General features: G+C 28.4%; 51 protein-coding genes and 1 tRNA gene (2 of these 52 cut by a window edge). 22 read left to right on the forward strand and 30 right to left on the reverse strand.

Annotated features, from left to right (window positions below; translation table 11 throughout):
• Window positions 1–1,550: the 3' portion of a transporter substrate-binding domain-containing protein gene (locus tag BT997_RS00615; protein WP_072679449.1), read on the forward strand. 1,888 nt of this gene lie to the left of the window's left edge; the window shows 1,550 of its 3,438 coding nt (coding positions 1,889–3,438); the start codon falls outside the window, past its left edge; the stop codon is at window positions 1,548–1,550.
• Here the strand turns inward: BT997_RS00615 and BT997_RS00620 are convergent, their stop codons facing one another.
• The 9 genes from BT997_RS00620 to BT997_RS00660 all read right to left on the reverse strand — a co-directional run bounded on the left by BT997_RS00620 (window position 1,551) and on the right by BT997_RS00660 (window position 13,548).
• On the reverse strand, window positions 1,551–4,388 hold the full coding sequence (locus BT997_RS00620; RefSeq protein ID WP_072679450.1) for an FAD-binding and (Fe-S)-binding domain-containing protein: 2,838 nt from the start codon (window positions 4,386–4,388) through the stop codon (window positions 1,551–1,553).
• Window positions 4,389–4,571: 183 nt separating this feature from the next.
• A complete protein-coding gene (locus BT997_RS00625) occupies window positions 4,572–5,921 on the reverse strand; it encodes a TRAP transporter large permease subunit (RefSeq protein WP_072679451.1) in 1,350 nt (449 codons plus the stop codon).
• The gene (locus BT997_RS00630) at window positions 5,918–6,538 is read right to left on the reverse strand and encodes a TRAP transporter small permease subunit (RefSeq protein ID WP_072679452.1); all 621 of its coding nucleotides are present in this window, start codon (window positions 6,536–6,538) and stop codon (window positions 5,918–5,920) included. The genes BT997_RS00625 and BT997_RS00630 overlap by 4 nt, the downstream gene beginning before the upstream one ends.
• A 128-nt stretch (window positions 6,539–6,666) precedes the next feature.
• Window positions 6,667–7,734 (reverse strand): TRAP transporter substrate-binding protein, encoded by a 1,068-nt coding sequence (locus BT997_RS00635; protein ID WP_258239400.1) that lies wholly within the window; start codon window positions 7,732–7,734, stop codon window positions 6,667–6,669.
• 190 nt (window positions 7,735–7,924) lie between these two features.
• Window positions 7,925–8,569: a response regulator transcription factor gene (locus BT997_RS00640; RefSeq protein WP_072679454.1), complete on the reverse strand. Its 645-nt coding sequence runs from the start codon at window positions 8,567–8,569 to the stop codon at window positions 7,925–7,927.
• A complete protein-coding gene (locus BT997_RS00645; RefSeq protein ID WP_072679455.1) occupies window positions 8,550–10,787 on the reverse strand; it encodes an ABC transporter substrate binding protein in 2,238 nt (745 codons plus the stop codon). The genes BT997_RS00640 and BT997_RS00645 overlap by 20 nt, the downstream gene beginning before the upstream one ends.
• Before the next feature lie 29 nt (window positions 10,788–10,816).
• Window positions 10,817–11,401 (reverse strand): LUD domain-containing protein, encoded by a 585-nt coding sequence (locus BT997_RS00650; RefSeq protein WP_072679456.1) that lies wholly within the window; start codon window positions 11,399–11,401, stop codon window positions 10,817–10,819.
• The gene (locus tag BT997_RS00655) at window positions 11,394–12,767 is read right to left on the reverse strand and encodes a lactate utilization protein B (protein ID WP_072679457.1); all 1,374 of its coding nucleotides are present in this window, start codon (window positions 12,765–12,767) and stop codon (window positions 11,394–11,396) included. The genes BT997_RS00650 and BT997_RS00655 overlap by 8 nt, the downstream gene beginning before the upstream one ends.
• Before the next feature lies 1 nt (window position 12,768).
• Window positions 12,769–13,548: a (Fe-S)-binding protein gene (locus tag BT997_RS00660; RefSeq protein WP_258239401.1), complete on the reverse strand. Its 780-nt coding sequence runs from the start codon at window positions 13,546–13,548 to the stop codon at window positions 12,769–12,771.
• A 118-nt stretch (window positions 13,549–13,666) separates the two neighbouring features.
• Between BT997_RS00660 and BT997_RS00665 the strand changes: the two genes are divergently transcribed.
• A complete protein-coding gene (locus BT997_RS00665; RefSeq protein ID WP_072679459.1) occupies window positions 13,667–14,551 on the forward strand; it encodes a GyrI-like domain-containing protein in 885 nt (294 codons plus the stop codon).
• 15 nt (window positions 14,552–14,566) lie between these two features.
• On the opposite strand, the gene BT997_RS00670 is transcribed toward BT997_RS00665, so the two are convergent.
• Both BT997_RS00670 and BT997_RS00675 read right to left on the reverse strand, forming a co-directional pair.
• Window positions 14,567–15,136: a class I SAM-dependent methyltransferase gene (locus BT997_RS00670; protein ID WP_072679460.1), complete on the reverse strand. Its 570-nt coding sequence runs from the start codon at window positions 15,134–15,136 to the stop codon at window positions 14,567–14,569.
• A 3-nt stretch (window positions 15,137–15,139) separates the two neighbouring features.
• Window positions 15,140–15,574, reverse strand: coding sequence for a dCMP deaminase family protein (locus BT997_RS00675; protein WP_072679461.1), 435 nt, complete (start codon window positions 15,572–15,574; stop codon window positions 15,140–15,142).
• Between the two features lie 220 nt (window positions 15,575–15,794).
• Between BT997_RS00675 and accB the strand changes: the two genes are divergently transcribed.
• The 3 genes from accB (at window position 15,795) to BT997_RS00690 (ending at window position 19,556) form a co-directional block, all read left to right on the forward strand.
• Window positions 15,795–16,259, forward strand: a complete 465-nt coding sequence (gene accB / locus BT997_RS00680; RefSeq protein WP_072679462.1) for an acetyl-CoA carboxylase biotin carboxyl carrier protein — start codon at window positions 15,795–15,797, stop codon at window positions 16,257–16,259.
• 9 nt (window positions 16,260–16,268) lie between these two features.
• Window positions 16,269–17,621: an acetyl-CoA carboxylase biotin carboxylase subunit gene (locus BT997_RS00685; RefSeq protein WP_072679463.1), complete on the forward strand. Its 1,353-nt coding sequence runs from the start codon at window positions 16,269–16,271 to the stop codon at window positions 17,619–17,621.
• Between the two features lie 426 nt (window positions 17,622–18,047).
• Window positions 18,048–19,556: a DEAD/DEAH box helicase gene (locus BT997_RS00690; protein WP_072679464.1), complete on the forward strand. Its 1,509-nt coding sequence runs from the start codon at window positions 18,048–18,050 to the stop codon at window positions 19,554–19,556.
• A gap of 17 nt (window positions 19,557–19,573) precedes the next feature.
• On the opposite strand, the gene BT997_RS00695 is transcribed toward BT997_RS00690, so the two are convergent.
• Window positions 19,574–19,783, reverse strand: coding sequence for a hypothetical protein (locus BT997_RS00695; protein ID WP_072679465.1), 210 nt, complete (start codon window positions 19,781–19,783; stop codon window positions 19,574–19,576).
• Window positions 19,784–20,050: 267 nt separating this feature from the next.
• Here BT997_RS00695 and BT997_RS00700 point away from each other — a divergent pair, with 267 nt between their 5' ends.
• The 3 genes from BT997_RS00700 (at window position 20,051) to asnB (ending at window position 24,380) form a co-directional block, all read left to right on the forward strand.
• Window positions 20,051–21,631 (forward strand): inorganic phosphate transporter, encoded by a 1,581-nt coding sequence (locus BT997_RS00700; protein WP_072679466.1) that lies wholly within the window; start codon window positions 20,051–20,053, stop codon window positions 21,629–21,631.
• A gap of 65 nt (window positions 21,632–21,696) precedes the next feature.
• Window positions 21,697–22,599, forward strand: a complete 903-nt coding sequence (locus BT997_RS00705) for an AEC family transporter (RefSeq protein WP_258239406.1) — start codon at window positions 21,697–21,699, stop codon at window positions 22,597–22,599.
• A 2-nt stretch (window positions 22,600–22,601) separates the two neighbouring features.
• Window positions 22,602–24,380 carry an asparagine synthase (glutamine-hydrolyzing) gene (gene asnB / locus BT997_RS00710; RefSeq protein ID WP_072679468.1) on the forward strand — a complete coding sequence of 593 codons (1,779 nt, stop codon included), beginning with the start codon at window positions 22,602–22,604 and terminating at the stop codon, window positions 24,378–24,380.
• On the opposite strand, the gene BT997_RS00715 is transcribed toward asnB, so the two are convergent.
• A complete protein-coding gene (locus BT997_RS00715) occupies window positions 24,377–24,868 on the reverse strand; it encodes a DUF2628 domain-containing protein (RefSeq protein WP_072679469.1) in 492 nt (163 codons plus the stop codon). The genes asnB and BT997_RS00715 overlap by 4 nt on opposite strands.
• Before the next feature lie 156 nt (window positions 24,869–25,024).
• On the opposite strand from BT997_RS00715, the gene BT997_RS00720 reads away from it, so the two are divergent.
• From BT997_RS00720 to BT997_RS00730, 3 genes are all read left to right on the forward strand, one after another.
• Window positions 25,025–25,327, forward strand: coding sequence for a hypothetical protein (locus tag BT997_RS00720; RefSeq protein WP_072679470.1), 303 nt, complete (start codon window positions 25,025–25,027; stop codon window positions 25,325–25,327).
• Window positions 25,328–25,342: 15 nt separating this feature from the next.
• Window positions 25,343–25,418, forward strand: a tRNA-Val gene (locus BT997_RS00725).
• 32 nt (window positions 25,419–25,450) lie between these two features.
• Window positions 25,451–26,509 carry a TRAP transporter substrate-binding protein gene (locus BT997_RS00730; RefSeq protein WP_072679471.1) on the forward strand — a complete coding sequence of 353 codons (1,059 nt, stop codon included), beginning with the start codon at window positions 25,451–25,453 and terminating at the stop codon, window positions 26,507–26,509.
• A 22-nt stretch (window positions 26,510–26,531) separates the two neighbouring features.
• On the opposite strand, the gene BT997_RS00735 is transcribed toward BT997_RS00730, so the two are convergent.
• From BT997_RS00735 to rsmA, 10 genes are all read right to left on the reverse strand, one after another.
• On the reverse strand, window positions 26,532–27,296 hold the full coding sequence (locus tag BT997_RS00735) for a succinate dehydrogenase/fumarate reductase iron-sulfur subunit (protein ID WP_072679472.1): 765 nt from the start codon (window positions 27,294–27,296) through the stop codon (window positions 26,532–26,534).
• The gene (locus tag BT997_RS00740) at window positions 27,293–28,900 is read right to left on the reverse strand and encodes an FAD-dependent oxidoreductase (protein ID WP_072679473.1); all 1,608 of its coding nucleotides are present in this window, start codon (window positions 28,898–28,900) and stop codon (window positions 27,293–27,295) included. The genes BT997_RS00735 and BT997_RS00740 overlap by 4 nt, the downstream gene beginning before the upstream one ends.
• A 1-nt stretch (window position 28,901) precedes the next feature.
• On the reverse strand, window positions 28,902–29,324 hold the full coding sequence (locus BT997_RS00745) for a hypothetical protein (protein ID WP_072679474.1): 423 nt from the start codon (window positions 29,322–29,324) through the stop codon (window positions 28,902–28,904).
• 717 nt (window positions 29,325–30,041) lie between these two features.
• Window positions 30,042–31,457, reverse strand: a complete 1,416-nt coding sequence (locus BT997_RS00750) for a PhoH family protein (RefSeq protein ID WP_072679475.1) — start codon at window positions 31,455–31,457, stop codon at window positions 30,042–30,044.
• Entirely contained in the window at window positions 31,454–31,984 is a 531-nt protein-coding gene (gene hemJ, locus BT997_RS00755; RefSeq protein WP_072679476.1) for a protoporphyrinogen oxidase HemJ, read from the reverse strand. The genes BT997_RS00750 and hemJ overlap by 4 nt, the downstream gene beginning before the upstream one ends.
• Window positions 31,984–33,165: a replication-associated recombination protein A gene (locus BT997_RS00760; protein ID WP_072679477.1), complete on the reverse strand. Its 1,182-nt coding sequence runs from the start codon at window positions 33,163–33,165 to the stop codon at window positions 31,984–31,986. Before BT997_RS00760 ends, hemJ begins: the two co-directional genes overlap by 1 nt.
• Window positions 33,158–34,003, reverse strand: coding sequence for a pseudouridine synthase (locus BT997_RS00765; RefSeq protein WP_072679478.1), 846 nt, complete (start codon window positions 34,001–34,003; stop codon window positions 33,158–33,160). Before BT997_RS00765 ends, BT997_RS00760 begins: the two co-directional genes overlap by 8 nt.
• The gene (locus BT997_RS00770; protein WP_072679479.1) at window positions 34,003–34,968 is read right to left on the reverse strand and encodes an SIS domain-containing protein; all 966 of its coding nucleotides are present in this window, start codon (window positions 34,966–34,968) and stop codon (window positions 34,003–34,005) included. Before BT997_RS00770 ends, BT997_RS00765 begins: the two co-directional genes overlap by 1 nt.
• A gap of 9 nt (window positions 34,969–34,977) precedes the next feature.
• Window positions 34,978–36,933, reverse strand: coding sequence for a ribonuclease J (locus BT997_RS00775; protein ID WP_072679480.1), 1,956 nt, complete (start codon window positions 36,931–36,933; stop codon window positions 34,978–34,980).
• A complete protein-coding gene (gene rsmA, locus BT997_RS00780) occupies window positions 36,914–37,717 on the reverse strand; it encodes a 16S rRNA (adenine(1518)-N(6)/adenine(1519)-N(6))-dimethyltransferase RsmA (protein ID WP_072679714.1) in 804 nt (267 codons plus the stop codon). Before rsmA ends, BT997_RS00775 begins: the two co-directional genes overlap by 20 nt.
• Before the next feature lie 77 nt (window positions 37,718–37,794).
• Between rsmA and hisF the strand changes: the two genes are divergently transcribed.
• From hisF to BT997_RS00810, 6 genes are all read left to right on the forward strand, one after another.
• Entirely contained in the window at window positions 37,795–38,556 is a 762-nt protein-coding gene (gene hisF / locus BT997_RS00785) for an imidazole glycerol phosphate synthase subunit HisF (protein ID WP_072679481.1), read from the forward strand.
• A gap of 1 nt (window position 38,557) precedes the next feature.
• The gene (locus tag BT997_RS00790) at window positions 38,558–39,229 is read left to right on the forward strand and encodes an SIMPL domain-containing protein (RefSeq protein WP_072679482.1); all 672 of its coding nucleotides are present in this window, start codon (window positions 38,558–38,560) and stop codon (window positions 39,227–39,229) included.
• Window positions 39,226–39,762: a purine-nucleoside phosphorylase gene (locus tag BT997_RS00795; RefSeq protein WP_072679483.1), complete on the forward strand. Its 537-nt coding sequence runs from the start codon at window positions 39,226–39,228 to the stop codon at window positions 39,760–39,762. The genes BT997_RS00790 and BT997_RS00795 overlap by 4 nt, the downstream gene beginning before the upstream one ends.
• Before the next feature lie 242 nt (window positions 39,763–40,004).
• Window positions 40,005–41,072, forward strand: coding sequence for a 23S rRNA (adenine(2503)-C(2))-methyltransferase RlmN (gene rlmN, locus BT997_RS00800; RefSeq protein WP_174247180.1), 1,068 nt, complete (start codon window positions 40,005–40,007; stop codon window positions 41,070–41,072).
• A 96-nt stretch (window positions 41,073–41,168) separates the two neighbouring features.
• On the forward strand, window positions 41,169–42,575 hold the full coding sequence (gltX, locus tag BT997_RS00805; protein ID WP_072679485.1) for a glutamate--tRNA ligase: 1,407 nt from the start codon (window positions 41,169–41,171) through the stop codon (window positions 42,573–42,575).
• Between the two features lie 73 nt (window positions 42,576–42,648).
• The gene (locus BT997_RS00810; RefSeq protein WP_072679486.1) at window positions 42,649–42,915 is read left to right on the forward strand and encodes an RNA-binding protein; all 267 of its coding nucleotides are present in this window, start codon (window positions 42,649–42,651) and stop codon (window positions 42,913–42,915) included.
• 252 nt (window positions 42,916–43,167) lie between these two features.
• Here the strand turns inward: BT997_RS00810 and BT997_RS00815 are convergent, their stop codons facing one another.
• From BT997_RS00815 to BT997_RS00830, 4 genes are read right to left on the reverse strand one after another with little or no spacing between them, the layout of a single operon-like run.
• On the reverse strand, window positions 43,168–46,284 hold the full coding sequence (locus BT997_RS00815; protein ID WP_072679487.1) for an efflux RND transporter permease subunit: 3,117 nt from the start codon (window positions 46,282–46,284) through the stop codon (window positions 43,168–43,170).
• Window positions 46,285–46,293: 9 nt separating this feature from the next.
• Window positions 46,294–47,295: an efflux RND transporter periplasmic adaptor subunit gene (locus BT997_RS00820; protein ID WP_072679488.1), complete on the reverse strand. Its 1,002-nt coding sequence runs from the start codon at window positions 47,293–47,295 to the stop codon at window positions 46,294–46,296.
• Window positions 47,295–48,509 (reverse strand): TolC family protein, encoded by a 1,215-nt coding sequence (locus BT997_RS00825; protein ID WP_072679489.1) that lies wholly within the window; start codon window positions 48,507–48,509, stop codon window positions 47,295–47,297. Before BT997_RS00825 ends, BT997_RS00820 begins: the two co-directional genes overlap by 1 nt.
• Before the next feature lie 8 nt (window positions 48,510–48,517).
• Complete coding sequence (locus tag BT997_RS00830) at window positions 48,518–48,898, reverse strand: FixH family protein (RefSeq protein WP_072679490.1); 381 nt, start codon at window positions 48,896–48,898, stop codon at window positions 48,518–48,520.
• 144 nt (window positions 48,899–49,042) lie between these two features.
• Between BT997_RS00830 and BT997_RS00835 the strand changes: the two genes are divergently transcribed.
• On the forward strand, window positions 49,043–51,400 hold the full coding sequence (locus BT997_RS00835) for a methyl-accepting chemotaxis protein (RefSeq protein ID WP_072679491.1): 2,358 nt from the start codon (window positions 49,043–49,045) through the stop codon (window positions 51,398–51,400).
• A 108-nt stretch (window positions 51,401–51,508) separates the two neighbouring features.
• Window positions 51,509–52,918, forward strand: coding sequence for an SPFH domain-containing protein (locus BT997_RS00840; protein WP_072679492.1), 1,410 nt, complete (start codon window positions 51,509–51,511; stop codon window positions 52,916–52,918).
• A gap of 29 nt (window positions 52,919–52,947) precedes the next feature.
• On the opposite strand, the gene BT997_RS00845 is transcribed toward BT997_RS00840, so the two are convergent.
• Window positions 52,948–54,021, reverse strand: a complete 1,074-nt coding sequence (locus BT997_RS00845) for a HAMP domain-containing sensor histidine kinase (RefSeq protein ID WP_072679493.1) — start codon at window positions 54,019–54,021, stop codon at window positions 52,948–52,950.
• A gap of 169 nt (window positions 54,022–54,190) precedes the next feature.
• Here BT997_RS00845 and BT997_RS00850 point away from each other — a divergent pair, with 169 nt between their 5' ends.
• The gene (locus tag BT997_RS00850; RefSeq protein ID WP_072679494.1) at window positions 54,191–54,850 is read left to right on the forward strand and encodes a response regulator transcription factor; all 660 of its coding nucleotides are present in this window, start codon (window positions 54,191–54,193) and stop codon (window positions 54,848–54,850) included.
• Here the strand turns inward: BT997_RS00850 and BT997_RS00855 are convergent.
• Together BT997_RS00855 and BT997_RS00860 are read right to left on the reverse strand one after the other, a co-directional pair.
• Complete coding sequence (locus tag BT997_RS00855; protein WP_174247181.1) at window positions 54,847–56,022, reverse strand: HAMP domain-containing sensor histidine kinase; 1,176 nt, start codon at window positions 56,020–56,022, stop codon at window positions 54,847–54,849. The genes BT997_RS00850 and BT997_RS00855 overlap by 4 nt on opposite strands.
• Window positions 55,979–56,638 carry a response regulator transcription factor gene (locus BT997_RS00860; RefSeq protein ID WP_072679715.1) on the reverse strand — a complete coding sequence of 220 codons (660 nt, stop codon included), beginning with the start codon at window positions 56,636–56,638 and terminating at the stop codon, window positions 55,979–55,981. The genes BT997_RS00855 and BT997_RS00860 overlap by 44 nt, the downstream gene beginning before the upstream one ends.
• Window positions 56,639–56,735: 97 nt before the next feature.
• Here BT997_RS00860 and BT997_RS00865 point away from each other — a divergent pair, with 97 nt between their 5' ends.
• Both BT997_RS00865 and BT997_RS00870 read left to right on the forward strand, forming a co-directional pair.
• Window positions 56,736–57,314: a YceI family protein gene (locus BT997_RS00865; protein ID WP_072679495.1), complete on the forward strand. Its 579-nt coding sequence runs from the start codon at window positions 56,736–56,738 to the stop codon at window positions 57,312–57,314.
• Window positions 57,315–57,383: 69 nt separating this feature from the next.
• Window positions 57,384–57,671, forward strand: the 5' portion of a protein-coding gene (locus BT997_RS00870; RefSeq protein ID WP_072679496.1) for a hypothetical protein. Its footprint extends 24 nt past the window's final position; 288 of the gene's 312 nt are visible here — the first part of the coding sequence; its start codon is at window positions 57,384–57,386; the stop codon falls past the right edge of the window.

The following is a 57,671-nucleotide window of genomic DNA, read 5'->3' on the forward strand; positions in this document are numbered from 1 at the left end:
TTTTAAATTATAAAATAGGTGTTGTAAAAGGGTATGCATATTATGAAATTTTAAAAAATAAATATCCTAAGCTAAATCTTGTAGAAGTTGAAAATGTAGATGATGGTATGAATAAGGTTATTTCTGGTGAGATTTATGGTTTTGTAGATTCCTTAGCCGTTGTAGGTTATAGTGTACAGAAGAATTATCTTGGAAGTGTAAAAATTGCAGGAGAGGTAGATGAAAATCTAGAACTTGGTGTTGCTGTACGAAATGATGAACCATTACTAAAAAGTATTTTTGACAAAATAATATCTGAATTAAAACCAAGTGATCACCGTAGTATCTTAAACAAATGGGTTTCTGTAACTTATGATAAATCTTTTGATTCTTCGTTAGCATGGAAAATTGCAATTGCAATTTCGATTATTTTAGGTTTCTTTTTCTATAGACAAAATATGTTAAAGAAACAAAACAATATGTTATTAAATTCTCAGAAAATATTACAAGAAGCAAATGAAGAGTTTGAACATTTGATTAATTCTACAATAGAAGCAATTTTTGTATGGAAAGATGACAAATGTATTAATGCAAATTCAGAAGCTGTGAAACTTTTTGGTTATAAGGATAAATCTGATTTATTAGAATTATCTGCACTTGACATAGTGGACCCGTTATTTCATGAAGAAGTAAAAGAGAAAAGAGAAAAAAAGTTAACTTCTGCTTATGAAATAAATGCTATAAAAATGGATGGTACTGTTTTCCCTGTTTTAGTAAAAGGATACAATTTTATTCTTAGAAATAGTGAAGTTAGAGTTTCTGCTTTTATTGATTTATCAGATATAAAACATAAAGAAAGATTATTGACAGAACATACAAAAATGGTTGCATTAGGTGAGATGTTAGGAAATATAGCCCATCAATGGAGACAACCTCTATCTGTTATTTCTACTGCGGCAAGTGGTATTCAAATACAAAAAGATATGGGGATGCTAAATGATAATATGTTTAATGAAACAATGGATTCAATTGTTTTAAATACTAATTATTTATCTAATACAATTAATGATTTTACAAATTTTATAAAAGATAATAAAACTAAAAAAGATTTTGATTTAAAAGAACATATCAAAAAAGATTTGACTATTTTAAATTCAATGATAAAAACTGAACATATTAATGTTGTTACAAATATTGAAGAAGATATTATTATAAATAATTTTGAAAATGAGTTTTCTCAAGCAATTATAAATATAATTTCTAATTCTAAAGATGCATTTGTTGAGCGTAATATAGAAAATAGACTTATTCTTATAGATGGAAAGAAAGAAAATAATACTGTTTTATTAACTATTAAAGACAATGCAAATGGGATATCTAAAGATATCCTTGATAAAGTTTTTGAACCTTACTTTACAACTAAACATAAATCTCAAGGAACAGGTGTAGGTTTATATATGACTAATAAAATCATTGTAGAGAGTATGAAAGGAACAATTGATGTTTCTAATGATAACTATACTTATGAAGGAGTTCTTTATAAAGGAGCCATGTTTAGGCTCACTTTATAATTATTGTTTTGGTGTTGTACACTCATCAATAAGATAGAAGATTGAATTATAATCTAATTCGGCTTGTTCACTTAATCCTATTTCACAAGTTTTTGATGTTGAGAATGCATATTTAGCATCTTTAACATCATCTTTTAAAAATCTAAGTGCAGAGTTATTTAATTCTGGGAAATTAAATCCTCTATCCCCTGCAAAACCACAACATTTTACATTGTCAGGAACAATAACATTTGTTGAACACATTTTTGCTAATTCAATGAATTTCTCATGTAATCCCATTTTTCTTGAACTACATGTTGAGTGAATAGCAATTGGTTCATCAATTGGATTAAAGTCAAACTCTTGCGTAAAATGTTCTAATGCAAATTCTATAGGTTCATAGATTTTTAATTTATCAGAGAAACCTTCTAGCATTTTTTTAGTACATGGACTCGTGTCACAAAGTATTGGATATTCTCCAAAGTTACTAACTTCTTGAAGTGCATGTTCCAATTCATCAGATTTTTGTTTAGCTTGTTTATTAAAACCTTTTGAACTAAATGGCATACCACAACATAAATTTCCTAAGTCATTAGGGAATAAGATTTGAAAACCTGCTTTTTTAAGTAATTTAACTGTTAAATCAAATAACTCTTCATCAACTGTTGTTTTAGAGCTTCTACCCATACTTCTATTAATACAAGAAGGGAAATAAACAACTTTTTTACTTGTTAACTGTTGTTCAAAATCTAAATTGATTTTTGCAGGTTTTGGTAAATATGGACTCCATTTTGGAATACTACCATTTGTCCAATCTCTTAAAGTTTCCGTAATAGAACCCATACTTGGTGTTCCAAAAACTGCATGTGTTATGTTTGCAGAGCTAAGACCAAACTTCATCCCTTTTAAAGTTGTAGAGAAGTTATTTGCAATTGTATTAGCTATTTTATCAGCACTAGAACTTATTTGTTCTGCTCTTAGGTGTTTAGTTAAACTTCCTGTATCGATTTTAACTGGACAAGCTGTTGAACATAAAGAACATGTAGCACAAGTTTCTATTCCATCATATTGATATAAATCTCTATACTCTTTTGCTTCATCTTTTTCTCCAATTGATTCAAGTCTTGATATTTCTCTATTGATTACAATTCTTTGTCTAGGAGTTAATGTTATGTCATTTGATGGACATGTAGGTTCACAGAATCCACATTCGATACATTTATCAACTATTTCATTTGTTGCTGGCATACCTTTTAAGTTTTTAAGGTGAGCTTCTGCATCATCATTTATAATAACACCTGGGTTTAAAAGCTCTTTTGGATCAAAAAGGTCTTTTATTCTTTTCATCATTTCATATGCAGTTTTACCCCATTCTACTTCAATGAATGCAGCCATATTTCTACCTGTACCATGCTCTGCTTTTAAGCTACCTTGGTACTTAACTGCAACTGAAGTTACAACATCATTCATAAATGCATCATATCTTTTTACTTCTGATTCAATTGCAAAATCTTGTGTAAATACAAAGTGGAAGTTACCCTCTAATGCATGACCAAAAATTAATGCTTCATCATAACCATGCTTTTTAAATAAGTCTTGAAGTTCTAAAGTGGCTTCTGCAAGTACTTCAATTGGGTATGCAACATCCTCAATGATTACAGTTGTACCTGTTTCTCTAACTGCACCAACTGCTGGGAATAGACCTTTTCTAATTTTCCAGTAAAGTGTGTATTCTGCTACATCTTTTGTAAAGTAAATATCTCTTACTACAACAAATTCAGCAAGCAATTCTTCTAACTCTTTAATTTGAACGTCTAAAGCTTCTTTATTTACAGCTCTTGTCTCAATTAAAAGTGCAGTTACTTCATTATCAAAATCTTTAATAAATTCAGGCATTGCTGGATCGTTTTCTATACTTCTTAATCCTGCTCTATCCATTAGCTCTACTGCATCTACAGTAATATTATTTGCTTCTCTTGCTAATTTTATTTTTGTAACAGCATTGCAGGCTTCTTTTACATTTTTAAAGTAAATAAGCGCAGACGCTTTATCTTTTAAATCTTCTACTGTTTGGTATGTTATTTCTTCAATAAAAGCTAAAGTTCCCTCTGAACCAATTATTAAGTGTTGTAAAATTTCAAATTCATCTTCAAAATCTATAAGTGCATTTAGTGAATAACCACATGTATTTTTGATTTTGAATTTCTTTTCAATTTTTGCTCTTAATTCTTCATTGCTAACTGTATCTGTTGCAATTTGTTTTAAATCTTTTAAGAAGTTTCCATGAGTCTTTCTAAATTCTGCTTTACTATTTTCACATCCAGTATCTAGTCTTGCTCCATCTTGAAAAATCAATTTCATAGATTTAAGAGTTTTATAAGAGTTTTGGGCAATACCACAACACATTCCTGATGCATTGTTTGCTGCAATTCCACCAATCATAGCTGCATTTATTGAAGCTGGATCTGGACCAATTTTTTTAGAAAATGGAGCTAAAATATTGTTTGCTTCTTGTCCTGTAATTGCAGGCTGTAAAGAGATTAACTTTTTATCTTCTGATAATCTAAAGTCTCTAAAGTTTCTTGAAGTAACAACTAATATAGAATCTGTAATTGCTTGTCCAGATAGAGAAGTTCCTGCTGCTCTAAATGTAACGCTTAATTCCATGTTATTTGCAAGCTCTAAAATTGAAGCTACTTGTTCTGGAGTATCTGTCTTAATAACTATTTTTGGAATTAGTCTATAAAAAGATGCATCAGTACCGTATGCTAATGTGTGTAATTTATCTGTAAAGATATTTTTTTCATTTATTGTTTGAGAAATTTTGTCGTAAAATTCTTGATATTTTGTTTCTAACATTTAAAATCCTTTGTATTCTTTATTATATAATGATTTGTAAATGATTTCTATTATTCAAGCCTTGGGACAGTGTATATTCTTTGTTGAGGATCGTAAATAAAAGAGTACATTTTATCTTGTTGTTTGAATATTATATTAATAATAAGCTTCAAAAATTTAGACATAATGTACTCCTATATAATTCTATCTATCAGATACCATTCCGAAGAATTCTGGATAGAATGCTACAATTGCAAGCACGATGACTTGTATCGCAATGAATGGTAAAACCCCTTTATAAATCTGGGAAGTCCTAACACTTGATGGGGCACACCCTTTTAAGTAGAAGAGACTAAATCCAAATGGTGGGGTTAAGAACGATGTTTGTAAATTCATAGCAATTAAAATTGCAAACCAAACTGGATTAATTCCTAAAGCATCAGCTACTGGTAATAAAATTGGAACAATAATATATGAAATTTCAATAAAATCAATAAAGAAACCTAATACTAAAATTGCCAACATTGTAAAGATTATAAATCCCCATTTCCCATCACCTGGTAAGCTAAGCATTGCATGTTCAACTAATTCTTCTCCACCTGTATATGAGAATACCATTGAGAATGCTGTTGCACCAATTAAGATACCAAATACCATAGATGTGATTTTAACAGATTCTAATGCGGCTGTTCTAACCATATCTAACTCAAAAGTTCTATACATTAATGCAAGACCAATTGCTCCAATACAACCAACTGCAGCTGATTCTGTAGGTGTTGCAACACCAGCAAAAATTGAACCAAGTACTAATATAATAAGCGTTAATGATGGAATAATATCAACTAATGCTTTTAGTACTTGTTTCTTTTTAGTTCCACGACTTGGATCAGAAGGAATAGCTGGTGCCATATCTTTAAAGAAATAAGCCATAACTAAAATATATAAAATATATGCTGCAACTAATGCAAGTCCTGGCCCAACTGCTGATTTAAAAAGGTCACCAACTGGAACTTGAAATACATCCCCTAAAATAATTAATACAATTGAAGGAGGGATAATTTGCCCTAATGTTCCAGAAGCACAAATTGTACCTGTTGCTAATTCTGTATTATATTTGTATTTTAACATTACAGGAAGGGATATTACACCCATTGCAACAACTGATGCTCCAACAACTCCTGTTGATGCTGCTAGTAATGTACCAACAAGTACAGTTGAGATAGCAACTCCACCTCTAATTTCTCCAAATAAGAATCCCATAGATTCTAATAGTTTTTCTGCAAGACCAGTTTTTTGTAAAACAATTCCCATAAAAATAAACATTGGAATTGCCATTAAAATTGTATTTTGTTGAATGGCATAGATTCTAAAAGGCATATAGTCAAACATTGCTATACCTTCCATAATTCCTTCAATTAAAGTACCATCTGCACCTATTTCTACAATCCCTGCAATTATTCCGAAGAATACTGATACTGCAGCAAATGTAAATGCAACAGGAAATCCAATTAACAACATAAACAATGCTGTAAAAAACATAATTATACCAATCATTTTGAATCTCCTTTCTCATCACCTTTTTCATCAATATCTACTATGTGATGCTTATGCTCTTCTAATTCTTGTTTTAAATTTTCAATTTCACCTTTTAGATTATATTCTTCTAATCCGTGTAATCCTTTATATGTATTTAGATTTTTAAGAAAAAATCCAATTGTTGTAATAATCAATAAAAAGAAAGATAAAGGAATTAAAGCCTTTACTATCCATCTATAATGCAATCCTCCTGGATCACCACTTTGTTCCATTGATTGATATGCTTCTACTGCATTATCAATTGAACTAATTCCAACTAAAAAAGCAATTGGTAAAATAAATAGAATTGCACCAACCATGTTAATCATAGCTTTTTTTCTTGGAGTTAATCTATCATAAATTAAGTCAACTCTTACGTGCCCATCTTCTTTTAAAGTATAAGCAACACCTAATAATATTATTACAGAGAATAGGTGCCATTCCATCTCTTGCATTGCAATTGAACCTGATTTAAAAAAGTATCTCATGACAACATCGTAAAATACATTTATAATCATTAGAACCATTGCCATAGCAGTTATAAGTCCAATAAAGTCTGCAAACTTATTGAAGCCTCGTTCTAGTTTTAACAACATAAAAATCCTTTGGGTATGTTAAAAAATAAGTCAGATAAATATATTTAGTTTTATTATATTTATGTTACCTATCATCATTAGTTATTATATAAGTAGTCCCCTTAAAAAGGGGACTATAATTAGATATCTTATAAGTTATCTTTTAAGTATAGGTAGTCTGACATTTTAGTCCACTCTCTAGCTTTCTTTTGGAAAGCAGCTTGAGAATCTAATACCTCTTTTAAGAATGGTTGACCTTTAGTTTTTTCAACTAATAAGTCTGCATTCGCTTTTTTCATAGCATCCATAACTTCTTTAGGGAAAGTTTTGATTTTAATATTTGGATAATCTGACTCAATTTTTGACCAAGCATCAGCTGACATTGCGTAGTTTTGTACATACATATCATATGCAGAAACTCTCATAGCTGTAACTAAGATTTGTTGTAAATCTTTTGGTAATTTATTGAATTTTCTTTCATTTACTAGGAATTGTAATTCAGTTCCTGGCTCATGCCATCCTGTAAAGTAGTAAGGAGCAATTTTGTGGAATCCCATGTTAATGTCCATACCAGGCCCAACCCATTCTAATGCGTCAATAGTTCCTCTTTCTAGTGATGTATATAATTCACCAGAAGCAATGTTAGTAACTGTTAATCCTAATTTTGCCATAACTTCACCAGCAAATCCAGGGATTCTCATTTTAAGACCTTTTAAGTCATCAACAGTTTTAATATCTTTTCTGAACCATCCACCCATTTGGTTACCAGTGTTTCCACCAGGATATGATAATACTTTATGTTTTTTATATGCTTTTTTCATTAAGTCCATACCACCACCGTAGTAGAACCAAGAGTATTGCTCAACAGCTGTCATACCAAATGGCATAGTTGTAAATGGTAAAGTATTAATATCTTTACCTTTCCAGTAATAAGATGCAGAGTGACCCATGTCATACTGACCACCTTTTACCATATCTAAAATACCTAAAGCAGCTTTATGTTTATTTGAAGCATCTACTCTAATTAGTAATCTTCCATTTGACATCTCTTTTACAAGTTTTGCCATATTTTTTGGTGCATCAATAAATGGTGACAGTGTTGGTCCCCAAGTTGTTGCTAATTTCCATTTGTAAACTTTGTCTTTTGCCATTGCAGCAGTTCCAAGTCCTGCAACTAAAGCAGTAGCTACAAGTAGCTTTGTCGTTTTACCGAACATATTCATGTGATCTCCTTTGTTTTGTCTCAATTCAAATTGTAACCGCACTAAATGAAAAAGGTATGATATTTTTGTCATATTAAGAAAAAAATCGCTATATAATATAGTGTTTTGAGCATATGTTCATTAAAAATAAGGATTTGTCTAAAAATGCTATTTTAATGCTATTTTAGTACTAGAATTACTATTTTTAGTCAGTTTTGAATATATAACCAGTATCAACTACTGTTTGAATATAATCTTCTTTTACAACTTTTCTTAGTCTTCTTATAAGACTTCTTATTGATTCTATTGATGCAAAAGAGCCTTCCCATACATAGTTTTCTATTGCTTCATATGATAAGACTTGATTTTTCTTTGTTAAAAAAAGATTCATAAGCAATCTCTCTTTTTTTGTGAGTCTTTGTATCTCTCCATTAATTGTAATAGTAGAAGATTTATAATCAAAAGTAGAGTTTTTATCAAATTGTATAATTTCGTCTTTTATTTGACAAAGTCTTTCTACTTTTATTTCTAGCTCATCAATAAAGAAAGGTTTTTTTAGATAATCGTTACAACCAAAGTCATATGATTCTTTTATAATATCAAGTTCAACTGTAGCACTTATTATAATTACAGGAACTTCATCATAGTATTCTCTAATTTTTTTTAATATTTTTATTCCATCTATATTTGGTACGTTTATATCTAAGATAAAACAAGAAAATCCTTCAGTAATGTTATCTAAAGCATCTCTTCCATCAATATAGTTAAAAACCTTATATCCCTTAAGTTCTAAACGTTTTTTAATAGTAGTATTTAATTTCTTATTATCTTCAAGAAGTAGTATTTTCATTTGAAAAACCTTTATTATGAGGAAGTTTTAATGTAAATATAACATTATTATCTTTATTTTGTGCACTTATAATTCCATCCATCTTATCTTCAATAATCACTTTTGCCATATAAAGCCCAAAACCTGTACCATCTTTTTTTGTAGTAAAGTATGGTTCAAATATTTTATCAATAATATTGCTATCAATATTACCACCATCATCAATAATCTCCACAACTGTGTATGATGGCCTTTTTCTAATATTAATTGTTAAATTGAATTTTTCATCAGATTTTTTTTCTACAATTTTATTCTTTGCATTGTTAATAAGGTTTAATAATACTTGTTTGAACTCATTTTCGTATCCATATATTAACAATTCTTCTTCGTGTGTATCATAGTTAATACTCATATTGATGTTAGAATAAAAAATTTGTTTTTCTATAATCTCAAATATATCTTCAAAAGACTTTCTAATAGAGAAAAGTTTTTTCTTTGTAGATGGTTTTAAAAAGTTTCTAAAGTCACTTAATGTTTGTGACATATATTTTATTTGAACCATCGAATCATTTACAAAATCTTTTACATCAATGTCTTTTAATTCATTTAAGAGAAAAGAGGTCTGAATATCCTGTACATGAGCAGACAATTCAACTAATGGTTCATTCCATTGGTGTGCAATTGCAGCAACCATATCACCCATTTCTGCTAGTTTACCTTGTTGAATTAAAAATTGTTTTTGTTGTATTCGTTCAGTAATATCATCCATGATACATACAATTCCACCTATTGAACTATCATTATTTAGATAAACTGCTTTATTGATAATTATATGTTTCATATGATTATTGGATAAGTGAAGAGTAACTTCTGAAGTATTAGTACCTAAGCTTTTTAGTAATTCTTTATCTACTTCTTCATTTCTTTTTGCAATATCAGGAGCAAAAAAGTCATGAGCTGTTTTTCCTATAACATCTTTTTTTCTAATATTTAATAGGTTCGAAAATGCTTTATTACATCCTAAAAACTTACCTTCTTTATTTTTATAATAAATTGGATTAGGCAGAGTATCTAATAGTACTTTATCAAACTTGATTCTATTTTGTAAATCTTTTTCTACAATTTTTCTTCTTTGGATATTGGCTTTCATTGAAAAGACCATTATTGTTAAAACAAGAATTATTGTTATAGTTATAACTACTAATTTTGTATATTTTCTAAAAAATCCATGGGGTTCGTTTATAAGTTCATAATCTTCTAAATGTTTATCCACATCTATATTAAATCTATTTAACTCTTCATAATCAAAAAGATATTTATTTGGAGATTTTTCTAAAATGGGGATATCTTTTATTTTTTTTCCATTAAAAATTTTAAGAGCCATGTCTGAAACTGCGTTACCTTGTGCTGTGGCAGAAGTTAAGAGCCCTCCAACAATTCCAAAATCAAGATAAAAATCCCATAGCCCATAGATTGGTACGACACTTGTTTTTCTAATTTCTTCTAAACTCTGCTTATAAGTGAAATATTTTCCAGTTTTATCTTTAAAAAGAAGTACAAAAAGAATAACAGTATCATCATCTAGTTGGGAAACTTTTTTTTGTAAATTTTTTATTTCAATATCATCCACATACTCTATTTCTACTTTTTGGGAATATTTTTCAATTATTGGACGTAAATCTCTTTTTATTGCATAACCTGTTTTGGATCTATCATTTACAATTACAAGTTTTTTCAATGTTGGATGGAGTTTTAAAATTAACTCAAAATTTTTCTCTAAGTCTACTTGTTCTACAACTCCACTCATATATTTAGTCATGTAATTTTCGTCAAGTTGTGCTTTGTCAAAATTATTAATTCCCGTAAATAATACAGGAAGCCCTTTGAACAAATATTCATGATATCTAATTGCAAAATCAAAGGCATTATTATCACTTGCTATGATTAAATCAAAATTTCTTCGTGAAAGTTGTTCTTTATAGAGTTCTGCTAGTTTATCAAGATAGATTGGACCTACAATTCTTTTTGTATCCATATACAATGTTGTAAGTTCTATATCACTATGAGGCCCAAATTTTTCTTCAATTGCTTTTGAAATATCATCACTCCATTTATAACCTTTATGGTATGAATGAAGTAATAATACCTCTTTATTTGCAGCATATAAAAAATTTAATAGCAGTAAAAAAAAGATGAATAATTTTTTTACTGCAAGCAAGATTCCTCTTTGTTGTATCATTTAGACCCTTATTAGGTTAAATTATATCATTATTCAACAAAAATAATATACCCCGACTTAGGTCCATGTGCACCAATAACTAAAGACTGTTCAATATCAGCAGTTTTTGATGGTCCACTTACAAATACACCATAAGTTGATTTTTCAAATGATATTAAGTCATAAGCTTCATGCATATTATTTAATAATGAGTTTTTATTTACAACTAATACAATATTTTGTGCAATAAAATATAAGCTTCTATGTCTATTCTCCTTATTTTTTAACCATACTGCGCCATTTTCTGCAACTGCAAATTCGCCTTTTACAACTGCTAAGTCTATATCCTTTAAATTATGTGGATCATCTTCTTTATTTGAATCAAAATTTCCTAATCCACAAATATCAACATTTGTTGAGATAACTTTTTCATCAGGATAAATTTCTTTTATAGTTTTATCTAATTCTTCTTTTTTGATGATTAATGCTTTTCCTCCTACACTTTCTAGCATAGTTGTGAATTTTTCAAATCTATCTTCAAAGGTTAATCCAAAGTTTGAATAGTCTGGAAGAGGAGTATTTTTTACAACATTATTAGTTCTTATATTTTGAAGTATCTGTTCTTTGCTAGTCATCTTTTAATCCTTCTTTATATAAATCTTTAAAACTTTTTTCTGGCATATTTGGTAAATCTCTTTGTTTCCCCCAGACATTAAATTTATTATAAATCATTCCTTTTGGAAGTTTTGGAACAATTTTCCTTGCAACTTTTCCAACAAAATTAAATAATGCAGGTTTTGTCATTAGCCAAACAGCTGCTTGCATACCTAATCTTTTTTGATTTGAGATAATATTCTTTTCTCTTAAATCTTGTCTATGGGTATAAAGTTGTGAATCTAAATCAATTTTTACTGGACATACATTTGTACAAGAACCACAAAGAGTACAAGCAAATGATAAAGTTTTATGTTTTTTAGGTGCTCTAAAAGTAGATAATGTTGAACCAATTGGCCCTGGGATTACATACTCATAAGAATGACCACCTGATCTTCTGTATATTGGACAAGTATTCATACAAGCTCCACATCTAATACAATTTAAAGCTTTTTTATAAGATTCTGATTGTAAAAATGGAGTTCTTTTATTATCTACAATTACAATATGCATTTGTCCACCTTCAATAGGTCCATGAAAGTGTGATGTATACGAAGTTATAGGTTGTCCTGTTGCACTACGTGCTAAAAGTCTTGTAAACACAGATAAATCTTCTAATCTTGGAATAATTTTCTCAATTCCCATAGAAGCTATATGTAAAGGAGGAACGGAAGCTCCCATATCTGCATTTCCTTCATTTGTACAAACTACAACTCCACCAGTTTCTGCAATTGCAAAGTTTACACCCGTTAATCCAGCTTGTGCAGTTAAGAAGTCTTCTCTTAAAGAAGCTCTTGCAGCTCGTGTAAGATAAGTAGGATCATCATTTCCTTTTTGAGTTCCCAAATGCTCATGGAAAGTATCAGATACATCTGATTTTTTAAGATGTATAGCTGGAAGTACGATATGTGAGGGTGGCTCGTCTCTTAATTGAACGATTCTTTCTCCTAAGTCTGTATCAACAACTTGAATTCCTCTACTTTCTAAGTATGGATTTAAGTGACACTCTTCTGTAAGCATAGATTTTGACTTTACAAGTTTTGTCACCTTATTTGCACTTAAAAGTTTATGTACAATCTCATTATGTTCTTGGGCATCTTTTGCCCAATGTACAGTTATCCCTCTTTTAGTTGCATTTTCTTCGAATTCTAGTAAATATGTATCTAGATTACTCATGGTATGAGTTTTAATTTGATCTGCATATTCTCTTAGTTGTTCCCATTCAGGAATACTTTTTGAAGCTTTATCTCTTTTCTCTCTAACAAACCATAGTGCCTTATCATGCCAGTGCATTCTTTCATCATTAGCTACGAATTTTGCAGCATTTTCAGGGTGTTTAATACTCATCTTACACCTCCCCAGCTAAAATTTCTGTGATATGCATAACTTTTAAAGGTTTTCCATCTCTATTGATTATCCCTTCCATATGCATTAAACATGACATGTCTGCACCTGTCATAACTTCAGCTTGTGCTTCTATATGGTCTTTAATTCTGTCTTTTCCCATTGCTACAGAAATTGCCTCTTCTGTAACACAGAATGTTCCCCCAAAACCACAACACTCATCATCTCTTTTTAAATCAACAATTTCAATATCTTTTATAAGTCCTAAAAGATTTTTTAGTTTATTTAATGGTGGTACATTTAATTCACTAGGACTGCCTAATCCTAATGATCTATGTCCATGACATGAGTTATGTACTCCAACTTTATGTGGAAATGATACATCTAGTTTTTCTACTTTTATTACATCATGTAGAAATTCACATACTTCATATATTGAAGCTTTTACTTTATTGTAATCTTTATCATCTTCATCAAAAAATGGTTCATAATGATCTTTAACCATAGTTACACAAGAACCTGTAGGAGCGACAATATAATCGTATTTTTTAAATGTTTCAACAAAATTTATTGCTAGTGCTTTCATATCTTTTGAACATCCAGAATTTGCCATTGGTTGTCCACAACATGTTTGCTCAAGTGGATAATCAACATCTAAATCTAAGTTTTTTAGAAGTTTTAGAGTTGCTACACAACTCTTTGGGTATAGTTCATTCATAAAACAGGGAATAAATAATCCAACTTTCATTTTCTCTCCTAGTCTACCATATGGTATTTTTTTCATTTCTTTTCGTCTTATATTCATTCTAATATTATTATATAAGAACAATATGATAATTTTTAATTAATTGTTATCTATTTTTAACATTTTTTATATCTATTTTTAATATAATAAAGCAAAAATGCAAAAAAAGACAACTCAAAACAGACATACTCAAATAGCAAACTACACAATGAACTATATATATAATTATATAGATACAGATATCAATATTGATCATCTAGCAAGTAAGTTTGAAATAAGCCGAGTATATTTTCAAAAACTATTTAAAGAACAAATAGGCAAAAATATATATGAAGCTATTAAAGATATTAGGTTATATAAAGCTTCTAATTTATTACTTACTAATAAATCATCTACAATTAAGCAAATTGCCAATATGTGTGGGTACTCTTCTCAACCTTCTTTTATAAGGGCATTCAAATTAAGATTTAATCAAACCCCAAAAGAGTGGAGAGATGGAGGTCATAAAAAGTATTCTAATAATATCTTAAAAAATATCGATATTGATTTTAATAAAATTGAGAATTTTTTACAAATTGAACCAAAAATTGTAAAACTAGATTCAATGAAAATTTATTATCTAAGAAATAAAGGATATAGTAAAGAAACATTAAAAAAGACATGGCAAAAAATTCAGGCTTGGATTTTTACTAATAATATAACAAAATATAAAGAATTAGCTTTCTATCATGATAATCCTGTAATTACACCTGCAAATGATTGTGTCTACGTCGCAGCAGTTTTCGTTGATGAAGAAGTAGATTTATCAAATACAAATCTACCTTACTTTAAAATTGCTGGTGGTTTATATGCTTCTTTTGAAATTAATGGAAAACACGGAGACATCTTAAGGTTTTTGCAATGGGTATATCACGATTGGCTTCCAAAAAGTGGCTTTGAAACTACAACAAATCCTGCACATACAGTATTAAATCAAAACCATTACACTCATCCAAGTGGAGAGTTTCAAGCAACTTTATATCTTCCAATACAATATATTTAATAATTGAAGAGTAATTTATTTTTCTAAAAAGATAGTAGAGTCATTTGGTAGGTAATTTTCTGAGATGGTTACTTTTTTTGTTAGTTTTTTACAAAAACCGTAGATGATTTCAGTACTTAAATTATGTACACTATGGTTTGTTAAAAAGTTAAATATAAAACCTTTACTAGAGGCATAAAAACAGTTTTCTATTGCTTCTAAGAAATCAATTTGAGTTAATATATTTAATGCTCCACTACATATGAGATAATCAGCTTTTGGCATTTCATCTTTTAAGATATCACATTTGATAAAAACATTTTTATCAAATTTTTTTGATGTGATATCAATAATAAATCTTTCACAATCAATTCCTAAATATATATTAGGAAAAAGATTTTCTTTTTTTAAGTAAGTAAGATATGCCCCATATCCACACCCCACATCAATTAAAGAAGAGTTTTCTAAATCATTTTTAATAAAATTTGTTAATATTTCAAACCTTTTATTTTGAGTAAATTCTGAATCCCAATGAACACCTTGGGCTGTTGCTCCATGCTCCTTATACGAATCTTTATAAAACTTATAGTTATCTATTTTTTTCATATGCTACTTTAATTGTTCAATTACTACGCCATTATCTTCTATAAACTTTGATACAACATCAGAATTTGTATGTTCATAAGCTTTATCAAATACAATTCTAGTAATACCTGCTGCTATAAGGTTTTTTGAACATTCACTACAAGGCTCTAATGTAACAAAAATTGTTCCACCTTCTATACTTATACCTTTTCTTGCTGCCCAGATAATTGCATTCATTTCTGCATGAATTTCATATGTTTTTGACCAATCATGATGATCTTTTGTATATTCTCCATTCCAATGGGAACTACAATTAGTATAACCTGCTGGTGTTCCATTGTATCCTGTTGAAAGAATTCTTCCATCTTTTACAATAACTGCTCCCACTTGTTTTGATACACATTTTGATGCACTTGCAATTTCATGTGCAATATTGATAAAATTTCTGTCACTTATCATAGTAATCCCTAGTATTTATTTCTTTTAATTTCAATTAATTACATAAAAGTTGCAAAAAAATAAAATTTCATATTTTTTCATATTTTTATTGATTTTACTCAAATTTTTAGTAGTTTTTAGTTAAAAACTATAAATTTAAGATGTTTTATTAATTTTAATAAAAGATTTTATAACAATATTTATGGTATTATTTCCAAAATTTGATTATAAAAGGTTGAACATGGATTTTAAAGAGATAAAAGAATTAATAAGAGTATTTGATAAAAGTGAATTAAATAAATTAAAAGTAAAAGATGGAGATTTTGAAATTTCTATGCAAACTGGATTTGAAGGTGGTACTGTTGTATCTACTGCCACTCCTGTTGCTGCGCCTGTAGCAGCACCTGCTGTTGCTGCACCAGTCGCTGTAGCACCTGCTTCAGTTGAGACTTCAGCTCCTGTAAGTGGAGATACAATTAACTCTCCAATGGTAGGTACTTATTATGCTTCACCATCTCCTGAATCTCCTGCATTTGTAAAAGCTGGTGATACTGTTAAGAAGGGACAAACTTTATGTATCTTAGAAGCAATGAAAATTATGAATGAAGTTGAAGCTGACTTTGATTGTAAAATTGTAAAAGTTTTAGTTGAGGATGGTAACCCTGTAGAATATGATATGCCACTTTTCGTTGTAGAAAAACAATAAGACATAACTATGGCTGAAATTAAAAAAATACTAATTGCTAATAGGGGTGAAATAGTTCAAAGAGCTGTTCGAACTATTAGAGAAATGGGTAAAAAATCTGTTGCTGTATATTCTGCTGGGGATAAAAATGCATCATATTTAAAGCATGCTGATGAAGCAGTTTGTATTGGAGATGTTAAATCGATTGATTCGTATTTAAATATCCCTGCAATTATTACTGCTGCTGAAATGACTGGTTGTGATGCAATTTTCCCAGGATATGGTTTTCTTTCTGAAAATCAAGATTTCGTAGAAATTTGTAGACTTCACAATATTAAGTTTATTGGTCCATCTGTTGAAGTAATGGATAAAATGGCTGATAAATCAAAAGCAAAAGATGAAATGATTAAAGCTGGTGTTCCAGTTGTTCCTGGTTCTGATGGTGCTGTTCATTCATTAGAAGAAGGAAGAAAAGTAGCTCTAGAAATAGGTTATCCTATTATGGCTAAAGCATCTGCTGGTGGTGGTGGAAGAGGAATGAGGCTTATAAATGATGAGTCTGATTTTGACCAACTATTTATGGCTGCATCTTCTGAAGCATTAGCTGCATTTGGTGATGGAACTATGTACCTTGAAAGATTTATCAATAATCCAAGACATATTGAAGTTCAAGTTATTGGTGATTCTCATGGAAATGCAATCCATATTGGTGAAAGAGATTGTTCTTTACAAAGAAGACATCAAAAAGTTATTGAAGAATCTCCTGCGATTTTATTAAATGATGAAACAAGAGCTCATTTACATGCTGTAGCAGTAAAAGCAACTAAATATTTAGAGTATGAAGGTGCTGGAACTTTTGAATTTTTAGCAGATGATAAACAAAATATCTACTTTATGGAAATGAATACAAGACTTCAAGTTGAACATCCAGTTTCAGAAATGGTATCAGGACTTGATATTGTTGAATGGATGATTAAAGTAGCTGAAGGTGATGAATTACCACCTCAAGAAAAAATTAAATTCAGAGGTCATGCTATTGAAGTTAGAATCACAGCTGAAGACCCTAGTTCATTTTTACCTTGTCCTGGACGGGTAAAACAATGGATGGTTCCTGGTGGAAGAAATGTAAGAGTTGATTCTCATGTTTATGCCGGATATGATGTGCCTCCATATTATGACTCAATGATTGGAAAACTAATTGTTTGGGGAAGAGATAGAGAAAAAGCTATAAATATTATGAAAAGAGCTCTTAATGAATTTGAAGTAGAAGGAATTAAAACTACAATTCCTTTCCATCAAAAAATGATGGAAAACAAAGATTTTATTTCAAACAACTACGATACAAAATACTTAGAAGGTTACAAAAGCCTTGATCAATTATAAAAAGGGTAGGCAGAAGCCTACTTTTTTTATAAAAGCTTAAATTTATATTAATTTAGATATAATCCGCGAAATCATACACATTTATATACTATATTTACTTTGAGTTTCGAATTTCAAAGCCTGCTTTATTAATGTAAGCAACCAGTTTTTTAACTAAAATTTATTTAGAATCAGAAGTTATAACCGTGTATTTTTTAAATCTTAATATACCGCGATGGTATAAATACACGTAAAGAGCAACTTGTTGCTCCCCTTAAGGTTACCTTTTTAAATATGTTTTAAAAAGGATACCTTCGAGTTTGTTTCTTTAAGTGGAATTTATTTCACTGTTAAAAGAAATTGAAAATATAGTCCCTTTGTAAGGTAACCTAAAAAAATGTAAATTTTTTCAGGAACCTTTTTATGGGACATTTAAAAAGGTAACAAATGACTTTTAAAGACTTTAATTTTAAAGCAAATTTACAAAAATCGATCGATGATGCAGGTTTTAAAGAACCAAGTCCTATCCAAAAAGATGCTATTCCTGTAGTTTTACAAGGTAAAGATATTGTTGGTCAAGCACAAACAGGAACTGGTAAAACAGCAGCATTTGGACTTCCTATTATTAATATGATGAAAGGAAACAAAGGTGTTGAAGCTGTAGTTATTGTTCCAACAAGAGAACTTGCTATGCAAGTATCTGACGAATTATTTAGATTTGGTAAAAACTGTGGTGTACATACAGCAACTGTTTATGGTGGGCAATCATATAATATGCAGTTAAGAAATATTGATAGGTCATCAATTATTGTTGCAACACCAGGAAGATTAATTGACCTTTTAAAAGGTAAGAAAATTAATATTAGTCCTTCATATGTTGTTTTAGATGAAGCGGATGAGATGTTAGATATGGGATTTTTAGATGATATTAAAGAAATCTTTACATATATTCCAAAAGAGAGACAAACATTACTTTTCTCAGCAACTATGCCACAAGCAATTAAAAAACTTGCTCAAAATATTTTAGTAGAACCTGAATTTATTACAATAACTAAATCAGAAGTTACTAACTCAAAAATTACTCAATCATTTTACGTAGTAGACGAATATGAGAGAGATGATGCGCTAATTAGATTATACGATTTTAAAAATCCTGAAAAATCTATCATTTTCTGTAGAACAAAAAAAGAAGTTGATAGATTATCTACTTATTTAGTATCTCAAGGTCATAGTGCAAAAGGTCTTCATGGTGATATGGAGCAAAGACAAAGAGAAGAAGTAATTAAATCATTTAAAAAAGGTACATTAGAAGTTCTTATTGCAACTGATGTTGCGGCACGTGGACTTGATGTAAATGATGTATCTCACGTATTTAATTATCACTTACCTTTTGATTCAGAGTCTTATGTACATAGAATTGGAAGAACTGGACGTGCAGGAAAAGAAGGTGTTGCAGTTTCAATTGTAACTCCACATGAATTTAGAATGATTCAAAAAATTCAAAAAACAACTGGTGGAAAATTAGAAGCAAAAGTTGTTCCAAATATTAACTCTGTAAAAGAGAAAAAAACAAATACATTAAAATCAAAAATTGGTAATCAAAAAGTTTATGATTCTGGAATTGATTTAGTAGAATCTTTAAAAGAAGATTTTGATTTATCAACTATTGCTCATAAATTAGCATCAATTTTAACAAACGCTACTTATGTAAAAGGTAGCAATTATATTGGTAAGTCAGAAACAGATATTGAAAGATTATTTGAAAGATTAAAAAATGATTCTGGCGGAGATAGAGATTCAAGAGGTCGAGGTCGTGGCCGAGGTGGATATAGAGGCGGAAACAGAAATGGTGGTCGAGGTGGAAACAGAGGCGGTAGATCTGGTGGAAGTCGTGATGGAAACAGAGGTGGTAGATCTGGTAATCGAAACGGTAACAGAGATAATAGAAGAGGTTAATCCCTCTTCGTCATCTACTATTTGTAGTGTTTTTTTAAAGCTTTCTTAGCTTTTTTATATGCTGCTTTTGTGTCTCTTCCAAATCCTCTAAAGGCACCATCTTTATTAAAAAACTCAACAATTTTTAAATTCCCTTTTTTTATATGTAGAACTCTAAAAACATCAAACTCTTTTTTTATTTTGGCAATCTTTGGAAAATCATCAGTAGTTAAAATATGAATACTCATTTTTACTCCTTTTATATATTTTCTCTATAATTTATAGGTATTCTATAGAAAAAAAATAAAAATGTCAAGAAAGTTTTTAAATTAATCAAATTTTTTATGAAAAATTTTACAAATTTGTAAATTTACAGAGAATATAATATAGAGAATTTAAATAATTTAACTATTTTAGTAATAAATAGTTTAAGCTTACTTAAAGGTTTTGTAAATAAAAACCCAATATAATCCTACGAAATTTAGATTACAAATCGGTTACAAAAAAGGGATATTTTGGATATAAATACGATTGACACAATTGATAAGGCAACTGAGAAAACACTTCCTGGTTTTGCAAAACTTTCACTTGGATTACTTTTTGTTGTATTAGTTTTTTTATGGAGCTATACTTCTCATGGAGATGTACCTAATAATACATTTCTAATTATTGGTGCAGTATTTGGTGCATATATGGCAATGAATATTGGTGCAAATGATGTTGCGAATAATGTAGGACCTGCAGTTGGTTCAAAAGCAATGACTCTTATGTGGGCAATTATTATTGCTGCAATATTTGAAGCTTTAGGTGCATTTATCGCTGGTGGAGATGTTGTAAAAACAATTAAAAAAGGAATTATTGATCCTGCTTTGATTACAAATCCTGATATATTTATTTGGGCTATGACAGCTGCTTTATTATCTGCTGCATTATGGCTTAACTTTGCTACTTCTGTTGGTGCACCTGTATCAACTACTCATTCAATTGTTGGAGGAGTTATGGGAGCAGGTATTGCTTCTGCTGGCTTTGCAATTGTAAACTGGGGAACAATGGCTAAAATTGCTGCTTCTTGGGTGATATCTCCTGTTCTTGGTGGTATTATTGCTGCTGCTTTTCTTTTCTTTATTAAAAAGAAAATCATGTTTAAAAAAGATATGGTCACATCTGCAAAAGTATTCGTTCCTGTTTTAATCTCTTTTATGACTTGGGCTTTTTCTACTTATCTTATTTTAAAAGGTATTAAGAAAATTATTAAATTAGACTTTTTTACTGCTGCTGGTATTGCTTTAATAATCGCAATAATTGCTTATATTCTTGTTAAACCTTTAGTTGCAAAAGCTGCTGATAAAATTGAAAATACAAGAGTTGGTGTAAATTCACTATTTACTATTCCTTTAATTTTTGCAGCGGCACTTCTTTCTTTTGCTCATGGTGCAAATGATGTTGCGAATGCAATTGGACCTCTTGCTGCTATTAATGATGCAGTTATGAGTTCTGAAATTTCAAAAAAAGTTGATATTCCATTTTGGGTTATGGCAGTTGGGGCTGTTGGTATTGCAGTAGGACTTGCTTTATATGGACCAAAACTTATTAAAACTGTAGGTTCTGAAATTACAGAGCTTGATCAGGTTAGAGCTTTCTCTATTGCGATGGCTGCTTCTATTACAGTAATTATTGCTTCTCAACTTGGACTTCCTGTTTCTTCAACTCATATTGCAGTTGGTGGAGTATTTGGTGTTGGATTTTTAAGAGAGTATTTAGATTCAACAGAAGCAAAATTCATTTCTGATACTAGAAAAAGATTCAAGAAAAACAAAAAAGAATTAGATGAATATGAAGATGAACTTAAAAATTTAGAATCTTTAGAAAAAAAATCAAAATCAAACTATATTAGAATTGCAGAATTATATAAAAAGATTGAAGATAAAGTTGAAAGAGTTAAACAAGAGAAAAAAGATTTTAAATCTGCTAAGAGAGTTAAATATGTAAAAAGAGATGCAGTTAAGAAAATTATTGCTGCATGGGTAATTACAGTTCCTGCGGCAGCTTGTTTATCTGCTTGTATTTTCTTTATGATTAAAGGTATTATGGCTTAAAAGCTAACCTACTATAACAATATGATAAAATTCCTTTTTTTAAAGGAATTTTCATAGAAGCTTTAATCTCCGTTGCAACAATCTATCTTTTTATTATTATTGGATTTACCTTTAAAAGAGTTTTTAAAGACCAAGTAAATGAAAAGAGTTTTGTTCTATTAAACTTATATTTTTTACAACCTATTCTTATTTTTTGGGGATTAACAAGAGCTCCTATAAATGCAGAGTTTATTACTTCCCCTTTAATTTACTTTGTTGCAATATTTATTTCTCTTTTTATAGCTTTCTTTTATGCTAAAAATGTATTTAAAGATAAAGAAGACAATTCTATATTTATGGCTTCATCATTAGTTGGAAATACGGGAAATCTTGGAATTCCTCTTGGAATTGCTCTTTTTGGTGTAGCCTCTGTTCCTTACACTTCTATTTTAAATATTGCAAATGTTTTCTTTATTTATATTTTTTCAGTCTATTTTTTTGCAGGAGATAAATTTAAATTTACTGATGCTTTAAAAGAGATATTTAAAATACCTGCTATGTGGTTCGCAATTGCTGCTCTAAGCTTTAATTACTTTGGCTTTAAGCTAGGAGATGATTTTGATAAAGTTTTCACTATGGGGGCTTATGCTTCGATTGTAATGCAACTTGTGATTTTTGGTATATTTATGTCTCAAGTAAAAGTTAAAACGGCAAATTGGAAACTATCATTAAATATTTCATTGTTTAAACATATTGTTTTACCTATAATTGGTTTATATACTATTTTATATTTTGATATTGACCCTTTTATAGGCTCTATTATATTTTTAGAACTAATAGTTCCTCTTGCTGTAAATAATGTAAACCTTGCTTCTTTATACAATTGTAAGCCAATTGATACAACTTTTTCTGTTTTAGTTAGTTCTTTTGTATTTGTAGGTTTTATTTACTTTTATATATTAATAATAAATAGATTTTTTGGAATATAGAAATGTGTGGAATTTTAGGGACAAATTTTTTATCATCTAATTTTGATGAAGCATTAAAACATCTAAATAATAGAGGTCCAGATTTTAATCATGCAGTTAAAATTGATAATAAAGAGTTTGGACATACAAGACTTGCAATTATTGATTTAGATGAAGAAGCAAATCAGCCTATGATATTTGATAATATCTTAATAGTTTTTAATGGCGAAATTTATAATTTTAAAGAACTAAATATAGAAGAAAATTTAAATTGTGTAACTGCTTCAGATACTGAGGTTATCATAAGACTTTATCAAAAATATCAAGAGAACTTTTTAAATAAATTAAATGGTATGTTCTCTTTTTGTCTTTATGATATGAAAAAAAATTTATACTTTTGTGCTAGGGATAGATATGGTAAAAAGCCATTTTTTTATTACCTTAAAGATGATAAATTCATTTTTTCAAGTTCTATTACTTCAATTATAAAAATATTAGGAACAACTCCTTCTTTAAATAAAGTAGCTTTATCCCAATATATGCAATATTTTGTCTCTTTAGGAGAAAATACTTTTTATAAAGATATAGAGGCTTTGGAAGCTTCAACTTATTTTATTTTAAAAGGTAATGAATTAAAAAAGAAAAAGTTTTATAAGATAAATACTTATAAAAAGATAAAAGATGAAGAGACTGCTTTAGAAGGTATTGAAGATATTCTTATTAAAAGTGTAGATAGTAGGCTTATTGGCGATGTAGAAGTTGGAAGTTTGCTTAGTGGAGGGATTGATAGTTCTTTAATCTCTGCTCTTTATTCAAAAGTTAGTGGAAAAAAAATAAATACTTTTTCTGTAGGATATGATGAATATAAAAACTATTGTGAGCTTGATTTTGCGCAAATTACAGCAAAATATATAAATTCTAATCATAATCCTGTAACAATAGGAAAAAAAGATTTTATAGAGTATTTTGAGGATACTTTAACTGCTTTAGAACAACCCCATGCTGATAGTGCAGCAATTCCTTTAAATATTTTAACAAAAAAGATTCACAAAAGTGGAATAAAAACTGTTTTAAGTGGAGAAGGAAGTGATGAACTTTTTCTAGGCTATGATAATTATGCTAAGTTTTTGGGTTATTATGATTTTGAAAAAACTTTATCAAGTGGACAAAATGATTTTCTAAATTCTATTATAAGTGCTTTACAAAATAATACAAAAGAGAGTGAATATCTAAGACGAATAGTAAAAAAACAGACTTTATATAACTCTTTTGGAGAAGTTTATTCTGATATTCAGAAGAAAAAACTATTTAAAAAAGTTCCTACTTTTAAAAGTGAAAAGCCCAAAAAAGATCCTGTAGATTGGATGAGTTATATTGATTTAAAAATATGGTTAGGAGAAGCTTTATTAAGTAAGGTTGATAGAGTTTCTATGCATAACTCTTTAGAGGTTAGAACACCATTTTTAGATTTTAATTTAGTTGATTATGTTTTTTCAATTGATTCAAAAGTAAAAGTTGGAAATACAAACAAATATCTTCTTAAAAAAGTCGCATCAAAATATATTCCTGAAACAATAATAAATAGAACAAAAAAAGGCTTTAATAGCCCTTTTAATGAATGGATTCATGAAGAATACAAAGATTCTATTTTAAATACTATTTTAAAAGTAAATAGTGAAACGAATCTATTTAATGAAGAGTATTTAAAACAGATTTATACTTTATCAAAGAGTAGAAAATTTAAACAGCATTTATGGTCTGTTTTTATATTTTCAAAATGGTATGAAAAGAACTATCTCTAATTAATCATATATAGTGAAAATGCAAATACACCAGGAACTATAGAGAAAAAGAAAAGTATAAATGCATAAAATAAAATAGCAAATATCGTAACCCAACTATGATAACCACCTAGCTTTGCTAAATCCTTTTTAACTTCCTCAATATCTCTTGTTTCATAACCAGCTTTTTCTAAATCATCACATAACTTAATAGTATAAAAATAAAATCCTGATATTCCAGAAGCAATTGCTAATATTATCCCTCCAAAAGGTATTGCATTTGATAATATACTTAATACAAAAAATATTGCAGCAACTAAATACATTTTTCTATAAAGAAAGAAAGCCCAACCTCCAAAAAATGCCCACCATGACCAAGTAGCATTGAATAAAGCCTTCCCATTTACTAAGTTTGCATCTACTCTTGGATAATAAATATTTACTTTATTCTCTTTTTGTAAGTGTGCTGATAATAGATCTCTTAATTTATAGTAATCAAATTTTTCCATATTAACCCTTCGTTTATTCATTGTATTATAATCTATTTTAATAATTTGTCAATTACATATTTATAAATAAGATGTTAAAATACACAAGTATAAATTGTTTTAAAGATTATCAAAGTCAAAAAAGATATCATTCAAAAAACTCTAAAAAGGAATAGGATGAATTTATTAATCCCAGTAGATTGTAATAAAAGACATGAAGCACTTTTAACTACTCTTGATAGCTCAAATGATTGGGCTTTTGTTGAATTAGAAGAGGGACAAATTTCTAATTGTACTTTTTATAAAGATAGAAATGATATTGATTGTTGGGTTGAAACAGTTGTTGTTATAAATGAACAGGAATATGTTTGGCAATTTATTGAAGAAAATATCATGGTACTTGTAGCTCCTACTCAAAGAAGTATTGATGAAGTTGTTGAAGCTTATTTATTTAGAGAACTTCATGATTTAAATGTTTAGTTATTCTTTTATTTAGACCGTGTAACTCAGTTGGTAGAGTGCTTCGTTGACATCGAAGTTGTCGTTGGTTCAAGTCCAATCATGGTCACCACTTTCAAATAAAAATCACATAAAAGGGAAAAGATGAAATTTTTATTAAAACTTACGTTATTAGCCTCGCTAATATTATCTTCTTCATTTGCAGCACAAAAAGTTTATAAACTAAAAATGGCTACAACATGGGGACCTACTGCCTCTCCACTTATTGATTCGGCAAAAAATATGGCAATGCTTGCAGAAACAATGTCAAATGGTCAAATCAAGATTAGAGTTGATGCAGCTAATAAACATAAGGCACCACTTGGTATTTTAGATATGGTTAAAGGTGGACAGTATGATATGGGTCATTCTGCTTCATATTATTGGAAAGGGAAAGATATTGCAACTTTACCTTTTACTTCTATGCCATTTGGAATGACTGCTCCTGAGCAGTATGCTTGGTTTTATCAAGGTGGTGGATTAGAATTAATGCAAAAAGTTTACTCTAAACATGGACTTATGTCATTTCCTGGCGGAAGCACTGGTGTTCAAATGGGTGGATGGTTTAGAAATGAAATTAAAACTTTAGATGACTTAAAAGGTCTTAAGATGAGAATCCCTGGATTTGCTGGTGAAATTATGGCAAAACTTGGTGTTCAAGTAACTAATATGGCTCCTGGTGAATTATATACTGCTTTAGATAGAAATACTATTGATGCTTTAGAATGGGTTGGCCCTTCAATGGATATTAATATGGGATTCCATAAAATAGCACCTTTTTATTATACAGGTTGGCATGAACCAGCTTCTGAAATGCAATTTTTAATTAGTAAAAAAACTTTTGATAAACTACCAAAACATTTACAAGAGATTATGATTGTTTCTATGAGAATTGCAGCATATGACATGTATACACAAAATTATGATATGAATGCAAATGCATGGGATAAAATGAGTTCTGAATATCCAAATATTCAAGTTAAAACATTTCCAAAAGAGATTATGAATGCTATGAAAAAGGCTAATTCTGAACTTAGAACGGAATTATCTGCAAAGTCTCCTGAATTAAGAGAAGTTTTAAATCATCAAGATGCTTATATGAAAAAAGTTAGAGAATGGACAAGAATGTCAGATTTTTTATATTTAAAAGATAATTTAAAATAAGGTTTTCTCTTTTTGAGAAAACCTAAAATCCATTTGGATTAAAGCCTCCAGATGGATTGAACCCTGTATCAAATCCACTATCAAAACCTGAATCAAACCCTTGATTAAATTGTGCAAAACTTTTATCTTCAAATCCTGCTTGTACTGATTTCATTCTTAAATTCATAATATCTGTCTTAGGATCTATAAATTGTGGACAAACTAGAGTACAATTTCCACATAGGGTACAATCCCATACGCCATTATCTTGTATAGAATTGATTATATCAAGTGTATTAGCTTCTTTCTTATCATTAACATATCTTAGAGCTCTAGTTAGTGCATATGGTCCTAAAAACTCTTTATTTACTTCATATACTGGACAAGAACTAAAACAGTTCTGACATAAAATACAATTACTCTGTACATCAATTAATTTTACATCTTTTGATGTGACTTTTTCATTGCTTTGTTTTTTTAAATAGGTTTTACTATTTTTTAAAAATTTTTCTTCGTGGGATAAATCGACAACTAAGTCTCTTAGTACTTTTGAGTTATTAATTGCTTCAATTAAATCATTTTCATTTAATTGTGTTTTGCAGGCTAATTTTTCTACTCCATTTACTTTTATTGCACAACTTCCACAAACACCTGTTCTACAGCCACATCTATATGTAAGAGTATTATCTTGTTGTGTTTTTATTTCTATTAGCGAATCTAGTATTGTTTCATTATGAGTTACTTTAAATTCTTCTGTTTTTTGATGAGGATTTTTCTCTAAATCAAATCTTTTAATTTTAATTTTCATTGTATTTCCTCAAGTTTTATATGTATTGAGTCATTTTCTAGAAAAAGTATGCTGTTTTTATCATAGTTTTCTAGTTCATCTTTAAAATCAATTCTAAAGTGAGCTCCTCTACTCTCTTGTCTATTTAAAGCACTGATTAAAATAGTATGGGCTAGTTCTATCATATTTTTGTATTCAATTAAATCTGTTAGATTTTTATTAAATATTTTGCTTTTATCGTTTAGCCCTATTAAATTTAATTCTTTTTTCCATTCTAATATTTTTTCTAAAGAATTTTTCATACTTTTTTCTTCTCTAAAAAGTCCAACATTTTTAAATAATAGTTTTCCTAGCTCTTTTTTTCTTTTATAAAAGTCTATTTCTGAATCTTTTGTAAATATACCTTCGATATAGTTTTTATCAATTAAGAATTGTTCTGAATCTGTATTTTCTATTATCTTTACTTTTTTAGCTTTTTTTGCAGCATTTTCCCCTGCTATTTTTCCAAAAGTTACTATTTCTAATAAAGAGTTTCCTCCTAATCTATTTGCTCCATGAATGCCACTTTGACTACATTCTCCACAGGCATATAAATTCTCTATAGAACTTTTTGCTTCAATATCAGTGATTATTCCACCCATACTATAATGAGCTGATGGATTTATTGGAATTAAATCTTTTTCCATCTTTAATTGCATGAATTCTTGTACAAGTCTTCTTTCTTGTGGCATTGCTTCATTTATTTTATCAAGTCCTAAATGTCTTAAGTCAAGGTAGACTTTTTCCCCTTCTTCATATTTTTTATAAATAGCACGTGCAACTTCATCTCTTGGTTTTAATTCATCAATAAATCTATTCCCTTGATTATCAACTAAATATCCACCTTCTCCTCTAGCACTTTCGCTTATTAGTATATTTTTGTTTTCTAGTGCGGTTGGGTGAAATTGCATAAATTCCATATTTGATATTTTTGCTCCTGCATTTAATGCACTTGCTATGCCATCTCCTGTTGATGAATAAGAGTTTGTTGTAAATCCATAATATAATCCTGCGTATCCACCTGTCGCTAAGATTATGGTTTTAGCTTTTATTTGTTTTACTTGACTTGTTTCTATATCAAGAGCAGTTATACCTATTGCTTTGTTGTTTTCTATAATTAAGTTAAGAAGCTGATATTCATTATAAAATTCGATATTTTCTTTTAAACATTGGTCATAAAGAGTGTGCAAAATTTTAAGACCTGTATAATCTGAACTATAACATGTTCTCTTAGCTTTAGTTCCTCCAAATTTTCTTTGTGAGATATTATCTTTAATATTTTTACTAAATGGAACGCCAATTGAATCTAACCAGCTTATTGTATTTTCTGAATTACTACAGAAGTAGTTTATATATTCTTTATTTCCTAGTTTATGTGATGCTTTATAGGTATCTTCTATATATTTTTGTATAGAATCGTTTTCAGTCTCTTTTAAAACTGCATTTATTCCACCTTGAGCTTGACAAGTTTGGGAGTGGGTTGGATATGTTTTTGAAACAACAAGGACTTTTGCTCCTTCTTTTTTTGCATTTAATGCAGCTGTTAATCCAGCACCACCGGAACCTATTATTAATACATCAATCATTTTATTCCCAAAATTCTTTTAATGCTTCCTTTGAAGTATCTTCTTCAGATTTTTTATCTTCTTCTAAAGTTTCTAAATCTAATTCATCTATTTGCGCTAAGGCTGTTTCAAAATCATCTTCATCTAAATTTGTATCTTCTATATTTTCATCTTGCTTGGGAATTGGATTATTTACAACTTCTTTTGGTGACGTATTTGTTTTTTTATTAGGTTGTTTACCTAACATTTCTTTTAATGCCATATATTCACTCATGATTTCTTCATACTGTGCAAAACCTAGAAGCATGAAGCTAGGCTTCCCATCTCTTAAAATGATAGCTTTTTCTATATCATCTTTTTGAAGCTTATCAAATACCATTTTACTCTTTCTTATAAGCTCTGTTGAGGAAAACATCTCTTCAGATGTATATTGTAGTGGATTCATATTTACTCCTATACGTATTATAGTATGTATTATAATATGATTTTAATATGTTTGTCAATAGCTAAATATTTTTAATGCAATTTTATATTTATAAAATATAATAGAATACTATATGATATAAATTTAGCTCTATATGTACTGTTAAATAGGCTTTATTAAATTATATATCTTAAATATAAACCATATGTAAATATGTTTAATATTATGTATTAAAATTTAAAAAATAAATTTATTTATATTTAGTATCTAAATTATAATTTATCTATCGACTATAATATATTATCATTTATAAGACATATTTTAATACTCTTTTTAATTTGTATTTAAAAAAGAATTTTCTGTCTATTTTTTTATTTATGTATTCAAATGAAATTTATTTATAAATATATTTCATTACTTTTTATTTTCAAATAATAATTTGTTTATATAGATGTATTAAATTACTATTATAAATATTAAGATTTTTAAATCTATTACTTTTTAGTATAACTAGAAAACTATTAAATGCCTTCATCTTAGGGATTCGTTTCAAGTTATAATAAAAATTAGTATTTAATTATGTATTTAGTCGAGCTTTTTATTTCATGTTTTATTTGAATATTAATATACTATTTTTTTGTTTTATTATATTAATTGATATGTTTACTATCTACAAGTTTTACAATCATCTTTACATATTTTAATATGTAAAGATAATAAAGTATTAAAAAACAGTATTTATTTGTTTTTTGTTGTAAATATTTGTTCGGCCCATTCAGTAATTGGACCTCTTAATACTTTTTGTAATTTTATCGCAAAGCTATTTACTAACTCACTTTTTTCTTTTGTAGATTTTAGTAATGTTGTTAATGAGTTTGTATGTTTATTTACATAGAAGTTATCTATTTGTTTATTACTTCCAAGGATTACGACTTTACATGTATTATCAATTCTAGATAGAACCATTTGCATTGTTTTATTTGACATATTTTGGGCTTCATCAATTATAACAAATGCATTTGAAAGTGTTCTTCCTCTCATCTCTCCTACCCACATAGTTTCTATTCCGAAATTTTGAATCATTTGTTCAATTCTTTGAGTAACTTCTTGATCATCAAGTTCTGAGATATTTTCAACATTCTTTTTATTAGCTCTTTTTTTCTTATATTCACTTCTAATTATATATTCTAAACTATCCATTAGTGGATGATTATATATTTTGAACTTTTCTTCAAATCCTGGTAAATATCCTACATCTTCACCTTTATCTAGGGATTCAATAGAATTTCTAATATATATGATTTTTTGAAAGCTTTTTTGTTTTACCAGTTTTAATGCACCACTTAAGGCTAGTAAAGTCTTTCCTGAACCAGCCTTAGCTTCTATTATTAGTACATTAAAAAAGTGAGATAAAATTGCATTTGAGAAGAATAGCTGTTCTTTATTTAAAGGAACAATTACTTGATTTCTAATCTCTCCTTCATCTAAGACGTAGATTCTCTCATTTTGTATTGAGGCAAGTATTACTTGATCTGAACTTTTAACTTTAAAACAATAACAATAGTTATAGGGTTTATATTCTTTATCATAGTCTGTAATTAAAGCATTTTCTAAAAACTCTATTTGTTCAAATTTAACTTCTATTGTTTTAATAAATTCATAGTTGAATTCATCTTTATCTGAACCTATAAGAGAATCTGTTTTTAAATCAAGCGATACGGCTCTTGTTCTAGCCATAATATCCAATGAAAGAAAAGTAGTTTCACTTTCATAATACTCTTTTGCAAAACTTGCTATTTCAAGAATTTTTCTATCGTTTATAATATTTGTTGCAATGTTTTTAGTATTTATTTTATATTCTTCTTTTGAGATTACATCAATTATTGCATTTTGAGTTCCAAATAATTCTAATCTAATAACTTTTGCATCTTGCTCTTTTTTAGAGTTTAATATATTTGAGTTTTCAAAAATCCTTGCAAATTCTCTTGCTTGAAAATTTATTTCGTCAAATCCACTCTTTTTTGTATCTATTTCATCTAAAACAGTTTCAGGAAGAACTATAAGGTTTTTGGACTCATCACTTAGTTTAAAAATATTTGTTGCATCTTCTAATAAGATGTTTGTATCTAGCACGTATGTTTTTTCAAATGTCATTTGGCATCTTTTTGTTTTTGGTTTAGTACTTTATATATTATATATGCACCTACTACTAAAGTAATAAGTGTAAAAGCTATAGAAAATGTTTTTGTAATTACATAACCTACGATTAAAAGTGATAATACTGTAGGTACTTCATTATAAGCTCTAAAGAAGTTTCCACTTTTTGGATATTTCTCTTCTTCAAGTCTTTTTCTAAAATATTCTAATGAAAATGAATAAACCATTAATAAAACTACAAAAAATATTTTTGCATGCATCCACCCATCACCTTGTAATAAATCAGGTCTTAGTATTAACATTAATATTCCACTTAGAACAGTAGCTATTTTTGCAGGGAATCCAATAACTCTATACATTTTATCTTCTTGTATTTTAACAACTTCAACAAATTCTTTTTTATTTTTATGCTCTGTATGATAAACAAAAAGTCTTGGTTGGTAAAATAGCATTGCCATCCATGACATCATAGCCATTATGTGAAAAATTAGTATCCATGTATAATACTCTAAGAGAAAATCCATTATTGTCCTTTTATTTTTTTAACCCATTCACTTAAGGTCTTTTCATATCCTATATTAAGAGTTGAATAAAGATTTAAATCTTCTTTTAAATACTCTTGTTCTACCCAACCACCAAAATCATGTGGGTATTTGTACCCTACGTGTTGATTATCAATATGTTTAGGTATATCTAAAATTTTACCATTTTTAACTTCACTTAGTGCTTTATTGATTGCCATATAGGAACTATTAGATTTAGGACTTGAGGCTAAATATATTGCACATTGTCCTAAAAGTATTCTACTTTCGGGATATCCAATTTTTGATGTTGCTGTCATTGTACTTACTGCTAAGTTCAATGCATTTGGATTTGCATTACCTATATCTTCACTAGCAAAAATTACAAGACGTCTAGTTATAAACTCTACAGATTCTCCACCATTTATTAATCTTGCTAAATAATATAATGCAGCATCAATATCAGAACCTCTTAAAGATTTTATCATTGCACTTGCTAAGTCATAGTGTGAATCTGAAGAACTTACTCCATCGCCAATTACATTTGCTCTTAATTCTTTTAATAATTCTATTGATATAGTATTATCGATTTTAGATGCGAAATTAAGTAGATTTAGCATTGCCCTTGCATCTCCACTACTTGAGATGATTAAATACTCTCTGGCCTCTGTACTTAACTTTATTTCACTATTATTTGTTGCTGTATCTATAATAGTAGAAAGTTCATCTTTTGTAAGTGGCAAAAACTCATAAAGAAAAGATCTTGATCTAATTGCATTTGTAAGGGTGAAAAATGGATTTTCTGTGCTAGCACCAATAATTATTGCATCGTAGTTTTCCATTATTGGTAATAAAACTTCTTGTTGGTTCTTTGATAACCTATGTACTTCATCAATAAATATTAAAGGTTTAATTAAAGCATTTTTATATCGTTCGAATACTTTACGTAAATCTTCAACTTTAATAGATGTTGCATTAAAGTAATAATAGTCTGTGTTTATCTGATTTGCAATGATTTTTGCAAGTGTTGTTTTTCCAGTTCCTGGTTTCCCATAAAAAAAGAGATGTGGAATCTCCTTTTTTTGAATAAGTTTATATAGAGCTTTATCTTCACCTATTATATGTGACTGCCCTATAAAGTTAGTTAATGTTTTTGGTCTTAATTGATTTGATAAATCAGTCATCATCTCTGTAGTTATTGTTGCTTTTGTAAATTTCTGTATTGTTTACAAAGTGTCTTAAATCTCTATATTCATCTCTTGTTAAATATCTACTTTTACCTGTTGGCAAATTATTAAGTGATATCCCACCAAATTCAAATCTTTTTAAATCCATCACTTCTAATCCAAAGTGTCCAAAGAATCTTCTTAATTCTCTATTTTTACCTTCTGAAATTCCAACTTTAATTTTTGAAAAATTATCGCCATTTGTTAAAATTTGATATGCAATAAAAGGTTCAAATGACATAGATTTGATTTTAGATTTTTCATGAGCTCCACTTGTAGCATCTTCTAGTTCCAAACCATTTTGCATTGCTTCTTCAACTTTAGGATGGATTTTACCATCTACTTTTATTTTGTACACTCTTTCTAAATTTGAGTGCATAAGTTTATTTGCTACATCAACAGAATCTGTTAGTAATACTAGTCCTTCACTTGCATAGTCAAGTCTTCCTATTGGCATAAAGTGTTTAAACTTACTATCTAATGAATCAAAAATTACTTTACGACCTTGTGGGTCATGTTTTGTTACTAGTTCACCTTTTGGTTTATTATAGATGATTACTGTATACATTCTATTTTTGTCTTCTTTGATAATTCTTTTACCAATTTTTACTTCATCTGTTTCACTTACTTTTGTTGCTAAGTTTGTAACAACTTTTCCATTTATATAAACTTTACCCTCTTCTATAATTTTATCTGCTTCTCTTCTTGAGTAATTACTGTTATGTGAAATAAATTTATTAAGTCTAATTGGTTCTGACTGTTCTTCTAAGTTTTCTTTATTTGTATTTTGCTTCATTATTTTATACCTGCTTCAATTAAATCGTGAATATGAATTACTCCGACAAGTTTGTTTTTTTCATCTACAACAACTAATAGTTGTATTTTATAATCTTCAATTATTTTTAATGCATCACTTGCTAATAGATTTCTATTATTTATTGTTCTAGGATTTTTAGTCGCAATTGACTCTACTTCGCAATCAATTGAAAAATTAGAGTTCATCAATGCTCTTCTTAAATCTCCATCACTTAAAACTGATGTAAGTGTACCATTTTCATCTGTAATTAATACATTTCCTAATCTACCTTCACTCATAACTACAATTGCATCTTTTAGTTTTGTTTCACGTGAAACAATAGGTAGATTTTCTTTTTTTAATAAATCATCAACTTTTATAAAGAGTTTTTTACCAAGACTTCCTCCTGGATGAAATGATGCAAAATCTTCTTTTTGAAAATCTCTTTTTTTCATTAAGCAAACTGCTAGTGCATCTCCCATTGCCATTGTTAGTGTTGTTGATGATGTTGGTGCAGTGTCTAAGGGACAGGCTTCTTTTGTAACTGAGATATTTATAAAGAAATCAGAATATTTTCCAAGAGTTGAATTTTCATCTTTTGCCATAGCAATAAGAGGAATATCAAATCTTTTTAGATGAGGGAGAAGTTGAATTAACTCTTCACTCTCTCCACTGTATGAAATTCCAAGAACAACATCATCTTTACCAATCATACCTAAATCACCATGCATAGCTTCAGTAGGATGAAGGAAGAAAGATGAAGTTCCAGTACTTGCTAAAGTTGCTGCAATTTTTGCACCAACAAGTCCAGATTTACCAACACCTGTGATAATAAGTTTACCTTTACAAGAGATGATTAAATCAACTGCTTTTTCTAAATCAAATGATGAAATATTTTTAGCAGCTAATTTTAATTCGTTTGCCTCTGTATCTAAGACTTCTTTAGCAATTTCATTGAAGTTCATTTATCTTCCTTATTGAACAAAAAGTGTTGGTACAATCATTGGATATTTTTTATATTTTCTAATACAATGTTTTCTAACAACTTTTCTAATTTCATCTTCTAATACTCTGTTGTTTTTAAAGATACCCTCTTTTGCATTTTGTAAGAAAGTAACTAATAAATCTTCAATTTCTTTTGAAAATGCTTTATCTAATTTATCAGGTACAAGTCCAAAAGACGATACTCTTGGTCTTTGATCCATTTTTCTATCATCAGAGTTTACTTGTGCAACTATCATCACAACACCTTCATTTGCCATAGTTTGTCTATCCATAACTATATCATCTGAGATTTTGTTGTTTAATTGGTTATCAATATAAACTTTTCCAGTTTTAACTGTTTTTACTTTTTTAAGATACTTAGGCGTAACTTCAATTTGCTCTCCATCACTCATGATGTATGTATTTCTTTCTAATACACCACAATCAATACCAGTTTTAGCATGTCTTACTGCATGATTGTATTCTCCATGAATTGGCATAAAGAATTTAGGTTTAACAAGTCTTAACATTAATTTTTGTTCTTCTTGTGCAGCATGTCCAGATACGTGAATTTCACTAAAGTCTTGATACGCAACCTTTGCACCAGCTTTTAATAAGTGGTTAATTATTCCAGATACACTTGCTTCATTTCCAGGAATTGCTTTTGCCGAAAGAATGATTTGATCACCTGGCTTAATTTTAATGTGTCTATGCTCATGAATTGACATTCTATAAAGTGCAGACATTGATTCCCCTTGAGAACCAGTTGTAATAATCAGAACTTCTTTATCTTGATATTTATTTACTTCATGTGCATCAATAAATTGATCTTTTGGAAATTTTATATATCCTAGGCTCATTGCTAAATCTAAGTTTTTCTCCATTGATCTACCAATAACACATACTTTTCTTCCATATTTGATACCATGTTCAATTGCTTGTGCAACTCTATGAATATTTGAAGAGAATGTTGACATAATAACTCTTCCTTTTGCAGTAGAGAATATTCTATCAAAAGTAGGACCTACAGTTTTTTCAGATTTAGTAAAACCTGGAGAGTGTGAGTTTGTTGAATCAGACATTAATAGTAAAACACCCTCTTCTCCGTAATGTGCAAATCTATGTAAATCTGTTGGGAATCCATCAATTGGAGTATGGTCAATTTTAAAATCACCAGTGTGAATGATCGTTCCAGCATCTGTTTTAATAGCTAAAGATGAAGCATCAATAATAGAGTGTGTAATATGAATCCATTCTACTTCAAAGTCCCCTATTTTGATTGGAACTCTTTTTTCTACAGGTCTAAATAAATTTCTATGTTGTTTTATTTTGTGTTCATCAAATTTAGAACCAATCATTTCTAATGGTAATGAAGTTCCGTAAATTGGAAATTGTAATTCTTTAAATAAATAAGGCATTGCACCAATATGATCTTCATGACCATGTGTAATAACTACTGCTTCAATTTTATCTTTAATTTGTCTAAGATATGTAAAATCTGGAATTAAGATATCTACACCATGCATATCTTCGTCTGGGAAACTCATCCCAACATCAACTACAATGGCACTTTTTTCAGTTTCAATAACCATCATATTTCCACCAATCTCACCTAATCCTCCAAGTGGAGTAATTCTAACTTTTGAATTAGTAGATAAGTTTAATTTGTGATGAGGGTTTAATCTATCTTTATGAGATTTTTCATTAACAATATGAGCTTTCTTTAAATCATTTATCCATGTAGAGTTTGTTTTACTATTATGTGCTCTTGCCCTACTGTTATTTGGTTTTCTTTTTTTGTTATAAGGTTTCTTCTCTCCAGCTGGTTTACCTTGGTTAGGTTTATTATTTGCAGGAGCTTGTGTATTCTTATTTTCAGTTGTATTTGGAGTCTTTTGTGACTCTGTCTTTTTCTCTTGAGGCTTTTTAGCTTCGTTGTTTTCCATATTTTACCTTTGTATACATTTGGCTATACAAAGATGCGCTAACTTCATGAGGTCGAAGAGTCTCTTTTAAATTAAGTTCATTATAGATATTAGATAAAGTTTCTTTATCAATTAAGGATGACATATTTTTTGAAAGTTTTTTTCTTGGTTGAGAAAAACAAACTTTTAAAAATTTATTAAAATCCTTATCTAATGCTACATTAGTATCTTTTGATACGTATAATATCGAAGACATAACTTTTGGTGGAGGATCAAAAGATTCTGGCGGTACGTCAAATAGTATCCGTGATTCTTTTGATATCAATTCAGTAATTACTCCAAGTGAAGAGTACTCTTTATCCCCTACCTTAGCAGAGAATTTTTGAGCCACTTCTTTTTGAATCATTACTATAATGTTCTCACAATTAATATCTTCAAATGCTCTTAATATAATATTTGTTGCAATATAATACGGCAGATTTGCTATCAAATCGTATTTGCTGTCGTGCAAAGTACCCTTATTATCCCAAGCTTCTAAAACATCTGTGTGGATAAGTTTAAAACGCTCGTTTTCTATTTCTGTTGCAAATTTTGACTCTAATATACTGATTAGATCAGTATCGACTTCATATGCAGTCGTATCTTTGTATTTGACTAAATTTTGTGTCAAATCACCTAAGCCAGGCCCAATTTCCACAATATGATTTTTATTGTTGGGCATCGATTGGATGATTCTTGTTAAAATACTGCTGTCTTTTAAGAAATTTTGTCCAAATTTCTTCTTCGCTTTTATATTGTTTTCCATAAGAGCAAAGAGTATATCTGCTTTTAACTTACAATTAGATAACATATCTGCTTAATTAAACGCAATAAGGATATATATTGAGTAGTTTTGCAAAAAGAATTATTCCATGTCTTGATGTTAAAGATGGTCGAGTTGTTAAGGGTGTAAATTTTGTTGGTCTTCGTGATGCAGGTAATCCAGTAGAGGTTGCTAAAAGATACAATAACGAAGGTGCTGATGAGATTACATTTCTAGATATTACAGCAAGCCATGAAAATAGGGATACTATAGTTGACATTGTTAAAGATGTTGCAAAAGAAGTTTTTATTCCACTTACTGTTGGTGGAGGAATTAGAAAACTTGAAGATATTTATAAATTACTAAATGTAGGATGCGATAAAGTATCAGTAAATTCTTCAGCTGTAGTAAATCCAGACTTTATTGACGAAGGTGCAAAAAGATTTGGTAGTCAATGTATAGTTGTGGCAATTGATGTTAAAAAAGTTGAAGATGGTTCATATCATGTTTTTGTAAAAGGTGGTAGGGAAGATACTGGACTAGACGCAGTAGAATGGGCCAAAGAAGTATACAATAGAGGAGCAGGAGAAATTCTTTTAACTTCTATGGATACAGATGGCGCTAAAACTGGATTCGAACTTAATATTACTGAAAAAATTTCATCAATTATTGATATTCCAGTTATTGCAAGTGGTGGAGCAGGGACTATGGAGCATATGAAAGAAGCCTTCGAACATGGTGCTAGTGCTGCATTGGCAGCTTCAATTTTCCATTTTAAAGAGATTGATATTATGGAATTAAAACATTACCTAAAAGATAATAATATACCTGTAAGGATATAAAATGAAATTTTTAAAGCTATTTTTACTTATACCAATTTTTGCTTTTTCATTTGAAGTAGAATTCAATAAAAAGTTTTCTCATGAACTTCCACATGATACTTTGACAACATATTTAATTATAACAATTCAAGATGATACAGAACTTATAGTAGGAGAAAGACTTGAAGTTTTCAACAAGAAGATTAAGAGTTATGATAAAGTAGAAAGAAAATTAGGAACATTTAATATAAGACCTAAATATAAGTACTCTAGTAATACTCCAAAGATAGTTGGTTATCTTGGAGAATTAAGATATAAAGTAAACTCTCGTAAAGCTAGATTTATGGATGAGTTCATTTCTGAGATAACAAAATTAAAGAAAAATAGAGATACTACTGTTGCAGTAAATAACCTTTCATGGACAGTAAGAGAAGATACATATAATGTAACTTTAGATCTTTTAAGACTTGAAGCAATAACTTGGGGACAAAGATATGCAAATACTTTATCTTCTGATATTGATAAAGATTGTAAAGTAAAAAAAATCAATATAAATACTACAAATCAAACTATGAATATGAGAGAAAAAGCAATTTATGCAAGTGCTTCGATTTCAAACAAATCGATACCTGTACCTGAAGCTAATCAGGAAAAGATAAAAATAAATCCTAATTATGTTTTGGAGTGTGAATGATAGTTTGTGCAGGAAGAAGTGAAACTTTTAGCTTCGCAGAAACAATTGGAGTAGGCCTAATTGAGTCATCTATTAATTTAACAAGACAATGTCTTTTTAATAAACCAGATTTTATTTTGTTTATAGGAAGTGCAGGTAGTTATGGTGAATACGAAGTTTTTGATATTATCGAATCAAAAAGAGCTGCTAATTTAGAGTTGTCTTTTTTAACAGAAGATTCTTATACTCCTCTTGACAATGTATTAGAATCTGAAAATAAAATGACAAGAAATGATACTATCGTAAATAGTTCAAATTATATATCTACAAATTTTGAACTTACTAAGCAATATAATCAATATGGTATTGGTATTGAAAATATGGAATTTTTTTCGGTCTTGCAAGTTGCACGTGAGTTTGAAATTCCAGTTGCTGGGATATTTGTTGTTACAAATTATACTAATAAAAATGCACATAATGATTTTATAAAAAATCATAAAGAAGCAATGTTAAAGTTAAGAGAATATTTAGTTGAGAAACAAATTATTAAATAAAAAGGAAATGTTTCTCTAACTTTGTAGGTGTTTTATATTAATTTGTTTTCAACGTCTGTTGTGTAAATGTATACTCTGTGAGAAAAACATAAAACAATTTACGTTTTCTTTACAACGTTTCACGTGAAACATTGTAAAGAAGATATGAACAGCTTAACATTTTTAGATATTGAAAGCGAAGTGGTATGTAAAGCATCCACAAAGTTAGAGAAATATGATTGAAAAACAATGAAAGGAAAAGATTGAATTCAATATATGATTACACTTTAAATGAATTAAAATCTCAATTAAAACCAAGTTTTAGAGCAAAGCAAGTTTACAATTGGATTTATAAGAAGTATGTGACATCTTATGATGATATGAAAAATATACCAAATGATTTAAAAGAAAATCTAAAAGAAAACTATGCAATTAATATTTTGAAAATTGTAAAAAAAGAGAAAAGCTCTGATGGGAGTATAAAATATCTTTTTAAACTTCATGATGGGCATACAGTTGAAGCTGTATTACTTTTAATGAAAAAGAAAAAAATAAAAGAAGATGGAACAGTTGAACGAAGTGAAAAATTCACTGTTTGTATCTCAACTCAAGTTGGATGTAAAGTAGGGTGTACATTTTGTTTAACTGCAAAAGGTGGATTTGTAAGAAATTTATCAGTTGGAGAAGTAGTAGATCAAATAGTTCAAATCAAAAGAGATAATGAAATTGCAGAAAATAAATCTGTAAATATTGTTTATATGGGAATGGGCGAACCTCTTGATAATTACAACAATTTTGTTCATTCTGTTAAAGTATTTTCAGAAGAAGAAGGTCTATCAATAAACAGAAGAAGAATGACTGTATCAACGTCTGGGATATCTTCTAAAATAGAAAAGTTAGGGAATGAAGATTTAGGTATACAGTTAGCTATTTCTTTACATGCAGTTGATGATGGTTTAAGAAGTGAATTGATTCCTATGAATAAAGCATACAATATCAAATCAATTATTGATGCAGTAAAAAAGTTTCCAGTTGATGCAAGAAAAAAAGTTATGTTTGAATATCTTGTTATAAAAGATAAAAATGATGATATTGCTTCTGCTAAAAAACTTTTACAATTGCTTGATGGAATTAAAGCAAAAGTAAATTTGATTTATTTTAATCCATATCCAGGTACTTCATATCAAAGACCACAAAGCAGTGATATGGTAAAATTCCAAGAATATTTAACAAGCAAAGGCCTCTTATGCACAATAAGAGAATCAAAAGGTCTTGATATCTCTGCGGCATGTGGACAACTTAAAGAGAAGGAAACAAATGGAAGCTCTTGATTTAGCAATGGTTATATTCATTGCAGCAGTTGCTATTTTTTCAGCAATTGGATTTTTTAAAAGTTATAAAGATAAAGAAGATAAATAAGGAATAATATGGCAGTTACTAGATTTGCTCCAAGCCCAACAGGATATTTACATATAGGTGGTTTACGAACAGCACTTTATAGTTATCTTTGGGCAAGGAAAACTAATGGTGAGTTTAAATTAAGAATTGAAGATACAGATACTCAAAGAAATAATGATGCAGCAATGGAAGCAATTATTAAAGCTTTTGATTGGGTTGGATTAAATTATGACGGTGTTGTAGAATATCAATCAAAAAGATTAGATATTTATAAAAAGTATATAAATCAACTTCTTGATGAAGGAAAAGCTTATTATTGTTATATGAGTAGAGAAGAACTAGATGCTTTAAGAGAATCTCAAATGGCTAATAAAGAGACTCCAAGATATGATGGAACATGGAGACCAGAAGATGGGAAAGTATTACCATCTATCCCTGAAGGTGTAGAACCAGTAGTTAGAATTAAATCTCCAGATGAAGGAATCATTACTTTTATTGATGGTGTAAAATCTATTATGAATTTTGATTGTTCTGAAGTAGATGATTTTGTAATTGCAAGAAGTAATGGAATGCCAACTTATAATTTTGTTGTAGCAATTGATGATGCATTAATGGGTATGACTGATGTAATAAGAGGTGATGATCATTTAACGAATACTCCAAAACAAATTGTAATTTATGAAGCATTAGGATTCACTGTTCCTAAGTTCTACCATGTACCAATGATTAATAATCCTCAAGGGAAAAAACTATCAAAAAGAGATGGTGCTTTAGATGTTATGGATTATAAAAGACAAGGTTATTTACCAGAAGCACTATTAAACTTCTTAGTAAGACTTGGATGGTCAAATGGTGATCAAGAGATATTTTCAATGAAAGAAATGTTAGAACTTTTTAATCCAGAAAATATTAATAAATCTGCTTCATCATATAATGAAGAAAAACTATTATGGTTAAATTCTCACTATATTAAGAATGTTTCAAATGATAGACTTGCAAGTGAATTAGAGTTCTATGATTGTCATTTAGATGGACATGATAAAAAAGAGATGCTTTTAGATTTATCAAAAGAGAGAGCACAAACTTTAGTTGAATTAAAAGATGCTATCAATAAAATCTTAAACACACCAACAGAATATGAAGCAAAAGGTTCTAAGAAGTTTGTAAAAGAAGAGACACCAAAGATATTAAAATATTATCTAAATACATTAGAAGAGAAAAAAGAAACTCTTCATTTAGCGTGTGATTATGAGATAATAACTAAACCTTTTATAGAAGAGTTTGAGTTAAAGTTTCCTCAACTTTTTCAACCAATTAGAATAGCATTAACAGGAGGTACACAAGCACCTTCTGTATACGATATTATGGCTATATTAGGTTTTGATGAAGTTAAGACGAGAATAAATAGAGCACTTGAAGTAAATTTTAATAAATAATACTAAAATCTACTTGATTATTATAAAATAATCTGGCATAATTATTGCTACTTATAAAAAAGGAAAAAGAGTAATGAACATTTATGTAGGAAATCTGTCATATAGAATGGGTGATAGTGAATTAGAAGCTGTATTCGCTAAATTTGGTGAAGTTAAAAGTGCTAAAGTTATCATGGACAGAGAGACAGGAAGATCTAAAGGTTTTGGTTTTGTTGAAATGGAAACAGCAATTGCTGGAAATGAAGCTATCGAAGCGCTTAATGGGAATGACTGCGAAGGTAGAAGCTTAAGAGTTAACGAAGCTAGACCAAGAGAAGAAAGACCAAGAAGACAATACTAATCTTTCTATTGTAAATTAATAAAAAAAGATCTTTCAAAGATCTTTTTTATTAATACTTATTTAAATCTATTCAAATAAAACATTCAAACTTATATTATCAATTTTTTTAAACTTTTAGTTAGTTTTATATAATGAAACTTGATTAGGAGGAGAAGTTAAAAATGTTGAATTATTTAACAAGTTTCATTATATGTCATATGATGTAAACGTATTATATATCTTTTTTGTGTAGTAACCGTGTATTTTAAATTTTTAATGAGATAAATCGCAATCTACCATTTTCCCTTTTTGTTTTAATGCCAAGATATAAAATATTGCAGGTATTATGACTAAGGTTAAGAACGCAGAAGATATCATCCCTCCTATCATCGGAGCAGCAATTCTTTGCATAACTTCACTTCCTACTCCATTTATATACATAATAGGAATTAGACCACCAAGTATTGCAAACAGTGTCATAAGTTTTGGACGTAGTCTTAGAACAGCTCCTTTATATATAGCATGGAAGATATGTGCTTTTTCTGCTTTAATACATTTATTTTTTAGTTCAACCATTGCTTCATGTAGATAAACTATCATTACAATAGAAGTTTCCGCAGCAATTCCAAGTAGGGCAAGAAAACCAACAATAACAGCAATTGATATATTAAAGTTTAAATATTCAAGATAAAAGATTCCACCTGTTAGTGCAAATGGAAGAGTAAAGAATATTATCATTGTGTATGTAATATTTCTTAGTGCAAAATATATTAGAATAAATATAATTACGAAGGTTAAAGGAATAATATAAATCAATCTTTGCATTGCTGATTCTAGATATTCACTTTGTCCAGCCCATTCATAATAGAAGCCTTCAGGAAGTTTTATATCCTTTAAAAGTTCTTTAGCTTCATCTTTATATTGTTTTGCAGAGATACCATTCTTAGGTGTAATATAGATAAAGTTAACATTTAAAGCTTTTTCTGATTTAATAACAGAAGGTCCTTCTTCATATATTAATTTTGCAAACATTTCAAGAGGTTGAAATCCAAGTTTTGTTTTTATTTGTAAGTTATTTAAAACTGTTATATCTTCTCTTTGTGTTGTCTCAAATCGTAAACTTATAGGGTATCTTTCAAGACCATCTAAATAAGTAGATATCTTTGCTCCTGCAACTCCTAGTGAGATAGTAGAAAGTACATCGTTTTTAGTAATTCCAAATCTTGCAAGCATCTCTTCTTTTACTTCAATATTTAAATAGTATCCTGAGTTAATTTTATCAGTTGATACCGAAAGTGTTTTATCAAATTTTTTTAACTTCTGTTCAATTTCTCCAGCAGTTACTTCTAATTTTTCATGATTATTACCATATAATTTTATTCCTAAAGGAGTTCTAATTCCAGTAAGAAGCATATCAATTCTTCCTCTAATTGGATATGTCCAAGAGTTTATAAGACCAGCTACTTGAAGCTTTTGATCCATCTCATGCATAAGCTTTTTATAGGTCATTCCTTCTCGCCATTGATCTTCTGGTTTAAATGTAACAATAGTTTCAATCATAGCAAGTGGAGCAGGGTCAGTTGCTGTTTGGGCTCGTCCTGCTTTTCCAAAAACTGTATCAACTTCGGGGAATGATTTTAAAACTTTATCTGTTTTTTGTGTTAACTCTTTTGCTAAATCAATACCAAGTCCATAGGGAGTTACTGGCATATACATAAAAGTCTGTTCATTCATCATTGGCATAAATTCCCAGTTCTGTTTTTTATAAACTGGATATGCAAGAATTATTGTTCCTATAAAAATCAAAACAATAAGATATCTAAGTTTCAATGACAATTTTAAAATAGGAGAATAAAGAAAAATGAAAAACTTATTTAATAGGTTTTTATCTTCTCTTAAAAGTCTGCCACGAATAAGAAAAACCATAAGTATTGGTACTACTGTAATAGATAGAATTGCTCCACTAATCATCGCAAAAGATTTAGTAAATGCTAAAGGAGTAAATAATCTTCCTTCTTGTCCTGTTAAGGCAAAGATTGGTAAAAAAGACACAACTACAAGAATAAGTGCAAAAAATATAGGACGTCCTACTTGTTTTGCAGATTTGATTATAATTTTTATTCGTTCTTCATTTGAAATATTTTCTTTTCCTTGAAGATATTTGTGTGCATTTTCGACCATGACAATAGTTGCATCAACCATTGCACCAATTGCAATTGCAATTCCTCCAAGACTCATAATATTTGAACCTATTCCAAAAACTTTCATAAGTAAAAATGTAAATAAAACTGTTATTGGAAGAGTTATGATAATAATAAGTGCAGATCTAAAGTGAAATAGAAATAAGGCTGTAACAATCATAACAATAATAGACTCTTCTATAAGAGTATTTTTAAGAGTATCTATTGCTTTATCAATCAAAGAAGTTCTATCATATGTCTCAACTACTTCAACTCCATCTACATTTAATGTTTTAATTTTTTCTTTTACTGCTTTTATAACCGCATATGGATTTTCTCCATATCTTACAATAACAATTCCTCCGACCGTTTCCCCTTGGCCATTTAAATCAACCATACCTCGTCTATTTGTAGAAGTGATATTTACTTCTGCTATATCTTTTATTTTAAGTGGAATTGAACTATTTGTTTTAATAGTAATATTCTCAATATCTACAATACTTTTTAGATAACCTTTAGCTTGAATCATGTGTTCAAAACCATTTTCTAAAATGATTCGTCCACCTTTTTCATCATTATTAAAAGTAAGTGCTTTTTTAACATCTTGAATAGAAATATTGTATTGAACTAATTTATCTTGATTTAGTGTAATCTCATAGTTTTTTATAAAGCCACCAATAGATGCAATTTCACTTACTCCATCTACTCCAAGTAAAGCATACTTGTAGTAATAGTCTTGTAATGTTCTTAACTCATCTAAAGATTTAGTATCTGATTTTAAAGCATATTCATAAGCCCAACCCACACCTGTTGCATCTGGACCAATTGCAACATTTGCACCATCTGGAAAAGTTCCTTGAAGTTGTGAAAGTTGTTCTAAGATTCTATTTCTAGAATCATAAAGATCAGTTCCATCTTTAAATATAATATATATCAAAGCATTTTGAAAAGAACTCATAGCTCTTACTGTATCTATGTTTGGCAAAGACATCAAGTTTGATATTAGTGGATATGATACTTGTTCTTCAATTGTTTTTGGACTCTGACCTGCCCACTTAACTTGAACAATTACTTGAGGAGGTGAAAGATCAGGTAAGGCATCAAGGCTTGTATTTTTTACTGCCCAAAATGATGCAACTGTTAAAACGATAACAGAGAAAAGAATTAGGAATTTATTTCTAATACTATATGAGATTATACTTTCTACCATAAGACTTTCCTACCAGTCATCGTCATCTGAACTGTAAAGTCCATTTGTAATAGCATCAGAATCAAGTAAGAACAGAGCATTGTTTATTACTTGTTGTCCTTCTTCTATCCCGTCTAATATTTCATATTTATTTGAAGCTATTCTTTTTGCTTTTATTTCTATTGGTTCAAACTCTGTTTTTGAAAGGTATTGAAAAACAAAGTACTTATCCCCTTTTCTAAGAACTGCAGTTTTAGGCAAGGTTAACATCTCTTTTTTGACTGCTTTTAGATTTACTTTTCCAAACATATTTGCATAAAGTTTTAAATCTTTATTTGGTATCACAAATCTAACATCAACAGTTTTTGTTTTTAAATCAAGTGTTGGGTAAATCATATCAACTTTTGAATCTATAGGATTTTTGATTCCATCTATATATATTTTTGCCTTCATATCTTTTTTTATAAATGATAAATCTTTTTGATATATTGAAGCAATAAACCAAAGTTCATCTAAAGATGCAAGTTGAAGTAAAAGTTTTCCTTTTTTTGCGAAACTTCCTTTATTTATATTTTTTTGTAAAACTATAGAATTTGTTGGAGAATAAAATGAAATATTTTTTATAGGTTTTTTTGATGTTTTAATTTTTCTTATAGTTGAAGAACTTATATCTAATGATTTTAATTTTTCAATATTACTATTTACTAAAGATTTATTAAATTTTTTAGCAATTTGAATTTCTTGTTGAATTGAAGTTATTTCATCAGAATAGATTGAAAAAAGTGGATTTCCTTTTTTTATAGTTTTATATTGTTCGTTTGCATTCAAATTTGTAATATATCCATCAAATCTAGTGACGATATCATAAATTTTTGTCTCATTTAAAGCAGTAGTTCCATAAAAGCTTTTTAAAGTACCTATTTGCTCTTTTTGTACTTTGATGAGCTTTTTATTGAATAACTGTGAAACTTCAAGAATTTGAGCATTTGCTATTGTAAAGCCCAATAGTAGGGTACTAAATATTAGTTTCATTATATTTCCTTAGTAAAATAGATAGATTTTGCAAGTGCCGAGAAATATTTCTCTTTTTCATCGACAGCTTTTAATCTATATTTTATAATTTCATTAAAATTGTTTATTAAAGATTTTGAGTCAACTTTTTTATAAGAGTTAAAACTATTATAAGTTTCTAACACTTTTTGAAGCTGTTTAATTTTTGGTATAATATTTTTATTAATAATATTTAAAGTTATTATTGAGTCATTGATGTTTTGTTGATAAGTTTTAATCTGATTTTTAAAAGTTAATTTCATATCTTTTAATTTATTGTTAATCTCCAAAGTTTTGAATTTTGCTTTTCTAGATTTTATATCTTCACTTCCATAAACTGATAATGGAATTGCAAAAGCAACATTTACATAATCTTCAAACTTTTCATCTCTTTGAACATATGTTAAAGAGACTTTTATATCAGAATTTTTTTTCTCTTTTTCAAGAATAGAAATATTTTCTTGTTTTTTTGATACTTGCGTTAGTGATAAAATTTTTGGATGAGATTCTATATCTTTAGAAAGTATAATCTCATTTATATTTGTATGGATATTTATATCTTCTATTTTTTTATATGTAATTTGTTCTAATTTTAGATTAATTGTATTTAACATAGTTTTTAATTTTTGTGATTTTAAATTTAATTCTTGGTACATAATTTGAGTATTTAGAATTTGTGTTTGTGATGCTTTGTTATATTTATAAAGCTCTGTTAATAAGTTTTCAAGTTTTGAAGTGTTTGATTTAAACTCTTCAAAAAGAGATAACCTCTCTTCTAATAATTTTATTTTGTAAATATATTCATATATCTTTGATTTATATTGTAGCTTTTTATCTTCAATAGAATATTTTGATATTTGATAATCATTTGTTGCAATTTTTTTTTCAATCTCAAGTTTATCTCCCATAGGAATAACTTGTGAAAAACCTATAAATTGACCTTGCATGGGTTCTAAATCTCTTCTTGTTATATCATCAAATTGTATATCTGTAGCTCCAAAAGTAAGAGTTGGATTTTTCCACTTTGAAGAAAGATTTATTTGTTCTTTTGCACTTTTTATTGATTCTTCTAATGCTTTTAATGTATAGTTATTACTGTAAGTGGTTTCTACAATATTATCTATAGTGATATTTTGGGCATTAATCAATGATAAGTTTGCAATTAAAACTGATATAAGAAGAGATTTTTTAAACATAATATTGCCTATAGATTTACACTAGATCTAACTTTATGCACTTTTCCATCTGCTGTTTTAAACATAAGATGATATTGCCAAGTTCCACCCATTGAAAAATTAATCATGAATTTATATTTTCCATCAATTAGTTTTGCTTTATCCTTATATTCCATATATGGCATACCTGGCATTTCAGGCATAAAGAATTTTGCTTTTACTTTTGCATCTGTTACTGCTTTGCCATCTTTCTGCAATGTTGCAAAGAAAATGTTATCTCCTACAACTAAAGATTTTTCAGATTTCAGTTTAACTGTATATCCATTTTTCTCACCTGTTTGAGCTACGGGCTCTGCATTTAAAAGACCAAATGTCAACGCTAAAATAGAAATTATTTTTAATAACTTCATAAAGACTCCTTTTTTAGTTTTATGAAGTTTATTTATCTAATGAGGAGGGAGTGTGGAAAACAAGGTAAAGATTTTTTTTCTACATTTTTTTGCTTCTTTTTTTTATTATTATTATTTAAAAAATATCATGGGATGGAGTGTTATATGATTAAAAAGGGTTCAATTAAAAATAAATTAATGGCAATATTTACTATTGCTATAGTTATCATTTCTGTGGGGTTTATTACAGAATCAATATCAAGCTTAAATGCAATTTCTAAAAGTTTTATAGATAGGACATCAGTATTTGCCTATAAAACAAAAGAAAAAGAAGTTAAGAACTATGTCTCTTTAGCTTATAAAACAATGGAAAACTATTATTCAAGAACTTCAAAAGAAAAAATCCAAAAAGAAGTAGAAAATTATTTACAAGAACAAACAGAATATTTATTTTCAATCCTAAATTCAGAATATGAAGCAAATAAAGATTTATTAACAAAAGAAGAACTTCAAAATAGATTGAAGTCTATTATTCGAGCTAGCAAATTTGGTAAAGCAGGGTACTTTTTTGGTTATGACAATAAAGGAACATCGGTAGTTCATGGATCTAATCAATCATATGAAGGGAAAAACTTAATACATATAAAAGATAAAAATGGTGTTTATATTGTAAAAAATATTGTTAAAGCTGGTACCTCTTCAAAAGGGGAAGGATTTGTCACTTATCATTGGGAAAAACCAGGATATAAAGAACTGCAATTAAAAGTTACTTTTGTAAAAACATTTAAGCCTTATGGATGGATTTTAGTTACTGGTTCTTATGTAAATGATGTAAGTGAAAAAATAAAGCAAGAAGCATTAGCTGCTATATCTAAAATGGGATATGGTCAAAATGGCTATTTTTGGGTTAATGATTCAAAACATATTGTAAAAGCACATGGAAAAGATCCTTCTATTGTTGGAAAAAATATGATTGATTTCAAAGATAAAAAAGGAATTTATATTTATAGAGAGATAGTTAACATTGCTAATAAAAATAAAGAAGGTGGCATTTTAAATTATCATTGGAGTAAATTAAATGAAAAAGGGGTACATAAAAAAATATCATATGTAAAAAAGTTTGAACCTTGGGATTTGATTATTGGTACAGGTGTATATGCTGATGATATTGAACAAGAAGTTTTGATAATGGAAGAAGAAACTTCAAAAGATGTTAGTTCAAAAATAGTAACTTTTATAATAATGTTAGTACTTATGTTAATAGTTATTCTTTTTATAATATTAATTGTAATGAATAAAATCATTTTTAAACCTTTAAATAGGTTTCAAGATGGATTGTTAAACTTCTTTAAATATGTAAATAAAGAACAAGATGATATTGATTTATTAAAAGTTGAATCAAACGATGAAATTGGAAATATGACTTCATTAATTAATGATAATATTTCTAAAACAAAAGCAATTACGGATCAAGATGATACTTTAATAGATAATGTAAAAGAAATTGTAAATCATGTTGGGAATGGATTTTTAGATAAAAGAATTACTAGTTCCACAAATAATGAATCATTAGAAGAGTTAAAAAGTTTATTAAATACTATGCTTGATAATTTAAATGGATTAGTTGGAAATAATATTAATGCACTAAGTGATGTTTTAGAAAAATATGCGAACAGAGATTTTACTTATAAAATAGATAAATCAAATAGTGGAAAAATTGGTGTAGATATTGTTAATATGAATAGAATGATTACTAAAATATTGCAAGATAATCAAAAAGATGGTTTATCTTTACAAACAAGATCAAATGAGCTTACAACAAATGTACAAATCTTAAATGAGAATGCAAATTCACAAGCAGTTTCATTAGAAGAAACAGCAGCTTCTATTGAAGAAATAACTAGTAATATTAGACAGACAAGTGAAAAAGCACAAGTAATGTTAGATATTTCTACTCAAACTCAGAAATCTTCTAGTATGGGTAAAGACTTAGCAACAAAAACAGCTACATCTATGGATGAAATTAATGAAACGGTTGTAAATATCAATGAAGCAATTACTGTAATTGATCAAATTGCTTTCCAAACAAATATTCTTTCATTAAATGCAGCAGTAGAAGCTGCAACTGCAGGAGAATCTGGAAAAGGTTTTGCAGTTGTTGCTCAAGAAGTAAGAAATCTTGCATCTAGATCAGCAGAAGCAGCTAAAGAGATTAAAGCTTTAGTTGAAATGGCTACAGTTAGAGCAAATGAGGGTAAAGAAGTAAGCTCTGCTATGATTGAAGGCTTTAATGAACTTGAAAATAATATCTCAGAAACAAGTAACCTTATTGATGATGTTTCTAATGCAGCAAAAGAACAAAGTACAGGGATTAGCCAAATTAGTGATGCCGTAAATCAATTAGATAAATTTACACAGCAAAATGCAGCAGTTGCCGATAAAACTAATAGTATTGCTATGGAAACTAATAATATTGCGATTGATATTGTTGATAATGTAAATAAAAATAAATTTGATAATTAAAATAAATAAGAAGAGTTAAATCTCTTATTTTGATTGTTAATATGCGGATTATATGAAATAAGTATATTTATTATATAATCCTGATAATTTTTATGAGGAGAAGCATATATGTTTGTATCAATTGTAGTTATATTGGTGATGTTAATATTAATTCTATTTAAAAATAGGATTTTTGAGTTTAAGTTTGGAAAACAAATTTTTACAGTTTTAATGATTGTATTTTCAGGAGTTTTAATAAAAGGTGCATTTTTTATTGCAGATGCAAAATATTCTTATGTTGTTCAATTCCCTTGGGGTGGTAAAACAACATATACAACAAATGGATTCCATTTTAGTGGTTGGGGAATTATTAGAGATTATCCTAAAACAATTGCATTAAGTACAAAAAATTTTAATAGTGAAAAAGGTAAAACAGATTATGATGATACGAGTACGGTATCAGGTATTATTTCTCCTCAATTAATTAGATTTTCTGATGCTGCTCAAGCAAATTTATATTTTATGACTAGATTTCAACTTCCAATGGAAGAAGTTGCATTGTTAAATATTGACCAACAGTTTGGTAGTAGAGAAGCTCTAATTAATAACCTTTTTAAACCAAGTGTCAAATCTGCAGGAATTAATAGTGCAAGGTTAATGTCTATCCAAGAGTATATAACAAAAAGAGGTAGTGATTTTGATGCTTTTTTTTATGATCAGTTAGCAAATGGACTTTTTAAGACACATGTTGAAGAAAAAAGAATTTATGGTGAAGCTACAAGTCCTGCTAAAGTTTTAGGTACAGATGGAGAGCTTGTAATTTCAAAAGAGAGTGTTTCTAATCGTTCTGAAATGAGGATTATTGAAGTTGTTAAACCTCTTGAAAAAGATGGAAAATATGTAAGACAAGGAACAAATGATTTATCAAGATATAGTATTGATGTTGTTACTGCAAAAGTTACTTATGTAGACCCTTCGGCAAAAGTAAAAAATTTAATATCAAAACAAAGAGATGCCGAAGCAAATGCTGCCCTTGCAGAAAATAGAGTTAGAACAGCAGTCTTAGAAAGTAAAGCGGTAAAAGCTGAAGGTGCAAAGAAAGTAGAAGAAACAAGGGCTAAAATGCTTGCTGCACAAACTGAAAAAATTATTGCTGCTGAAACTATAAAAGAAGAATCTATTATTGAAAATCAAAGACTTTTAGAAAATAAAAGACTTGAAAGAGAAACAGCAATAATTGATTTAGAAAAAGCAAAACTTGAAGCAAAAGCTATAAAAGAAAGAGCAGATGCTGAAGCATATAGAAAAGCAGAAATTTTAAAAGCCGATAATGCCTTAAAAGAGAAGCTAGAAGCTTGGAAATATGCACAAAATGTTTGGGCTCATGCTTATTCTAAAAGAGCAGTTCCTTCAACTGTATTCGGTAGTTCTGGTAGTAGTAATGAAGCATATGGCGGTATTTCTGCAAGTGATTTTATGAATATATTAACTGTTAAAGCTGCAAAAGATTTAAGTTTAGACTTAAATGTTAAAAAATAATTAGGAAGATAATCTATCTTTCATATTTTTTAGAAATCAAAACTAAAAGTACTACCTTCTTTTAGTTTTGATTGAACATTAAATTTTATATTGTATTTCAAGCAAATATTTTGAACAATATTTAATCCAATACCAAAGCCGCCACTATCTTTTGTAGCTCTATAGTATCTATTAAATATATCTTTTATTTTTTTATCTTCTATTCCAATACCATTATCTTTTATTATTAATTTTTTATTTTTTAATGTAATCTCTACAAATCCAGATTTTTTATTGTATTTGATTGCATTTGATACTATGTTGTTAAATAGTCTTGTAAAATCATTTTCATCTATTTTAAATTTTGTATCTTCTAAATCAGTGATTAGTTTAATCTTCTTTTTCTCGGCAAGTACTTCAAAATATTTTAGTTGTTGAGTTATTACTTGGTTTAGAGATATCTCTTTCAAATCAATTTCTTCGTCTCTTTCTTCTAAAAATGTATAGGTTAAGTCTTTATATATTTCTGATATCTTTTGAGCTGCTAATTTGATTCTAGTAACTTGTTTATTTGAAAGTTCTTCTGTTTCAGAAGACATTAAAATAGCACTAATAGGAGTATTTAGTTCATGTGTTGTATCTTTTATAAAGGTATTTAGTTTTTCTCTCTCATCTTTTATTGGTTTTAAAAATAGTTTTGCTAAATAAAAACCAACGAGTGCTAAAATAGAGTATATAATTAGAAATATAAGAATGATATTTGTTTTTAATTCATTAAGTGTCTTATAAAATGAGTTGTCTTTTATGGCAATATAGGATACTCCTAAGTGACCATATGTTGAGTTATCAGTTAAGATAAAGTATTTATCCTTTTCTATAATCTTTTTTGAAAAATCTAATTTATCTTGAATTTTTCCATAAATTTTTGTTTTATTTGAATCATATAGTGAAAAGTTATAATCATCTTCAAAGAGCAGGTCTTCTATAGGAGTTTTTTTACCACTCATATGAACAAGAATAATTCTAGATGATATATTTGAAGCTACATTTTGCATTTTTGTTTTTGTTAAATCAAAATATAGTTTTTTTTCATTTTGATAATAAAGAAGAGCAACTAGTATCATTAGAACGAGTGAACTTCCTAAATAAAGGCCAAAAAATCTAAGAAAAGTTCTTTTTTCACTTTGTGTTAAATCTATTTTATATCCTTATTTTTAAGTTTTATATTTTGGGATTATATCATAAACTATTTTTTCCATATACAATACACAGAAAATTTACTATACTTACAATATGAAAATATTATTACTTGAAGATGATACTTTATTAAATGAAATCATAGAAGAATTTTTAACTGATTTAGATTATGATGTTATTTCAACTTATGATGGAGAAGAGGCTTTAGAAACTATCTATGATAACTCTTTTGACTTGTTAATACTTGATGTAAATGTTCCATCTTTAAGTGGTTTTGATCTATTAAAAGGGCTAAAAGACAATAGTATTAATATCCCTACAATTTTTATAACTTCACTTCATACTTCAAAAGATATGGAAAAAGGTTTTAATTCTGGTGCTGATGATTATATAAAAAAACCTTTTCATTTAAGTGAATTAAAATTACGAATAAACAATATAAAAAGACTTCGTCAAATTGAAAGTTCAGGGTTTGTAAAATTGAATATGGATATTTCATATAATTATGATACGAAAGTTATTACTGTAGAAGAGATAGAAACTTATTTATCAAAAACAGAATCAAAGGTTTTTGAATACTTTATAAAAAATCAAAATAAATCAATCTCAATTGAAGAGATATCTTTAAATAACTGGATATATGATGATGTACCTACTGCTACAACTATTAGAACATATATAAAGAACTTACGAAAAGTATTAGGAAAAGATAGAATCACTACTATTAAAGGAATAGGATATAAACTAAATCTTTAAAATGTTAGAGTAAAAGTTGTTCCTATTTTTTCTTCAGATTCTACTTCTATTTTTATATTATACTCTTGACAAATATGATAAACAATATTTAATCCAATACCAAAACCACCTTGATCTTTAGTTGCTCTATAGTAACGGTTGAAAATATCTTTTAAGAGTTCTTTTTTTATTCCTATTCCGGTATCTTCTATTGAAAGCGTATTATCTTTAAGTTTTATATTTATTGTTCCACCAATATTATTGTATTTGATAGCATTTGATATGATATTGTTAACAAGTCTAATAAAGTTTTCTTTATCTATTAAAAATGTGCTGGGTTCTAAGTGTGATATTATTTTAAGTTGTTTCTTTGAAGCAAAAGATTCAAAATATTCTATTTGTTCTTTAAGTATTTTATCTAGCTGTAGATTTGATGGAGTTGTTTTTTTTGAACTATCTTGTAAAAAGAGATAGACTAAATCTTTATATATCTCTGATATTCTTTTTGCACTTAGATTGATTCTTTGCATATTTTTTTCTGTAGGAATAGCATCTTTACTTGTACTCATCAAAATTGCAGTAATAGGAGTATTTAGTTCATGGGTTGTATCTTTTATAAAGTTATTTAGCTTTCTTCTTTCATTTATTATAGGAGTAATAAATAAATTTGCTAAATAGTAACCAATTATTGCAATAATAGAATAGATAATTACAAAATAGAGAATAATATCTTCTATAAGTTTTGTGATTTTGTCTTTAAAGAAATTTTCTTTTATAGCTATATGATAAACTCCAAGATGTCCTCTAGGCGTTCCATCTACTAGGATATAGTTTTCATCAATTTTTTGAAGTCTTTCTCCTAGGTTTATTCTATCATCAATATTTCCAGCTAGTCTTCGATGATTTTTATCATATAAAGCATAATCATATTTTATAAACTTTGCAAGTTTTGTTGTGTTTATAGTAAGTTCAGACATATGTGCATAGATAATACTTGATGAAACTTTTGAAGCAACATTTTGCATATTTGAAGTGATCAAATCATAGTGAAGTTTTGATTCTATTTTATAAAAAAGATAGAAGATAACTGACAATAATATAAAAGAAGAACCAAGATATAATCCTAGAAATCTAAAAAAAGTATTTTTTTCACTTCTTGTTAAATCGATAACCAACCCCTTTGATTGTTTCAATGTATTCATCACCTATAATTTTTCGAATATTCTTTATATATGTTCTAATAGTTGATGAAGTTGGTGCACCTTCATAAGTCCAAATATTTGAAGATAATTCATCTTGTGATACGCATCTATTTGTATTGTTTGCAAGATATTTTAAAATTTGTGCTTCTTTTAGGGGAAGTTTTGTTTTTATTGAGTCATTATCTATAAAATTTAGTTTAGTATTAAACTTTATATTATCATCGATAATTATTTCATCTTCTTCTAAATGTAGAAGTCTTTTTATATTGTTTATTCTAAGTTCTAACTCTTTTAATTCAAAGGGTTTTTTTAAATAATCATCTGCTCCAGCTTTGAACCCTTCTTCCATATCATCAACAGAATTAAGTGAGGTAATAAATATTGCAGGAGTAGTTATATTGTTTTCTCTTAAATTTTTTAAAAATTCAAAACCTGTTATACTTGGGACGTTTACATCTAATATAAGTAAGTCAAAATGTTCATCATATATATACTCACTAGCTTTTAAACCATCGTATACTGAGATTACTTCATATTCTAAAGAGTCTAAAAACTCTTCTATTATTTCATTTAAAATTAAATCATCTTCTAATAGTAATATCTTCATAAAAAGAAGTATAACATATAATAAAAATTTATATCTACACATTGACTACACAGAACTTTATTAAAATTCAATTATCAAACAAATCAAGGAGTGAAAAATGAAACTATTAACTAGTGTAATTGCAGCGACAGTTTTATCTTTTAGTTTAGCTAATGCTACGCCTCATTCATTAGATGCAGGTCATTCAGAAGTTGGATTTTCTGTAAAACATTTAATGATTACTAATGTAAAGGGTGAATTTAACGAATTTGATGCGACTATTGATTTCGATTATAAAACTAAAACATTTAACAAGTTAAATGCAGTTATTCAAACAAAGTCAGTTGATACGGGAATAGTAAAAAGAGACAATCACTTAAGAAGTGAGGACTTTTTTCTAGCAGATAAACATCCTCAGATTACTTTTAATATGAAGTCATATAAAGGTGATGGTGAAGAAGGTGTTATGATTGGTGATTTAACAATTAGAGGTATTTCTAAAGAAGTAAAACTAAATGTTGAAGAAATAGGTACAATTAAAGATCTTCAGGGTAATAACCGTGTTGGATTTACTTTAAAAGGGAAAATTAATAGAGGTGATTTTGATCTTAAATGGAATAAAGCCTTAGAACTAGGTGGTTTTGCAGTAGGTGAAAAAGTAAAACTTGAAGTTGAAGTTCAAGCTATTGAACAATAATTTTTATTTAAAATAGTTTTAAACAAAAAAAAATATAATAACCAAACTTATAAAAAAAGGGAAAATAAAATGAAAAATACAAAAATTAAATTAGCAGGTATTCTTTTAGGAGCTGCATTGGCAAGTACAGGTGCATATGCAGGTGAAAAAAGTGGTTCTTGTGGTGCTGGTAAATGTGGTGGTGACATGAAGAAAACTGAAAAGAAAATGGATGGTTCTTGTGGTGCTGGTAAATGTGGTGGCGACATGAAAAAAGACGGTAAGAAAATGGATGGTAAAAAAATGGACGGTTCTTGCGGTGCTGGTAAATGTGGTGGCGATATGAAAAAAGATGGTAAGAAAAAAATGTCAGGTTCT

This window comes from Arcobacter sp. LA11, from assembly GCF_001895145.1.
GTDB lineage: Bacteria > Campylobacterota > Campylobacteria > Campylobacterales > Arcobacteraceae > Halarcobacter.

What these genes read in the sequence shown, in the direction of transcription:
- BT997_RS00775 (WP_072679480.1), bottom strand. Translation starts at nt 36,933, where the DNA reads ATGGAAAACAACGAAGCTAAAAAGCCTCAAGAGAAAAAGACAGAGTCA.
- hemJ (WP_072679476.1), bottom strand. Translation starts at nt 31,984, where the DNA reads ATGGATTTTCTCTTAGAGTATTATACATGGATACTAATTTTTCACATA.
- BT997_RS00835 (WP_072679491.1), top strand. Translation starts at nt 49,043, where the DNA reads ATGATTAAAAAGGGTTCAATTAAAAATAAATTAATGGCAATATTTACT.
- BT997_RS00620 (WP_072679450.1), bottom strand. Translation starts at nt 4,388, where the DNA reads ATGTTAGAAACAAAATATCAAGAATTTTACGACAAAATTTCTCAAACA.
- BT997_RS00675 (WP_072679461.1), bottom strand. Translation starts at nt 15,574, where the DNA reads ATGATAAGTGACAGAAATTTTATCAATATTGCACATGAAATTGCAAGT.
- BT997_RS00850 (WP_072679494.1), top strand. Translation starts at nt 54,191, where the DNA reads ATGAAAATATTATTACTTGAAGATGATACTTTATTAAATGAAATCATA.
- BT997_RS00840 (WP_072679492.1), top strand. Translation starts at nt 51,509, where the DNA reads ATGTTTGTATCAATTGTAGTTATATTGGTGATGTTAATATTAATTCTA.
- BT997_RS00695 (WP_072679465.1), bottom strand. Translation starts at nt 19,783, where the DNA reads ATGAGTATTCATATTTTAACTACTGATGATTTTCCAAAGATTGCCAAA.
- BT997_RS00685 (WP_072679463.1), top strand. Translation starts at nt 16,269, where the DNA reads ATGGCTGAAATTAAAAAAATACTAATTGCTAATAGGGGTGAAATAGTT.
- BT997_RS00660 (WP_258239401.1), bottom strand. Translation starts at nt 13,548, where the DNA reads ATGAAAAAAATACCATATGGTAGACTAGGAGAGAAAATGAAAGTTGGA.
- BT997_RS00630 (WP_072679452.1), bottom strand. Translation starts at nt 6,538, where the DNA reads ATGTTGTTAAAACTAGAACGAGGCTTCAATAAGTTTGCAGACTTTATT.
- BT997_RS00640 (WP_072679454.1), bottom strand. Translation starts at nt 8,569, where the DNA reads ATGAAAATACTACTTCTTGAAGATAATAAGAAATTAAATACTACTATT.
- BT997_RS00815 (WP_072679487.1), bottom strand. Translation starts at nt 46,284, where the DNA reads ATGGTAGAAAGTATAATCTCATATAGTATTAGAAATAAATTCCTAATT.
- BT997_RS00770 (WP_072679479.1), bottom strand. Translation starts at nt 34,968, where the DNA reads ATGAACTTCAATGAAATTGCTAAAGAAGTCTTAGATACAGAGGCAAAC.
- BT997_RS00655 (WP_072679457.1), bottom strand. Translation starts at nt 12,767, where the DNA reads ATGAGTATTAAACACCCTGAAAATGCTGCAAAATTCGTAGCTAATGAT.
- BT997_RS00715 (WP_072679469.1), bottom strand. Translation starts at nt 24,868, where the DNA reads ATGGAAAAATTTGATTACTATAAATTAAGAGATCTATTATCAGCACAC.
- BT997_RS00790 (WP_072679482.1), top strand. Translation starts at nt 38,558, where the DNA reads ATGAAATTTTTAAAGCTATTTTTACTTATACCAATTTTTGCTTTTTCA.
- BT997_RS00635 (WP_258239400.1), bottom strand. Translation starts at nt 7,734, where the DNA reads ATGTTCGGTAAAACGACAAAGCTACTTGTAGCTACTGCTTTAGTTGCA.
- rsmA (WP_072679714.1), bottom strand. Translation starts at nt 37,717, where the DNA reads ATGGAAAACAATATAAAAGCGAAGAAGAAATTTGGACAAAATTTCTTA.
- BT997_RS00865 (WP_072679495.1), top strand. Translation starts at nt 56,736, where the DNA reads ATGAAACTATTAACTAGTGTAATTGCAGCGACAGTTTTATCTTTTAGT.
- gltX (WP_072679485.1), top strand. Translation starts at nt 41,169, where the DNA reads ATGGCAGTTACTAGATTTGCTCCAAGCCCAACAGGATATTTACATATA.
- BT997_RS00650 (WP_072679456.1), bottom strand. Translation starts at nt 11,401, where the DNA reads ATGACTAGCAAAGAACAGATACTTCAAAATATAAGAACTAATAATGTT.
- BT997_RS00760 (WP_072679477.1), bottom strand. Translation starts at nt 33,165, where the DNA reads ATGACTGATTTATCAAATCAATTAAGACCAAAAACATTAACTAACTTT.
- BT997_RS00845 (WP_072679493.1), bottom strand. Translation starts at nt 54,021, where the DNA reads ATGATACTAGTTGCTCTTCTTTATTATCAAAATGAAAAAAAACTATAT.
- BT997_RS00820 (WP_072679488.1), bottom strand. Translation starts at nt 47,295, where the DNA reads ATGAAACTAATATTTAGTACCCTACTATTGGGCTTTACAATAGCAAAT.
- asnB (WP_072679468.1), top strand. Translation starts at nt 22,602, where the DNA reads ATGTGTGGAATTTTAGGGACAAATTTTTTATCATCTAATTTTGATGAA.
- BT997_RS00645 (WP_072679455.1), bottom strand. Translation starts at nt 10,787, where the DNA reads ATGATACAACAAAGAGGAATCTTGCTTGCAGTAAAAAAATTATTCATC.
- BT997_RS00665 (WP_072679459.1), top strand. Translation starts at nt 13,667, where the DNA reads ATGCAAAAAAAGACAACTCAAAACAGACATACTCAAATAGCAAACTAC.
- BT997_RS00735 (WP_072679472.1), bottom strand. Translation starts at nt 27,296, where the DNA reads ATGAAAATTAAAATTAAAAGATTTGATTTAGAGAAAAATCCTCATCAA.
- BT997_RS00810 (WP_072679486.1), top strand. Translation starts at nt 42,649, where the DNA reads ATGAACATTTATGTAGGAAATCTGTCATATAGAATGGGTGATAGTGAA.
- BT997_RS00670 (WP_072679460.1), bottom strand. Translation starts at nt 15,136, where the DNA reads ATGAAAAAAATAGATAACTATAAGTTTTATAAAGATTCGTATAAGGAG.
- BT997_RS00740 (WP_072679473.1), bottom strand. Translation starts at nt 28,900, where the DNA reads ATGATTGATGTATTAATAATAGGTTCCGGTGGTGCTGGATTAACAGCT.
- BT997_RS00720 (WP_072679470.1), top strand. Translation starts at nt 25,025, where the DNA reads ATGAATTTATTAATCCCAGTAGATTGTAATAAAAGACATGAAGCACTT.
- BT997_RS00825 (WP_072679489.1), bottom strand. Translation starts at nt 48,509, where the DNA reads ATGTTTAAAAAATCTCTTCTTATATCAGTTTTAATTGCAAACTTATCA.
- BT997_RS00745 (WP_072679474.1), bottom strand. Translation starts at nt 29,324, where the DNA reads ATGAATCCACTACAATATACATCTGAAGAGATGTTTTCCTCAACAGAG.
- BT997_RS00795 (WP_072679483.1), top strand. Translation starts at nt 39,226, where the DNA reads ATGATAGTTTGTGCAGGAAGAAGTGAAACTTTTAGCTTCGCAGAAACA.
- BT997_RS00750 (WP_072679475.1), bottom strand. Translation starts at nt 31,457, where the DNA reads ATGACATTTGAAAAAACATACGTGCTAGATACAAACATCTTATTAGAA.
- BT997_RS00765 (WP_072679478.1), bottom strand. Translation starts at nt 34,003, where the DNA reads ATGAAGCAAAATACAAATAAAGAAAACTTAGAAGAACAGTCAGAACCA.
- accB (WP_072679462.1), top strand. Translation starts at nt 15,795, where the DNA reads ATGGATTTTAAAGAGATAAAAGAATTAATAAGAGTATTTGATAAAAGT.
- BT997_RS00625 (WP_072679451.1), bottom strand. Translation starts at nt 5,921, where the DNA reads ATGATTGGTATAATTATGTTTTTTACAGCATTGTTTATGTTGTTAATT.
- BT997_RS00690 (WP_072679464.1), top strand. Translation starts at nt 18,048, where the DNA reads ATGACTTTTAAAGACTTTAATTTTAAAGCAAATTTACAAAAATCGATC.
- BT997_RS00860 (WP_072679715.1), bottom strand. Translation starts at nt 56,638, where the DNA reads ATGAAGATATTACTATTAGAAGATGATTTAATTTTAAATGAAATAATA.
- BT997_RS00730 (WP_072679471.1), top strand. Translation starts at nt 25,451, where the DNA reads ATGAAATTTTTATTAAAACTTACGTTATTAGCCTCGCTAATATTATCT.
- BT997_RS00830 (WP_072679490.1), bottom strand. Translation starts at nt 48,898, where the DNA reads ATGAAGTTATTAAAAATAATTTCTATTTTAGCGTTGACATTTGGTCTT.